Annotated in this window: 51 protein-coding genes and 2 pseudogenes (1 of these 53 running past the window's edge); 24 read left to right on the top strand and 29 right to left on the bottom strand. The window is 70.6% G+C overall.

The genetic code is table 11. The features are described 5' to 3' along the window. Positions 1–159, bottom strand: partial view of a M50 family metallopeptidase gene (locus AIIKEEIJ_RS12485; protein ID WP_043803186.1) — the start only. 600 nt of this gene lie to the left of the window's left edge; the window shows 159 of its 759 coding nt (coding positions 1–159); it begins with the start codon at positions 157–159; the stop codon falls past the left edge of the window. Positions 160–276: 117 nt separating this feature from the next. Between AIIKEEIJ_RS12485 and AIIKEEIJ_RS12480 the strand changes: the two genes are divergently transcribed. The 10 genes from AIIKEEIJ_RS12480 to AIIKEEIJ_RS12435 all read left to right on the top strand — a co-directional run bounded on the left by AIIKEEIJ_RS12480 (position 277) and on the right by AIIKEEIJ_RS12435 (position 10327). Then, complete coding sequence (locus AIIKEEIJ_RS12480; RefSeq protein WP_338020942.1) at positions 277–1485, top strand: MFS transporter; 1209 nt, start codon at positions 277–279, stop codon at positions 1483–1485. Between the two features lie 66 nt (positions 1486–1551). Further along, positions 1552–1869, top strand: coding sequence for a ferredoxin (gene fdxA / locus AIIKEEIJ_RS12475; RefSeq protein WP_054372610.1), 318 nt, complete (start codon positions 1552–1554; stop codon positions 1867–1869). Beyond that, entirely contained in the window at positions 1866–3116 is a 1251-nt protein-coding gene (locus AIIKEEIJ_RS12470) for an MFS transporter (protein WP_161995764.1), read from the top strand. Before fdxA ends, AIIKEEIJ_RS12470 begins: the two co-directional genes overlap by 4 nt. A gap of 105 nt (positions 3117–3221) precedes the next feature. Further along, on the top strand, positions 3222–4406 hold the full coding sequence (locus tag AIIKEEIJ_RS12465; protein ID WP_029546566.1) for an ABC transporter substrate-binding protein: 1185 nt from the start codon (positions 3222–3224) through the stop codon (positions 4404–4406). A gap of 99 nt (positions 4407–4505) precedes the next feature. After that, positions 4506–5396, top strand: a complete 891-nt coding sequence (locus tag AIIKEEIJ_RS12460; RefSeq protein WP_006941660.1) for a branched-chain amino acid ABC transporter permease — start codon at positions 4506–4508, stop codon at positions 5394–5396. After that, complete coding sequence (locus AIIKEEIJ_RS12455; RefSeq protein ID WP_161995763.1) at positions 5393–6379, top strand: ABC transporter permease subunit; 987 nt, start codon at positions 5393–5395, stop codon at positions 6377–6379. Before AIIKEEIJ_RS12460 ends, AIIKEEIJ_RS12455 begins: the two co-directional genes overlap by 4 nt. Continuing rightward, positions 6376–7191 (top strand): ABC transporter ATP-binding protein, encoded by an 816-nt coding sequence (locus tag AIIKEEIJ_RS12450; RefSeq protein WP_029546564.1) that lies wholly within the window; start codon positions 6376–6378, stop codon positions 7189–7191. Before AIIKEEIJ_RS12455 ends, AIIKEEIJ_RS12450 begins: the two co-directional genes overlap by 4 nt. Then, entirely contained in the window at positions 7175–7900 is a 726-nt protein-coding gene (locus AIIKEEIJ_RS12445; protein WP_006941656.1) for an ABC transporter ATP-binding protein, read from the top strand. The genes AIIKEEIJ_RS12450 and AIIKEEIJ_RS12445 overlap by 17 nt, the downstream gene beginning before the upstream one ends. Positions 7901–7917: 17 nt before the next feature. After that, the gene (locus tag AIIKEEIJ_RS12440) at positions 7918–9081 is read left to right on the top strand and encodes an ABC transporter substrate-binding protein (RefSeq protein ID WP_161995762.1); all 1164 of its coding nucleotides are present in this window, start codon (positions 7918–7920) and stop codon (positions 9079–9081) included. 82 nt (positions 9082–9163) lie between these two features. Next, positions 9164–10327 carry an IS30 family transposase gene (locus AIIKEEIJ_RS12435; protein WP_338020941.1) on the top strand — a complete coding sequence of 388 codons (1164 nt, stop codon included), beginning with the start codon at positions 9164–9166 and terminating at the stop codon, positions 10325–10327. Between the two features lie 57 nt (positions 10328–10384). Here the strand turns inward: AIIKEEIJ_RS12435 and AIIKEEIJ_RS12430 are convergent, their stop codons facing one another. The 6 genes from AIIKEEIJ_RS12430 to AIIKEEIJ_RS12405 all read right to left on the bottom strand — a co-directional run bounded on the left by AIIKEEIJ_RS12430 (position 10385) and on the right by AIIKEEIJ_RS12405 (position 16136). After that, positions 10385–10699 (bottom strand): DUF2469 domain-containing protein, encoded by a 315-nt coding sequence (locus AIIKEEIJ_RS12430; protein ID WP_003939014.1) that lies wholly within the window; start codon positions 10697–10699, stop codon positions 10385–10387. A 37-nt stretch (positions 10700–10736) separates the two neighbouring features. Further along, positions 10737–11435 (bottom strand): ribonuclease HII, encoded by a 699-nt coding sequence (locus AIIKEEIJ_RS12425; RefSeq protein ID WP_006944319.1) that lies wholly within the window; start codon positions 11433–11435, stop codon positions 10737–10739. Continuing rightward, complete coding sequence (gene lepB / locus AIIKEEIJ_RS12420) at positions 11432–12190, bottom strand: signal peptidase I (protein WP_202916961.1); 759 nt, start codon at positions 12188–12190, stop codon at positions 11432–11434. The genes AIIKEEIJ_RS12425 and lepB overlap by 4 nt, the downstream gene beginning before the upstream one ends. A 108-nt stretch (positions 12191–12298) precedes the next feature. Then, entirely contained in the window at positions 12299–12640 is a 342-nt protein-coding gene (rplS, locus tag AIIKEEIJ_RS12415; protein WP_003939017.1) for a 50S ribosomal protein L19, read from the bottom strand. A gap of 85 nt (positions 12641–12725) precedes the next feature. Next, a complete protein-coding gene (locus AIIKEEIJ_RS12410) occupies positions 12726–13631 on the bottom strand; it encodes a hypothetical protein (protein WP_029543207.1) in 906 nt (301 codons plus the stop codon). A 147-nt stretch (positions 13632–13778) separates the two neighbouring features. Beyond that, complete coding sequence (locus AIIKEEIJ_RS12405) at positions 13779–16136, bottom strand: Tex-like N-terminal domain-containing protein (RefSeq protein WP_161995761.1); 2358 nt, start codon at positions 16134–16136, stop codon at positions 13779–13781. Between the two features lie 116 nt (positions 16137–16252). Between AIIKEEIJ_RS12405 and AIIKEEIJ_RS12400 the strand changes: the two genes are divergently transcribed. Continuing rightward, complete coding sequence (locus tag AIIKEEIJ_RS12400) at positions 16253–17209, top strand: hypothetical protein (protein WP_161995760.1); 957 nt, start codon at positions 16253–16255, stop codon at positions 17207–17209. Positions 17210–17219: 10 nt separating this feature from the next. Here the strand turns inward: AIIKEEIJ_RS12400 and trmD are convergent, their stop codons facing one another. The 16 genes from trmD to AIIKEEIJ_RS12320 all read right to left on the bottom strand — a co-directional run bounded on the left by trmD (position 17220) and on the right by AIIKEEIJ_RS12320 (position 35431). Then, complete coding sequence (gene trmD, locus AIIKEEIJ_RS12395; RefSeq protein WP_006933695.1) at positions 17220–17921, bottom strand: tRNA (guanosine(37)-N1)-methyltransferase TrmD; 702 nt, start codon at positions 17919–17921, stop codon at positions 17220–17222. A 6-nt stretch (positions 17922–17927) separates the two neighbouring features. Continuing rightward, on the bottom strand, positions 17928–18485 hold the full coding sequence (gene rimM / locus AIIKEEIJ_RS12390) for a ribosome maturation factor RimM (protein WP_161995759.1): 558 nt from the start codon (positions 18483–18485) through the stop codon (positions 17928–17930). 10 nt (positions 18486–18495) lie between these two features. After that, a complete protein-coding gene (locus tag AIIKEEIJ_RS12385; RefSeq protein WP_006933693.1) occupies positions 18496–18738 on the bottom strand; it encodes an RNA-binding protein in 243 nt (80 codons plus the stop codon). After that, complete coding sequence (gene rpsP, locus AIIKEEIJ_RS12380) at positions 18738–19178, bottom strand: 30S ribosomal protein S16 (protein WP_006933690.1); 441 nt, start codon at positions 19176–19178, stop codon at positions 18738–18740. Before rpsP ends, AIIKEEIJ_RS12385 begins: the two co-directional genes overlap by 1 nt. Before the next feature lie 176 nt (positions 19179–19354). Next, positions 19355–20101, bottom strand: a complete 747-nt coding sequence (locus AIIKEEIJ_RS12375; RefSeq protein WP_161995758.1) for a CPBP family glutamic-type intramembrane protease — start codon at positions 20099–20101, stop codon at positions 19355–19357. Continuing rightward, positions 20098–21192 carry an amidohydrolase family protein gene (locus AIIKEEIJ_RS12370; protein WP_006933685.1) on the bottom strand — a complete coding sequence of 365 codons (1095 nt, stop codon included), beginning with the start codon at positions 21190–21192 and terminating at the stop codon, positions 20098–20100. Before AIIKEEIJ_RS12370 ends, AIIKEEIJ_RS12375 begins: the two co-directional genes overlap by 4 nt. A gap of 6 nt (positions 21193–21198) precedes the next feature. Further along, a complete protein-coding gene (ffh, locus tag AIIKEEIJ_RS12365; protein ID WP_006933683.1) occupies positions 21199–22779 on the bottom strand; it encodes a signal recognition particle protein in 1581 nt (526 codons plus the stop codon). Positions 22780–22881: 102 nt separating this feature from the next. Then, a complete protein-coding gene (locus AIIKEEIJ_RS12360; RefSeq protein ID WP_006933681.1) occupies positions 22882–25395 on the bottom strand; it encodes a [protein-PII] uridylyltransferase in 2514 nt (837 codons plus the stop codon). Further along, positions 25385–25723: a P-II family nitrogen regulator gene (locus AIIKEEIJ_RS12355; protein WP_006933679.1), complete on the bottom strand. Its 339-nt coding sequence runs from the start codon at positions 25721–25723 to the stop codon at positions 25385–25387. The genes AIIKEEIJ_RS12360 and AIIKEEIJ_RS12355 overlap by 11 nt, the downstream gene beginning before the upstream one ends. A 43-nt stretch (positions 25724–25766) precedes the next feature. Beyond that, entirely contained in the window at positions 25767–27074 is a 1308-nt protein-coding gene (locus AIIKEEIJ_RS12350) for an ammonium transporter (RefSeq protein ID WP_029543203.1), read from the bottom strand. Between the two features lie 471 nt (positions 27075–27545). Next, a complete protein-coding gene (gene ftsY, locus AIIKEEIJ_RS12345) occupies positions 27546–29129 on the bottom strand; it encodes a signal recognition particle-docking protein FtsY (RefSeq protein WP_161995757.1) in 1584 nt (527 codons plus the stop codon). Next, the gene (smc, locus tag AIIKEEIJ_RS12340) at positions 29126–32761 is read right to left on the bottom strand and encodes a chromosome segregation protein SMC (RefSeq protein WP_161995756.1); all 3636 of its coding nucleotides are present in this window, start codon (positions 32759–32761) and stop codon (positions 29126–29128) included. Before smc ends, ftsY begins: the two co-directional genes overlap by 4 nt. A 25-nt stretch (positions 32762–32786) precedes the next feature. Next, complete coding sequence (locus AIIKEEIJ_RS12335; protein ID WP_006933673.1) at positions 32787–33077, bottom strand: acylphosphatase; 291 nt, start codon at positions 33075–33077, stop codon at positions 32787–32789. Then, complete coding sequence (locus AIIKEEIJ_RS12330) at positions 33074–34000, bottom strand: SMP-30/gluconolactonase/LRE family protein (protein ID WP_029543201.1); 927 nt, start codon at positions 33998–34000, stop codon at positions 33074–33076. Before AIIKEEIJ_RS12330 ends, AIIKEEIJ_RS12335 begins: the two co-directional genes overlap by 4 nt. A gap of 26 nt (positions 34001–34026) precedes the next feature. After that, the gene (locus AIIKEEIJ_RS12325) at positions 34027–34464 is read right to left on the bottom strand and encodes an OsmC family protein (RefSeq protein ID WP_006933666.1); all 438 of its coding nucleotides are present in this window, start codon (positions 34462–34464) and stop codon (positions 34027–34029) included. 19 nt (positions 34465–34483) lie between these two features. Further along, the gene (locus tag AIIKEEIJ_RS12320) at positions 34484–35431 is read right to left on the bottom strand and encodes a LysR substrate-binding domain-containing protein (protein WP_043800032.1); all 948 of its coding nucleotides are present in this window, start codon (positions 35429–35431) and stop codon (positions 34484–34486) included. Positions 35432–35545: 114 nt separating this feature from the next. Here AIIKEEIJ_RS12320 and pcaH point away from each other — a divergent pair, with 114 nt between their 5' ends. The 11 genes from pcaH to AIIKEEIJ_RS12265 all read left to right on the top strand — a co-directional run bounded on the left by pcaH (position 35546) and on the right by AIIKEEIJ_RS12265 (position 47879). Beyond that, positions 35546–36298, top strand: coding sequence for a protocatechuate 3,4-dioxygenase subunit beta (pcaH, locus tag AIIKEEIJ_RS12315; RefSeq protein ID WP_161995755.1), 753 nt, complete (start codon positions 35546–35548; stop codon positions 36296–36298). Further along, positions 36295–36960 carry a protocatechuate 3,4-dioxygenase subunit alpha gene (pcaG, locus tag AIIKEEIJ_RS12310; RefSeq protein WP_006933660.1) on the top strand — a complete coding sequence of 222 codons (666 nt, stop codon included), beginning with the start codon at positions 36295–36297 and terminating at the stop codon, positions 36958–36960. Before pcaH ends, pcaG begins: the two co-directional genes overlap by 4 nt. Positions 36961–37068: 108 nt before the next feature. Continuing rightward, complete coding sequence (locus AIIKEEIJ_RS12305) at positions 37069–38307, top strand: cation:proton antiporter domain-containing protein (RefSeq protein ID WP_161995769.1); 1239 nt, start codon at positions 37069–37071, stop codon at positions 38305–38307. Between the two features lie 65 nt (positions 38308–38372). Then, on the top strand, positions 38373–39077 hold the full coding sequence (locus AIIKEEIJ_RS12300) for a TetR/AcrR family transcriptional regulator (protein ID WP_029543194.1): 705 nt from the start codon (positions 38373–38375) through the stop codon (positions 39075–39077). A gap of 30 nt (positions 39078–39107) precedes the next feature. Then, the gene (locus AIIKEEIJ_RS12295; RefSeq protein ID WP_029543193.1) at positions 39108–40022 is read left to right on the top strand and encodes an ABC transporter ATP-binding protein; all 915 of its coding nucleotides are present in this window, start codon (positions 39108–39110) and stop codon (positions 40020–40022) included. Continuing rightward, positions 40019–41620, top strand: a complete 1602-nt coding sequence (locus AIIKEEIJ_RS12290; RefSeq protein WP_161995754.1) for a hypothetical protein — start codon at positions 40019–40021, stop codon at positions 41618–41620. Before AIIKEEIJ_RS12295 ends, AIIKEEIJ_RS12290 begins: the two co-directional genes overlap by 4 nt. 74 nt (positions 41621–41694) lie before the next feature. Then, positions 41695–42273 (top strand): TetR family transcriptional regulator, encoded by a 579-nt coding sequence (locus AIIKEEIJ_RS12285; protein WP_161995753.1) that lies wholly within the window; start codon positions 41695–41697, stop codon positions 42271–42273. Further along, the gene (locus AIIKEEIJ_RS12280; protein ID WP_006933645.1) at positions 42270–43004 is read left to right on the top strand and encodes an ABC transporter ATP-binding protein; all 735 of its coding nucleotides are present in this window, start codon (positions 42270–42272) and stop codon (positions 43002–43004) included. Before AIIKEEIJ_RS12285 ends, AIIKEEIJ_RS12280 begins: the two co-directional genes overlap by 4 nt. After that, entirely contained in the window at positions 43001–43780 is a 780-nt protein-coding gene (locus AIIKEEIJ_RS12275) for an ABC transporter permease (RefSeq protein ID WP_161995752.1), read from the top strand. Before AIIKEEIJ_RS12280 ends, AIIKEEIJ_RS12275 begins: the two co-directional genes overlap by 4 nt. Positions 43781–43996: 216 nt before the next feature. After that, positions 43997–45064 (top strand): NAD-binding protein, encoded by a 1068-nt coding sequence (locus AIIKEEIJ_RS12270; RefSeq protein ID WP_161995751.1) that lies wholly within the window; start codon positions 43997–43999, stop codon positions 45062–45064. Positions 45065–45119: 55 nt separating this feature from the next. Further along, positions 45120–47879 carry a cation-transporting P-type ATPase gene (locus AIIKEEIJ_RS12265; RefSeq protein WP_443217104.1) on the top strand — a complete coding sequence of 920 codons (2760 nt, stop codon included), beginning with the start codon at positions 45120–45122 and terminating at the stop codon, positions 47877–47879. A 688-nt stretch (positions 47880–48567) separates the two neighbouring features. On the opposite strand, the gene AIIKEEIJ_RS12260 is transcribed toward AIIKEEIJ_RS12265, so the two are convergent. The 6 genes and pseudogenes from AIIKEEIJ_RS12260 to rnc all read right to left on the bottom strand — a co-directional run. Beyond that, positions 48568–49659 (bottom strand): alpha/beta fold hydrolase, encoded by a 1092-nt coding sequence (locus AIIKEEIJ_RS12260; protein ID WP_202916950.1) that lies wholly within the window; start codon positions 49657–49659, stop codon positions 48568–48570. Between the two features lie 779 nt (positions 49660–50438). Beyond that, complete coding sequence (locus AIIKEEIJ_RS12255; RefSeq protein WP_044475759.1) at positions 50439–53453, bottom strand: UPF0182 family protein; 3015 nt, start codon at positions 53451–53453, stop codon at positions 50439–50441. A gap of 171 nt (positions 53454–53624) precedes the next feature. Next, entirely contained in the window at positions 53625–54851 is a 1227-nt protein-coding gene (gene nhaA / locus AIIKEEIJ_RS12250; RefSeq protein WP_037201635.1) for a Na+/H+ antiporter NhaA, read from the bottom strand. 194 nt (positions 54852–55045) lie between these two features. Beyond that, positions 55046–55516, bottom strand: coding sequence for a hypothetical protein (locus tag AIIKEEIJ_RS12245; protein WP_161995748.1), 471 nt, complete (start codon positions 55514–55516; stop codon positions 55046–55048). Positions 55517–55607: 91 nt separating this feature from the next. Continuing rightward, positions 55608–56477 (bottom strand): bifunctional DNA-formamidopyrimidine glycosylase/DNA-(apurinic or apyrimidinic site) lyase, encoded by an 870-nt coding sequence (gene mutM / locus AIIKEEIJ_RS12240; protein ID WP_006933632.1) that lies wholly within the window; start codon positions 56475–56477, stop codon positions 55608–55610. 6 nt (positions 56478–56483) lie between these two features. Next, positions 56484–57161: pseudogene (gene rnc / locus AIIKEEIJ_RS12235) on the bottom strand (ribonuclease III); the annotation flags it as partial. On the opposite strand from rnc, the pseudogene AIIKEEIJ_RS33995 reads away from it, so the two are divergent. Together AIIKEEIJ_RS33995 and AIIKEEIJ_RS12225 are read left to right on the top strand one after the other, a co-directional pair. Beyond that, a pseudogene (locus AIIKEEIJ_RS33995) lies at positions 57108–57221 on the top strand (DivIVA domain-containing protein); the annotation flags it as partial. The pseudogenes rnc and AIIKEEIJ_RS33995 sit on opposite strands and share 54 nt — an antisense overlap. Before the next feature lie 122 nt (positions 57222–57343). After that, positions 57344–57671: YceD family protein (locus AIIKEEIJ_RS12225; protein ID WP_443217103.1), on the top strand; the 328-nt coding region annotated here is incomplete at its 3' end.

Raw genomic sequence — 57671 nt, 5'->3', positions numbered from 1 at the left:
CAGCGGGCGCACCGTCACCAGCACCAGCGCGACGGTGGCGGTGAGGGCGACGAGCAGGGGCGGCGCGGGCTCGCTCACCGCGGAGACGGCGTGCCATCCGGCGCGGACCGCCGACCCGAAGGACTCGAGTGGCGTGGACGGATCGGCCTCAGGGTCCACGGTCGGCACCTTTCTCTCGGGAGTCCGCCATCGTACGGGCCGGCAATTCGCTCCACGGGCGCCGGGAATGTGCCACTCTCTATAGGGGCTAATCATTCATATCAATAGGGAGGCCGGGTGTCGGTCGAGGTTCTGGAAAGGCGCCGGGTGGCTCGGCCGTCGTGGATCGCACTGTCGGTGTTCCTCGTGTTCGCGGCGAGCAATGCCCCGGCTCCGCTGTATGTGGTCTGGCAGCGCGAGATGGGTTTTCCACCCAGCACGGTCAGCCTGATCTTCGTCAGTTACATAGTCGGGTCGGTCGTGGCGCTGGTGTTCGGTGGCCGCGCTTCGGACCGATTCGGACGTCGGGCCGTCCTGCTGCCCGCCCTGGGTCTCGTTATCGTGGCCTGCCTCGTGTTCGCGACGGCCCGCACGCCCCTGTGGCTGGAGGCGGGGCGGTTCTTCATCGGCCTCGCATCCGGGGCGTTCGGCGCGGCGGGGTCGGCGGCGATCGCCGACGCGTTCGGCCCCGGCCGCGGAGCGCGTGCCGCGCTGTACGCGAGCGCGGCACCCGTCGCCGGGTCGGCCGTGGGGCCGCTGCTCTCCGGGGTGCTGGCCGACGTCGCGCCGGCGCCCACACGGCTGGTCTTCCTGGTGCTGATCGTTCCGCTGGCGGCGGCCGCGATACCGCTGACCGCCGTCGGCGGTCGTCCGGCCGGGGTGGGCGGTCGCTGGGTGCAGCTGCCGAGCATCCCGCGCGAGATCGCGGGAACCGTGCTGCTGTCCATGGCTGTGGCCGGCAGCCCCTTCGCGCTGGCGGGGCTGTTCATCTCCCTCGGCCCGGCGTTGATCGCCGACCTGCTCGGCAACGACACGCGAACCCTGGCCGGCGCGGTGTCGTTCGTGGTCTTCGGGGCCGGGGCCGGGGCGCAGTTCCTCGTCCGCCGGATGAGCATCTACCGGGTCGCGGTGGTCGGGCTCTCGGTTTCCGCGCTGGCCGCGGTGCTCATCGCCGTCGCCGTCGGCGCCGCCTCGGTGCCCGTCATCGTCGTGGCCGCGATCGCGGCAGGCCTGGGTCAGAGCCTGGCACAGCTCGCCGGGCTCACCCTCGCGCGCGGGTATGCGCCGGAGGGGCGGACCGCCGAAGTGGTGTCCATGGTGTGGCTCGCCGGATACGCCACCGTCGGGTCGGGGATCCTTGGGCTGGGATTCCTGGCGGACGGAATCGGCTTGCGCCCGGCGACTTACGCCTTCTGCGGGTTCTTCCTGGCCTGCGTCTGCGGTGCCGGGGTCGCGGTGGTGCGCTGTCGGCCGGTCGTCGAGGCACTCGAGGCCGACACCCATTGACACCGAGCAATCAATGAATATGATTATGACCTAAATCACGCAGTCATCGAATCGGAGGAGTGCGCCGTGACCTACACCGTCACCGAGCCCTGTGTCGACGTCCTCGACAAGGCCTGCATCGAGGAGTGTCCGGTGGACTGCATCTACGAGGGCGGCCGGATGATGTACATCAACCCGGAGGAATGCGTCGACTGCGGCGCGTGTGAGCCGGTCTGTCCCGTCGAGGCCATCTTCTTCGAGGACGACGTGCCCGAGGACCGCGCCGACTACACGCAGATCAACGCCGACTTCTTCGCCGAGATCGGCTCGCCGGGCGGCGCTTCCAAGATCGGAAAGACCGATTACGATCCCCCGCTGGTGAAGAGTCTGCCCGTACGGGCATGATCGCGGTCCGGGCGGATCGCCCCGGCCGGGGTTCGGTGCTTCTCGGTGCCGCGGTGGCGGCGGCCTTCACCTTCGCCGTCGTCGGATCCAACATTCCGGGGCCGATCCTCCCGTTGTACGAGGACCATCTGGGCCTGTCCCCGTTCGTGCTGGCCGCCCTGTTCGTGACGTACTTCGTCGCCCTGGTGTCGATGTTCCTGGTCGTGAGCAGGAGCGCGCTCGGACGGTTCGCGTGGGCCGTCCTGCCGGGTGCGCTCGTCGTCGGGGTCCTCGGCGACGTCGCCCTGTGGTCCGGCGCCGACACCGTCTGGCTGCTCTTCGTCGGCCGTGCCCTGACCGGAACGTGTGTCGGGCTCGCCACCGGATCCGCCGCCACGCTCGCCGTGGCGGCGCGCGGCGACGCGGGCCGCACCCTTGCGGCGACCGGCGCGATCGCCGGCTCGTTCCTCGGCCTGATCGCCGCGGCCACCGTCGCCCAATTGCTGCCGGAGCCCACCGTTCTCATCTATCGGCTGCACGCCGTCTCCCTCGTGCTCTCGGGACTGCTGCTCGCCGCCGCGCTGTGGGGGAACAGGCGCCGGCTCTCCGCGCTCCGGCACGCCGAGCCCCCGCGCCCGGCGGGGCCCGTTCCGGCCGGCGCGGGCGCCGCGTTCGACCGGAACAGGTTGCCCGCCTACGGATTGGGTGCGGCCGGGTGGACGGTCGGCGGCATCGCCGTCGGCGTGCTGCCGTCGGCGTTGCGCGACGGGATCGGGTCCGAGCTGCTGGTGGTCGGCGTCCTCGCCGCCATCATCCTGCTCGTCACGGCCTGGTTGGGCCCCTACCTCGCCCGGGCCGCAGGCCGTTCCCCGGGGCCCCAGCTGTGTCTGCTCCTGCTCGCCGGTGGTGGCGTGTTCGTCGCCGCCGGCCTCGTCGCCCGCACGCTGTGGCCGGTACTGGCCGGCAGCTTCCTGTGGGGCATCGGGCAGGGCTTCGCATACGCGCAGGGCCTCATCCTGCTCACCGCCGGCATGACGCCGGAGGAGCAGGGGAGGAGCACGTCGCTGTACGCGTGTTCGTCGTACGGCTTCGCGGCGGTGATGATCCTGGTGGCCGGCGCCTTCTCGTCGGCGTGGGGATACTCCTACGGATCCGCCGGTGCGGTAACGATTTTTGTCCTCTTCTGTGTGGCCGTCGCGGGGGCGGGCCGGGGTCGGTGGACACCGGCCGTCGCCGTGGACCCCGTACGCGTCCCCGCCCGCAAATAATTCCTGCGCATATCCGGATCGGCCTCTGGACATTTCGTCGGCGTGGCTCTACTGTGACGGGCATCACGACTAATGATGCATATCATTCGACCGGAAGGTGCACACATGTCTCGAGTCGACCGGAAAGTCCGGCGTCGTCTGCTCGGAGCCGCGAGCGCGTTCGGCGTCCTGTTCACGGCCGCCTGCGGCTCCGGCGGAAACGGCACCGTCGCCGACGGTGACCTGCCGGCCGAGATCAAGGTCGTCTCCGTGACCGACCAGACCGGCACCACGGCGTACGTCGGCAACAGCCAGCTCAAGGGCATCGAACTCGCGATCCAGGAGATCAACGAGCAGAATTACCTGGGTGACTCGAAGATCGTTCTGCAGAAGCGTGATTCGGCGAGCGATACGCAGACCGCGGTCAGCCAGGCCACCGAGACGCTGACCGACAAGAGTGTCAGCGCCCTGCTCGGGCCGGTGCTCAGCGCCCATGCCGTCGCGATCGCCCCGCTCGTGGAACGGGCCGGGCTGCCGACGATCTTCACCCAGTCCGGCAGCGAGGGCGTCGTCATCGGCGACTACACCTACCGCGCGACGGCTCCGATGGAGACCTACTTCGTCAAGGCGCTCGAGCGGCTGCAGCAGCAGGGTGTGAAGACCGTGAGCGTGCTCTACAACGCGGGCAACGTCACCCTCGCCGGACTCGGTGAGAAGACCATCCCCGAGGGCCAGGAGAAGTACGGCTACCGGATCCTGTCGAGCACCTCCGTCCAGGCCACAACGCAGGACTTCGGCACCACCGCAACGAAGATCGCCGGTGAGAAGCCCGACGCGGTCATCGTCCTGCTCGTCGGCGCCGGCAACTCCACGGCCATGTCGCAGCTGCGCCAGGCCGGCTACACCGGCACCGTGGTGGGCAACCCCGCCGCCGGCGCGGGCAACCTCGCACCCGCCGGTGCCGCGGGCGCGGGCATGTACTGGGCCACCGACTTCAGCTTCCACCAGAAGGACGAGTCCTCGCAGCAGTTCGTCGAGGCGTACCGCGCCGAGTACAACGGGGAGAATCCGCTCAACTACGCGGCCGAGGGCTACGACGCGACCTGGATGCTCGCCCACGCTGCCAAGAACGCCGGCGGTGCGTCCCGCGACGACCTGCAGCGCGGCCTCGAGCAGGTCGTGGCCGAGGGCTTCGACGGCGCGCTCGGCCCGGTGCGCTTCGAAGGCAACGACATGCGCGTCAACGGCGTGCTCGTGGAATGGAACGGCACGGAAGAAGTGCTGATCGACGACCAGGAATCGGCGAAGTAGTGCGGATCGCTCCGCACCTGTGCACCAAGGAGTTCGACGAATGACCGGAAGAACATCGCACCGCCGCCGGGGCATCCCGGCCGGAGGAAGGCAGGCGTCATGTCACAGCTGGTGATCGACGCGCTCGTGCTCGGCTCCATCTACCTGCTCTTCTGCCTGGGAATGAGCATCTCCTGGGGAACGATCGACATCCTCAACTTCGCCCACGGCGGGATCTTCATGTTCTCCGCGTTCGTGGCCTCCCAGATCGTGTCCAACGTCGGTCTCGGGCTCGTCACGGTCTGCCTGATCTCCGTCGTGGTCGGGGCGGCGCTCTCGGCGGCCATCGACGTCTTCGCGTTCCAGCCGATCCTGCGACGGGCCAAGAACCAGCGGACCGCCGAACTGCAGATCCTCATCGGCGGCATCGGAATCGGCACCATCCCGGTCGCCGTCGTGCAGTTCCGCACGCTGAGCGAGCCGTTCGGTTTCGTGGGCAGCTCGTACGAGACGTCGGTCTACACCGTCGGCGACCTGCGACTGACCAGCACGGGCCTGATCGTGCTCGGCTGCGCGCTGATCCTCACGCTGGCGATCTCCTTCTGGCTCAAGAACACCAGCCACGGGCTCGCCCTGCGGGCCATCGGCGTGGACTCGGAGACCGCCGAACTGATGGGCGTCAAGCGGCGCCAGCTGTCGCTGCTGACGATGGCGGTGTCGGGCGGCCTCGCCGGCCTCGCCGGTGCCCTGCTCACGTACAACCTCGGCGCCATCACCGCCGAGAGCGGTGAGACCCTCCTCATCAAGGCGTTCGCCATCATCATCCTCGGCGGCGTGGGCAGCACCGGCGGCGCCGCGCTCGGCGCGATGGTGCTCGCGTTCTCCGAGGTCCTGGTACTCCGCTACACCGGCGGCGGCTGGGTCGACGCCGTCGGCTTCGGCCTCATCCTCGTGGTTCTGCTGCTGCGGCCGCAGGGCATCTTTGGAAGGAAGGAGGTGCGACGGGTATGAGCGACTTCTACTTCTCCAACATCGTCCTCATCCAGAGCACGTTCACGGTGCTGCTCCTCGCCCTGAGCATCCAGATCCAGTTCCGGATGGGAGTGTTCTCCTTCGCCGGCGCCGCCTTCTACGGCATGGGCAGCTACGGCGCCGCAATCTTCGTGCTGCACTACGGATTCGACGCAATCTCCGCGACCGCCGCCATCGTCGTGATCTGCGCGGTCATCGGATACCTGCTCTCGCTGATCCTGCAGCGCCTCGCCGGCCTGTACCTGGCCATGGCCACCGTCGCGTTCGTCATGATCGTCACCGTCGTCGCCCACAACGGCGGCGAGCTCACCGGCGGCTCGGTCGGCCTGTTCGGCGTTCTCACCACCCCGGAGATCTCCGTCCCGCACCTGGCCGTCGTCTGTGCCGCCGTCGTCGCGGCGATGATCCTCAGCGAGCGTGGCCGCATGGGCCGGCGCATCGAGGCGGTCCGCGAAGACCCGGAACTCGCCTCGGCCATGGGCATCAACGTCGCCCGCTACCGCCGGATGTCCTTCGTGATCAGCGGTGTGCTCGGCGCGCTCGGAGGCGCCCTGAACATCCTGATGATGACGGCCGTCGCCCCGGAGAACATCGGCTTCCCGCTGATCGTGCTCGCGCTGACGATCATCATCGTCGGTGGCTCCCGGTCCTGGCTCGGTGTGCTCATCGGCGCCCTCATCTTCACGTGGCTTCCGGTGATGCTGGAGCAGGTGGGCACCTACCAGAGCATCGTCTACGGCATCATCGTCGCCATCGCCGCGATCTTCATGCCCGGCGGCATCACCGGCGTCGTCACCGATCTGTACCGTCGCCGCCTCGCCCGTCGCGACAGCGCGGCCCTCGAGGACGCGGCTGCCGCGGAACGTCTCGCCGACGCGGCCGACGACGAGGCCGCCGCAGAACTCGGCGCCGAACTCGCGGGCACCGGTGCCCACTCCGCCTCGACAGGAGAAACGCGATGACCACCGAAGTCGCTCCCCAGGAGGGCGTTCCCGGCCGGGTTCCGGATCAGGTGCTACGCATCGAGGATCTCGCGGTCCACTTCGGCGGCATCAAGGCCGTCGACGGCATCACCCTGGGCCTTGAGCGCGGCCTGATCTCCGGCATCCTCGGACCCAACGGGTCGGGCAAGAGCACCCTGCTCGGCGCCGTCACCCGGCTCACGCCCCTGACCCGCGGATCGATGCACTTCGAGGGGCGGGACTTCTCCGGCGTCCAACCCGAGCAGGTGGCGCGGCTCGGCATCGGGCGCACCTTCCAGACCGTCCGTCTCCTCGACGATCTCACCGTGCACGAGAACGTCGAACTCGGGCACGACCTGATCGCGGGACCGCGACGGTGGTGGCGACGGGTCGACAGCACCGAACGCGACGCCGCCGAGGCGGCCGTGCGCACCGCCCTCGAGCGCACCGGGCTCGACGGCAAGGAGAAGCTGCGCCCCGGCCAGCTCTCGTACGGCCTGCAGCGCCGGGTGGAGATCGCCCGCGCCATCGTGATGTCCCCGAAGCTGCTGCTGCTCGACGAACCCACCGCCGGCATGAACCGCTTCGAACGCGAGGAGATCGGCGGGCTGATGTCCGACCTGCGCTCGGAGGGACTCACCCAGCTGATCGTCGAACACGACGTGCAGATGATGGTGGACGTCTGCGATCACCTCTTCGCCATGAACTCCGGACAGCTCATCGCCTCCGGTTCCCCCGCCGACGTGGTGCGTGATCCGGCGGTGCGCGAGGCCTATCTCGGAAAGCAGGACAACGATGATCGAGATTCGTGATCTGCACGTCGATTACGGCAAGGTCAGTGCCGTGCGCGGGGTGTCCGTCACCGCGCGGCCGGGCCGGGTGACGCTCGTCCTCGGCGCCAACGGCGCCGGCAAGACCACCACCCTCCGCACCGTCGCGGGGCTGACCACGCCCAGTTCCGGGGACGTGCTTCTGGACGGCGAGTCGATCAAGGGATGGCCCGCCCACAAGATCCTCAAGCGGGGCATCTCGCTGGTTCCCGAGGGCCGCAAGGTGTTCGGCTCGCTCACCGTCCACGAGAACCTCAAGATCGGGGGCCTGGTGGCGTCGAAGAAGGCCCGCGAGGAATCGATGCGGACCGTGTTCGAGATGTTCCCCATCCTCGAGGAGCGGCAGTCCGGCCCCGCCGGCCTGCTCAGCGGCGGCGAGCAGCAGATGCTCGCCTTCGGCCGCAGCCTCATGTCGCAGCCCGGGTACATCCTCATGGACGAGCCGTCGATGGGTCTGGCCCCCGCCGTGGTCGACCGGGTCATGGCCAGCGTGCGCAGCATCGCCGACCGTGGCATCGGCGTCCTCATGGTCGAACAGAACGCCGAGGCCGGCATGAAGATCGCGGACGACGTCGTCGTCGTCAACCGCGGCGAATCCGTGTACTCCGGACCGGTCGACGAGGCGCGGAACCACTCGTCCGTGGTGCTGGCCTTCCTCGGTGAAGCCGCGCTCACCGGAACCGACAACTGAACCGAGAACGGAAGAGAATGAAGAACAAGCGCATTGCCGTCGCCGCGTTGGCCGGTGTCGCCGGGCTCGCCCTGACCACCGCGTGCGGCTCGGGCGGCGGCGGAACCGTGGGGTCCGGCGAGATGCCCGGCGAGATCAAGATCGTGTCCGTGACCGACAAGACCGGTCTGACCGCCTTCGGTGGCCTGCCCCAGTTCCGGGGTATCGAACTCGCCGTCGAACAGGTCAACAGCAGTGGGTTCCTCGGTGAGTCGAAGCTCGTGCTCGAAAGCCGCGATGCGGCCAGCGACACGCAGACCGCTGTGAGCCAGGCGACCGAAGCGACCGCGGACCGGTCGGTCAGCGCCCTGCTCGGCGGCATCTCCAGTGCCCAGGCGATCGCGATCTCGCCGCTCGTCGACCGGGCGAAGCTGCCGACCGTCTACACGCAGTCCGCCAGCGACGGTGTGCTCGGCGGCGACTACACCTTCCGGGCGACCCCGCCGCAGACCACGCACATCGGCACGTCCCTGGCTCATCTCGAGGACCTCGGCGTCGAGCGGGTCAGCGTGTTGTTCAACGCGGCCAACCCGGCCCTCGCGGAGATGGCGGAGAAGAACCTTCCCGAGGGGCAGGCCGAGCACGGCTACCAGATCGTCTCGACCACGTCCGTGCAGAACACCACCCAGGACTTCGCGTCCTCGGCGACGAAGATCGCCGGGGAACGGCCCGACGCCGTGGCGATGCTCCTCACCGGCGCCCAGAACGCCACGGCCATGCGGCAGTTGCGCCAGGCCGGATACACGGGACCGGTGCTCGGCCAGACCGGTGCAGGCGCGAAGAACCTCGTCCCGGCGGGGGCTGACGGCGCCGGCATGTTCTGGACCGCCAACTTCACCCTCGACCAGCCGGCTCCGTCGTCCCAGGAGTTCGTCGCGGCGTACCGGGCGAAGTACAACGAGGACCCGCTGAACTACGCGGCCGAGGGATACGACGCCGCATGGCTGCTGGCACGGGCGATCAAGGCGTCCGGCGGCGCGTCCCGCGAGGACATCCAGCGTGGTCTCGAGCAGGTCACCGCCGAAGGATTCGACGGTGCACAGGGCGAGATCACGTTCGAGGGTCACGACATGCGTACCCCGGGCGTGCTCGTCGAATGGGACGGCAGTCGTGAGGTGGTCGTCGCCAAGCCGTCGGCCTGATTCATCCTGTGGCCGAATGTCACACCGCTTCGATCTGGGCTGACTCAGGTGGTCCATGCGACACGCTCCCTGACCAGGGGAGATGTCAGTGGGTCGAGCAGCACGAGAGGCGAAGAAGGCTAGGTTCTTCGCCATGCGCATGACGAAGGTGTCGATCGCCAAGGCCGCAGCCGCGGTCGGTGTCAGCCGACAAACCGGCTACCGGTGGGAGGACGAGGCCAACGGCACCGTCCGCCGTGCCCCGCACTGGGAGCACGGCGGACGGTCGTTGTCCCTGGGCGAGCGGGAGCTTGTCGCCCTCGGACTCGCCCGCAACGAGTCGGTCCAGACGATCGCCGCGCACCTGGGCCGGCACCGGTCGGTGATCTACCGGGAGATCGAACGCAACAGCAACCGCGACGGTAGCTACCGCGCCGTGTCGGCCCACGCGCGGGCCTGGACCCGAGCACTGCGACCGAAAGTCGCCAAGCTGATGGCCGCACCCGAGTTGCGCGCGTATGTCGTCGCCAGGCTGAAGCTGCGCTGGTCCCCGCAGCAGATCTCGGCCAGGCTGGTGGTCGACTTCCCCGACCGAGCGGAGATGCGGGTGTCCCACGAAACCATCTACCAGGCCGTGTATGTGCAACTGAAAGGCGAACTGCGAAAAGAGCTTTCGGAGTATCTGCGGCGCCGGCACACCCGTCGGGTGCCGCAGGGGCGAGTACCGAGCAGTGCCCGCCATATTCCCGACAAGATCCTCATCTCCCAGCGGCCCGCCGAGGTCGAGGACCGGGCGGTGCCCGGGCACTGGGAGGGAGATCTGATCATGGGGGCGCGCAACCGCTCGGCGATCGGCACCCTGGTCGAGCGCACCACCCGGTACGTGGTGTTGCTGCACCTGCCGAAGGTCCGCGACGTGTCCGGCGTCCGCGATGCGATGATCGCCGCGATGCGGTCGTTGCCGGAGGTGATGCAGCGGTCGGTGACCTGGGATCAGGGCCACGAGATGCGTGCTCATGCCCAGATCACCATGGCCACCGACGTCGCTGTCTACTTCTGCGATCCGCACTCGCCGTGGCAGCGCGGCACCAACGAGAACACCAACGGTCTGCTCCGGCAGTACTTCCCCAAGGGCACCGACCTGTCGGTGTACACGCCCGAGGACCTGCAGCAGGTCCAGGACGAGATCAACGGCCGCCCCCGGCAGACGCTACGCTGGCGCACGCCAACCGAAGCGTTCACCGAGCTTGTCGCATCGGCCGCCTGAAACCGCCCAGATCGAAGGAATGTGACATTCGGCCACGTACGGGAGGTCGTAGGGGCGCTACCCCAGCTTGTCGGGCAGGCGCAGGTCCGGCTTGTCGAGCTCTTCGATGTTGACGTCCTTGAAGGTGATGACCCGGACGTGCTTGACGAAGCGGGCGGGGCGGTACATATCCCACACCCACGCATCGGACATGCGCACTTCGAAGTACACCTCGCCGCCGGAGTTGTGCGGCAGCAGCTCGACCGCATTGGCGAGATAGAACCGTCGCTCGGTCTCCACGACGTACGCGAACTGACCGACGATGTCCCGGTACTCCCGGTACAGCGAGAGCTCCATCTCGGTTTCGTACTTCTCGAGATCCTCGGCACTCATCGGTCTCGGTGTCCTCCCGTTCTGGTGTGTTGATCCATCATCCCGCATCCGCCTCGTCGGAGCCGAATCGGCCGGGGCCGGCGTCGTCGCCGAGGAGGGCGGCAACGTTGGCGTACCGCAGCCGATGCTCCCGGCTGGGGCCGAGGTCCCGCAATGCCGCCATGTGCGCGGGGGTGCTGTAGCCCTTGTGGACGGCGAAGCCGTAGCCGGGCAGTTCGCCGTCGAGGTCGACCATGATCCGGTCCCGGGTGACCTTGGCGAGCACGCTCGCCGCCGCGATGCAGGCCGCCGCGGCGTCGCCGCCGATGACCGGCAACGACGGCGCCGGCAGGCCGGGCACGCGGAAGCCGTCGGTGAGGACGTACCCGGGCGCGACGGACAGCCGCATCACCGCGCGGCGCATGCCCTCGATGTTGGCCACGTGCACGCCGATGACGTCGATCTCGGCCGCCGGCACGATCACCACGCTCCACGCCACCGCGCGACGGCGGATGATCGGGAACAACTCCTCGCGGGTCTTCTCGGTGAGCCTCTTGGAGTCGTCGAGGCGCGCGAGCGACGGGTGCGGTTTGGGATCGAGGATGCAGGCGGCGACGACCAGCGGCCCGGCGCAGGCGCCGCGCCCGGCCTCGTCGACACCCGCGACCGGCCCGAGCCCGCACCGCACGAGCGTCGACTCCATGGTGCGCAGGCCCGCGGACCTGCGGATCACGGCACGCGGCGGCCACGACGTCACGGTTGCTGGATCTCCGGGGAATCGATGGTGCCCCACCGCGACGGCGGCAGGACGATGAACAGGGCCTTGCCGATCACGTTGTCGATCGGGATGGTGCCCTGGTTCTCGTCGGCGACGTGGTAGCGGGAGTCCGCGGAGTTCGAGCGGTTGTCGCCCATGACCCAGAGGTGACCGTCCGGCACGGTGACCGGCCCGAAGCACCGGCCCGAGCGCACCTCGGTCTCGCAGGTGACCACGCCGGGTGTGAACGGGAAGTCCATCTCGATGTACGGCTCGTCGAGGGGCTTGCCGTCGACGAGGACGCGGCCCTGGTCGTCGCAGCATTCGACGGTCTGCCCGCCGACGGCGATCACACGCTTGACGAGGTCGTTCTCGTCGGGCGGGACGAGTCCGACGAGGGATCCTACCTCCTGCACGCCGCGGATCACGACGTTGTCGGAGCGGGTGGAGACGTAGCCGGTGGACCAGGAGTCGGGGCCACGGAAGACCACGACGTCGCCGGGCCGGGGGTCGCCGAAGCGATAGCCGATCTTCTCGACGACGATCCGGTCGCCGGTGCAGCCGGGGCAGCCGTGCAGCGTGGGTTCCATCGACTCCGAGGGGATGAGGTAGACCCGCGCGACGAAGGTCTGGAGCAGGAAGCTCAGCACGAGTGCGACGAGGATCAGGACGGGCAGTTCCCGCAGGAACGACTTCTCCTTCTTGTCCTGTTTCCGATCGCGTTCGGGCGTGTCGTCGGTGCTGCGCTGCTGCATCTCCGGCACGGCCGGGTCTCGCGATGAATCTGCCACCGAATCAGAGTAGCCCGGCCCGGAACGAATCCGGACCGGGCTACTCGGGGCCTGGCGGTCAGCGCGACGAGGTCAGCGCTTTTCCTTGATCTTGGCGGCCTTGCCCCGCAGCTCGCGCAGGTAGTACAGCTTGGCGCGACGCACGTCACCGCGGGTGACGACCTCGATCTTGGCGAGGTTGGGGCTGTGCACCGGGAAGGTCCGCTCGACGCCGACGCCGAACGACACCTTGCGCACGGTGAAGGTCTCGCGGATGCCACCGTTCTGGCGACGGATCACGACGCCCTTGAAGACCTGCACGCGCTCCTTGGAGCCCTCGATGACCTTCACGTGCACGTTCAGGGTGTCGCCGGCACGGAAGTCCGGAATGTCGTCGCGCAGGGACTTGGCGTCCAGGAAGTCCAGGGTGTTCATCGGTTGTCATCCTCGCTTGTTCGCATGAGCAGAGGAACCGAGCGGCATCCGCCGGAAGGCGGTGCTCGACTGGTTCGTGCCCAGGTCAGGTATGCGTGCCCGAGCCGGGCAACCCGTCAATTGTGCCAGACGGTGCCGGGGTGGCGGAAATCGGCGGGGGCGCGGCGTGCACCGTGCGGGCCAGTTCGGCTTCGGCGGCGACGCGGGAGTGCTCGACGGCCCCGTGCACGGTGTCCATCGTCGGTTTGCCCGCGACGAGGTCCTGCACGAAGATCTTCGCCCGGATCACCGGGCGCCGATAGCGCCTCTCGCGTTCGATCGCGCGGCGCATCTTGCGGACCTTGCCGCTGTAGCGCCACCGCGCCCAGGGGGCGCCGGGCCGCGACAGGCGCACCGCGCCGATCACCAGGAGCGGGAAGACGAACAGGCCGATCAGGCCCGTCCAGATCTTGCCCTTGGCCAGCACGACCGCCGCGAGGGCGAGATTTGCGAGCGCGGAGAGGGCGATCAGCGTGCGGGTGACCCACGACGGGTCCTCCCGGAAGTTGGTGACGTCGGCGAACTCGAGGGGCTGCAGGCCGAGCAACACCAGGCCGGTGACGGCGATCGCGACGAAGACCGCATCCACCGAGACGCGTCCCTCCTGCTCCCAGTACACGTCGTTGAGATAGAAGATCAGGGCGAACTCGTCGAGCACGAGCGCGGTCCCGATGCCGAAGAGCGTGGCCAGGGCCGCTCCGGTGGTCTGCGTACCGTCCTCGTAGACCGCGATCAGGGACCCGCCCGCGATCACCATGGTGACCACGCCGAACACCACGTGGTGCACGTGGTGCCCGCCGGGGGTGACATTGCCGGGCCACCAGCGCACCTGGGCGCGGATCATGCGGACGCTGAATCGGATGAAGAGGAACGCGAGGAGGAATCCGAGCAGGAAGAACAGCAGCGGCAGCCGCCCGCGCTCGATGATCTCGCGCTGCAACCACTCGGTCACCGCAGTCACCGCGCAATCGCCCTCGGAACGCCGTCGACGAGGCGGAGCGGGTCCTTCGGCGCGCGGCCGGTCGTCACCGTGGGCTGCATGCTCCCGAGGATGTCAGGAACCGGGCCGCGCCGGTAGTCGGCGCGGCCCGGGGCGCATCTACTTGCCGAATCCGGCACGCCGCAGCGCGTCCGCCATCGATCCGGCGGCGGGCGCGGCGTCCTGGCGACGGTCCCCGCGGCGGCCGCCCTGCCCCTGCCGCTGTCCGCCCTGCCGCTTCCCACCCTGCCGCTGGCCGCCGGGCCGGCGCCCGCCGCGGTCCTGCGGACCGCCCGGGTCGGCACCGCCGGCGGGGGCACCGGGGGCGGGGATCTCGTCGTCGAGGCGCAGCGTCAGGCTGATCCGCTGCCGGGGCACGTCCACGTCGAGCACCTTGACCTTGACCACCTCGCCGGACTTGACGACGTCGTGCGGGTCCTGGACGAAGCTGCGGGACATCGCGGACACGTGCACGAGGCCGTCCTGATGCACCCCGACGTCGACGAACGCGCCGAACGCCGCGACGTTGGTGACCACACCCTCGAGCACCATGCCGGGCTTCAGGTCTGCGACCTTCTCCACGCCGGCGGCGAACGTCGCGGTCTTGAACTCCGGGCGCGGGTCGCGGCCCGGCTTCTCGAGCTCGGCGATGATGTCGGTGACGGTGGGCAGGCCGAAGCGGTCGTCGACGAACTCCGCCGGCCGCAGCCGGCGCAGCACCGCGGTGTTGCCGATGAGCTCGCGCACGTCGCCGCCGTTCCGTTCGACGATGCGCCGCACCACCGGGTACGCCTCGGGGTGCACGCTCGAGGTGTCGAGCGGGTCGTCGCCGTTGAGAATCCGCAGGAAGCCGGCGCACTGCTCGAACGCCTTCGGACCGAGGCGCGGCACGTCCGTGAGGGCTTTGCGGGTGCGGAACGGGCCGTGCTGGTCTCGATGGGCGACGATGCTCTCCGCGAGGGACGAGGCGATGCCCGACACCCGGGCGAGCAACGGCACCGAGGCGGTGTTGACGTCCACGCCGACGGCGTTCACCGCGTCCTCGACGACCGCACCGAGGGAGCGGGCGAGCATCGTCTCGGACACGTCGTGCTGGTACTGGCCGACGCCGATGGACTTGGGATCGATCTTGACGAGCTCGGCGAGCGGGTCCTGCAGGCGCCGGGCGATGGACACCGCACCGCGGATCGACACGTCGAGATCCGGCAGTTCCTTCGACGCGTACGCCGACGCCGAGTACACGGACGCGCCGGCCTCGGACACCACGATCTTGGTGAGATTCGTGGCACCGGACTTGGCGATCAACTCGGTGGCGAGGGCATCGGTTTCGCGGGAGGCGGTGCCGTTCCCGATCGCGATCAGTTCCACCCCGTGCTGCGCGACGAGCCGCGCGAGGGTGGCCAGGGCCTGGTCCCACTTGTTGTGCGGCTGGTGCGGGTAGATCGTGTCGTGCGCGACGACCTTACCGGTGGCGTCGACGACGGCGACCTTGGTGCCGGTGCGGAAGCCGGGGTCGAGTCCCATCGTCGGCCGGGTGCCGGCGGGGGCGGCGAGCAGCAGGTCGCGCAGGTTGGCGGCGAACACGTCGACGGCGTCCTTCTCGGCGGACTGCCGCAGCCGCATACGGGTGTCGAGGGCCAGGGAGACCAGCAGCTTGGTGCGCCACGCCCAGCGGACGGTGTCGAGGAGCCACTTGTCGGCGGGCCGGCCCTCGTCGGCGATGCCGAAGCGGGCGGCTATGCGGCCTTCGAAGTAGGTGCGCTGCCCGGGCTCGGGTTCCTCGGTGTCCGGCTCGAGCGACAGGCTGAGTACCTCCTCCTTCTCGCCGCGCAGCACCGCGAGGATGCGGTGCGAGGGCAGGTCGGTGAAGGGCTCGGAGAAGTCGAAGTAGTCGGCGAACTTGGCGCCCTCGGTTTCCTTGCCGGGACGCACGGTGGACTTCAGCTGTCCGCGGGTCCACATCGCGTCACGCAGTTCGCCGACGAGGTCGGCGTCCTCGGCGAAGCGTTCGACGAGGATGGCGCGGGCGCCGTCGAGCTGTTCGGCGCTGTACTGCGCGGGATCGGTGGTGGGGTCGCCGATCAGGGCGTCTGCGACGGGCTCGTGGCCGGCCTCCCGCGCGATCTGCGCCTTGGTGCGCCGCTTCGGCTTGAACGGCAGGTAGATGTCCTCGAGCCGGGCCTTGGTGTCGGCGAGGAGGATCTGCGTGCGCAGCTCGTCGTCGAGCTTGCCCTGCGACTCGATGGATTCGAGCACCGCGGTGCGGCGCTCGTCGAGCTCACGCAGGTATCGCAGGCGTTCCTCGAGCTGCCGGAGCTGGGCGTCGTCGAGCGCGCCGGTGACCTCCTTGCGGTAGCGCGCGATGAACGGCACCGTTGCGCCGCCGTCGAGCAGGTCGACCGCCGCGGCGACCTGACCTTCCCGGACGTCGAGTTCCTCGGCGATGCGCTGATTCACGGTCTTGAGAGCGGTCGTCACAGCGGTCGACCCTACCGTTATCCTTCCTCCGCCCTCGGTGACGCGCGTGGGCGCGCCCGTCTCCGAGGTGGACGGTGGGGCGAGCTCGCCGGACAATCGACTACAGGAGCGTGGGAATGTCCCGGGTGCGCGGCGGCCGCTGGGCGGTGCTGGCGCTGTCGTTGCTGACGGCGGCGACGGTGGGTGCGTGCGGCCCGGAGCCGGTCGTGTCGCCGGTCGCCCTGCCATCCGCCGCCGTCGAGTCCCCGGGCCCGCTGGAACCGTTCGGTTCGCTGCCCGACCGGATGACGGCCGCGGCGGCGACCGCCGCCGGACGCGGCGCCGACGTGACGATCGCCGCGCTCGATCGTCGGACCGGGCGCCGAGTCGTCGGGGGCGTCGACGCGCCGATCGAGACCGCGTCGGTGGCCAAGCTGTTCATCGCCGACGACCTGCTGTACCGGGCGGCGACCGGCGAGTTGCCGCTCGGCGGCAGTGACTACGACCGGATCACCGCGATGCTCGAGTCGTCGGACGACTCGGCGGCGAACGACCTGTGGTTCCGGCACGGCGACTCGGAGATCGTCGAGCGCACCGCCGCACGGCACGCGTTCACCGGCACCGTCGCGCCCGCGGACGGGCTGTGGTGGAACACCGTCACCACCGCGTCGGACCTGCTCACCTGGTACGCGGACCTGCTCGACGGCACGGGCGGGCTGGACGAGTGGGGCCGCGCGACGATCGTCGGGCACCTGCGGGCCGCCGCTCCGGTCGGCGCCGACGGGTACGACCAGCATTTCGGGTTGCCGGACGGGCTGGTCGACACGACGGGACTCGGCGTGAAGCAGGGCTGGATGTGCTGCCTCGACGGGCGCTGGATCCACCTGTCCACGGGGTTCGTCGGCGAGGACGAGCGGTATGTGCTGGTGGTGCTCGCCCGCGAGCTCGTGCATTACGACGACGGCGACGACCGGTGGGCCGATCTGCCGGACACGGCGCTGTTCGACGTGACCGGGGATGCGAGTGCGCAGCACGCGCGGGACACGGTCACCGAGGTGGTCCGCACGGTGTTCGGCGGCGTCGGCGCGCACTGACCGTGACCGGTCAGTCGGCGAGCAGGTCGGGTCGGCGTTCGCGGGTGCGCTCGAGCGCCCGCTCCCGGCGCCATGCGGCGACCTTGGCGTGGTCCCCGGACAGCAGCACCGGCGGCACCTCGAGGCCGCGCCAGCTGACGGGGCGGGTGTAACTGGGGCCCTCGAGGAGGCCGTCGGAGAAGGAGTCCTCCTGGTGGGACTGCTGATTGCCGAGAACGCCGGGCAGCAGTCGCACGACGGCCTCGGTCATGACGAGGACGGCGACCTCGCCGCCGATGAGGACGTAGTCGCCGATGCTGACCTCTTCGACCCGGACCCGGCGGGCGGCGTCGTCGAAGACGCGCTGGTCGATGCCCTCGTAGCGGCCGCAGGCGAACACGATGCGCTTCTCGCCGGCCCAGCGCTGCGCGGTGGCCTGGTCGAACGGCACGCCGGCCGGGGTGGGGACGACGAGCAGCACGTCTGGGTCGGGTTCGCCGTCGGGGCCGGCGAGCACGTCGTCGAGGGCGGGCCCCCACACCGTGGGCTTCATGACCATGCCCGGTCCCCCGCCGTACGGGGAGTCGTCGACGGCCTTGTGCACGTCGTGGGTCCAGTCCCGCAGGTTGTGGATCCCGACGGAGACGAGGCCCTTGTCGATGGCCTTGCCGAGCAGCGCGACGCGCAGCGGCTCGAGGTATTCGGGGAAGATGGTGACGACGTCGAATCGCACGGGAGGTTATGTCTCCGAGCCGAAGTCGGGGTCGAGCAGACCCTCCGGCGGGTCGATCTCGATGACGCCGCCCGCGAGCGACACCGTCGGCACGATCGCGGTGACGAACGGGATCAGCAGTTCGCGCCGTTCGTCGCCGGCCGGGCGGACGGCGAGCAGTTCGCCGGCGGCGGTGTGCAGCACCTCGCGAACGGTACCGATCTCGGTGCCGGCGTCGGGCCGGCCCGCGACGATGCGTACGGCCAGGCCCTCGAGCTCGTGGTCGTAGAACTCGTCCGGGTCGTCGGACGGCGGCAGGTCGGAGCTGTCGACGAGGAACAGGGTGCCGCGCAGGGCGTCGGCGGCGCTGCGGTCGGCGATCCCCCGCAGGCGCAGCAGAAGCCGCCCGGAGTGTTCCCGGGCGGCTTCCACCGTGTACGTCTGCAGGGTCTGCTCGCGGGGCTTGCGGCCGTGCAGCACGGCGCCGACGGCGAAGCGCTCCTCGGGTTCGTCGGTGCGAACCTCGACGACCACCTCACCCTTGATGCCGTGCGACTTGGCGACACGGCCCACCACGAGCTCCACCGCGGCGCGCCTACTGGTCGGTGTCGACGACGTCGACGCGGATCCCACGGCCCCCGATGCCGGAGACGAGGGTCCGCAGGGCGGTCGCGGTGCGGCCGCCGCGGCCGATGACCTTGCCGAGATCGTCGGGGTGCACGTGCACCTCGACGGTGCGCCCCCGACGGCCCGTGATCAGCTCGACGCGCACGTCGTCGGGGTTGGCGACGATCCCACGGACGAGATGCTCGACGGCATCGGCGACAACGGTGCTCATTACTCGGCAGCCTCGGTGGACACGGAGGACTCCTCCGCGGTGTCTTCCTTGGCGGCCTTCTTCTTCTTGGGCGTGACGGCCTCGGCAGCCGGCGCGTTCTCGGCCTGCGCGAGGGCGGCCTGGAACAGCTCGAGCTTCGACGGCTTCGGCTCGGCCTTGCGCAGGGTGCCCTCGGTGCCGGGGAGACCCTTGTACTTCTGCCAGTCGCCGGTGATCTTGAGGAGGTTCTCGACCGGCTCGGTCGGCTGCGCACCGACGCCGAGCCAGTACTGGGCCCGCTCCGAGTCGATCTCGATCAGCGAGGGCTCTTCCTTCGGGTGGTACTTGCCGATGGTCTCGATGGCGCGGCCGTTGCGGCGGGTGCGCGAGTCGGCAACCACGATGCGGTACTGCGGGTTGCGGATCTTGCCGAGACGGGTGAGCTTGATCTTGACAGCCACTGCTGTGAATCTCCTTCAGCGCATGCAAAATACGCCTGTCACGTGCAATTCGGACGACGTGCCCTTCTGGCACGCCCGGTTTTGCCTCTATCCTGTGACCGCCGCGCGGTACGTAACCGGATGCGACGACAGCGATCCATTCTGCCAGATCCGCTCGCCGGGACGAAAACGGGAGGTCAGAGCAGAAACAGCAGGCTCAGCGCGGGCAGGGTGTTGTTGAGCGAGTGCGCCACCCAGGAGGAGAACACCGACCCGCCGCGCAGCCTCGCGAACCCCATCGCCGCTCCGCCCCACAACAGAACCGGCAGCCGCCACCACTCCTGATGCCACATGGCGAACACGACGGTGGTGATCGTCAGGACGCCGATCGGGCGTCCCCACCATCGCTCGGGCCGGCGTTCGAGCGCCCCCCAGAGCATGCCGCGGAACATCAGCTCCTCGCCGAGCGGGGCGCCGAACCACACCCAGGCCACGAGCAGCAGTTTCCACACCGTGGGCAACCCGACCAGGGCGGTGAGCGGGGAATCGGCGGCGTCGATGCCGAGGGCGACGACGAGGATCGCTGCCAGGATCAGCGCGCCGAGCAGAGCGATTCCCCCACCGAGCAGACCGATTCCGAGCTGGTTGCGGAACTCGGGCCACGACCGCGGCAGTCCGAAGTCTGCGACGGGTCCGCAGCCACGCCACACGCTGAACGCCACGGCCGCCGCCCCCGCGAGCAGGGTGGGGGCCATGATGGCGAGCACGTATGTCTCGGCGACGAAGCCCTCCCCGGCCAGGACCGGTCCCAGCGTGAAGCCGGCGAGGTTCACGGCCAGCACCACCAGCGCGGCCGGGAGGCCCCACCGGTGCGCGGAGGGCGAGGGCGCGGGCCGGGGCGGGGCCGCAGCGGTCTCCGGGTCGGGTGGCTCGGGGACGGTCATGCGAAGGCGGCGCGGCGGGTGACGACGGCACCCCGGAGCATCACCAGGCCCGGCCGGGCCAGCACGTCCGGCCCGGTCCGCGGATCCAGCTCGTACACCGTCAGGTCGGCGGGGGCGCCCGGCTCGAGGCTCGGATGCCCCAGCCAGGCCCGGGCCGTCCAGCTGGCGGCGCCGAGCGCCTCGGTCGGGGTCAGCCCCACCTTGCCGAGGGCGGCGACCTCGTCGGCGATGCGACCGTGCCGCACCGAGCCGCCGGCATCGGTGCCGGCGTAGATCGGGATCCCGGCGTCGTGGGCGGCGCCGACGGTGTCCGCGACACGGGCGTGCAGGTCCCGCATGTGCGCCGCGTAGACCGGGAACCGGGTGGCCGAGTCGGCGATCTCGGGAAAGTTCTCGATGTTGACCAGGGTCGGCACGAGGACCGTGCCCTGCGCGGCCATGGTGGCGATCGTGTCGTCCGTCAGCCCGGTGCCGTGTTCGAGGCAGTCGATGCCGGCGGCGAGCAGGCCGGGCAGCGCGTCCTCCCCGAACACATGGGCGGTCACGCGCGCTCCCGCGCGGTGGGCCGCGGCGATCGCCTCGACGAGGATCCCGTCCGACCACAGCGGCGCGAGATCGCCGGTGCCGCGGTCGATCCAGTCGCCGATGAGCTTGACCCAGCCGTCCCCCGCGCGGGCCTGGCGAACCACCTCGTCCGGAAGCTGCGATTCGTCTTCGAGGTCGACGGGCAGCCCGCGGATGTAGCGCTTGGGGGCGGCGATGTGCCGTCCCGCGCGCACGATCCGCGGCAGGTCGGCCCGCTCGTCGAGGTGCCGGGTGTCGACCGGGGATCCCGCGTCGCGCAGCAGCAGCACCCCGGCGTCGCGCTCGGTGACGGCCTGCGCGATCAGCCCGTCCGCGTCCTCCGCGCCGCCGCCGAAGCGGATCCCGACGTGGCAGTGGGCGTCGACGAGACCGGGCAGGATCCAGCCGTCGGCGGTGAGCAGCTCGGCCCCGGGGATCGGCTCGGCGGCGAACGTGCCGTCGTCGCCGATCCACAGCTCGATCGGTTCGCCGTCCGGCAGGGACCGTCCGCGCAGGGTGAACGCCACGGCGGACTACTTCTTCGGCAACTTCAGCTGCGAGAGGTCGAAGTTCTCGAGGCCGGGGGGCAGCTCGTCGAGGCCCTTCGGCATCTTCGACAGGTCCGGGAACCCGGCGGGCATCCCGCCCATGCCGGGCATGCCGGCGGGCATGCCACCGGGGAATCCGCCCTTGATCTTCGGCGGGGTCGGCCCGCGGCCGCCCTTCTTGCCCTTCTTGCCCTTCTTCGCGCGCTGCGGCTTGCGGGATCCGGGCATGCCCATGCGCCCGGCCATCGCGGCCATCATCTTGCGGGCTTCGAAGAACCGGTCGACGAGCTGGTTGACGTCGGAGACCTTGACGCCGGAGCCGTTGGCGATGCGCAGCCGCCGGGAGGCGTTGATGATCTTCGGGTTGGCGCGTTCCGCCGGCGTCATGCCGCGGATGATCGCCTGGATCCGGTCGAGCTGCTTCTCGTCGACGTTCGCGAGGGCGTCCTTCATCTGTCCCGCACCCGGCAGCATGCCGAGCAGGTTCGCGATCGGGCCCATCTTCCGCACGGCCATCATCTGCTCGAGGAAGTCCTCGAGGGTGAGTTCACCGGAACCGATCTTCGCGGCGGTGGCCTCGGCCTGCTCGGCGTCGAAGACCTGCTCGGCCTGCTCGATGAGGGTGAGCACGTCGCCCATGCCGAGGATGCGGCTGGCCATGCGCTCGGGGTGGAAGACGTCGAAGTCCTCGAGCTTCTCACCGGTCGACGCGAACAGGATCGGCTGACCGGTCAGCTCGCGGACGCTGAGCGCGGCACCGCCGCGGGCGTCGCCGTCGAGCTTGGTGAGCACCACGCCGGTGAAGCCGACACCGGCGCGGAACGCCTCGGCGGTGCTCACGGCGTCCTGGCCGATCATCGCGTCGAGCACGAACAGCGTCTCGTCGGGCTGCACGGCGTCGCGGATGCCGGCGGCCTGGGCCATCAGCTCCTCGTCGATGCCGAGGCGGCCGGCGGTGTCGACGATGACCACGTCGTAGTGCTTGGCGCGGGCCTCGGCGACGCCGTCGCGGGCGACGTTCACCGGGTCGGCGGCGGTGATGCCGAGCGGGTTCTCGCCGCCGCCGATGGAGGTGCCGGGGTGCGGGGCGAACACGGACGCACCGGCGCGTTCACCGACGATCTGCAGCTGGGTGACCGCGCCGGGCCGCTGCAGGTCACAGGCGACCAGCAGCGGGGTGTGGCCCTGGTCCTTGAGCCACTTGGCGAGCTTGCCGGCGAGGGTGGTCTTACCGGAGCCCTGCAGGCCGGCGAGCATGATCACCGTGGGCGGGGTCTTGGCGAACTGCAGCCGCCGGGTCTCGCCGCCGAGGATCCCGACGAGCTCCTCGTTGACGATCTTGACGACCTGCTGGGCGGGGTTCAGCGCGCCGTGTACCTCGGCGCCCTTGGCTCGTTCCTTGATCTTGGCGATGAACGAGCGCACCACGGGCAGGGCGACGTCGGCCTCGAGCAGCGCCAGGCGGATCTCCCGGGCGGTCGCGTCGATGTCGGCGTCGGAGAGGCGCCCCTTGCCGCGCAGGTCCTTGAGGGCTCCGGTCAACCTGTCGGAAAGGGATTCGAACACCGAATGCGCTCCTGGGTCTGGCGAAGATGCGGACAGTTCTGCGCTCCAGGGTAGCCGCTCGCGGCACGAGTTCTCGCACGTGCACGAGCGGCCGCCCCGCCCTCAGCCCTTGTCCTCGGGTTTCTTCGGCTCTGGAGCGGGCACCACGGCGAGCACCGCCCGCTCGACCCGCTCCCGGTTCTCCCGGGTGTCGGAACCTCCCAGATCGATGCAGAATGCGTCCACGACGGTGCGGCCGAGGGTGGAAACCCGGGCCCAGCGCACGTCGGTGCCGCACCGTTCGAACGCGTCCGCGAGCCGGCACAGCATGCCCAGCCGGTCCTCGGCGCGCAGCTCGAGGATCGCCTGCCCCGGATCCGGGGCGTCGATCCAGATCAGGTGCGGCGGCGCCTGCGCGTAGGTGCCCGGCACGGCCCGCTCCGGGCGTTCGGGCAGCTGCGCCTCCCTCGCCGCCTGCTCCTTCGCGTCGAGCGTGGCGAGCAGGTCGAGGTCCCCGGCGCGGGCCCGGATGAGTTCCTGCCGCAGCAGACCCGCCGGCGGCGGGGCCCCGAACAGCGGCGCGACGGCGAAGCTGTTGACGGCACTACCGGCGTGGCTGCCCACCGAGGCGGACAGCACGCGCAGGCCGTGCAGGGCCAGCACCCCGGCGGCGTCGGACAGCAGGCCCGGCTCGTCGGGCGCGACCACCGTCACCGTGTAGGCGTGCGGGTTCTCGCCGGGTTGGAGCTCGACGTGGATGCCGCCCTGTTCCGCCTGCTCGGCGAGCTGGGGGTCGATCGGGTCCGGTCTCGGCAGCTCCTCCCCCGCCATCACCAGCCGGCAGCGCCGGACCAGCTCCCGGATGAGCGCCGCCTTCCAGTCGCCCCACACCCCCGGGCCCGTCGCGAGCGAGTCCGCCTCGGCGAGGGCGTGCAGCAGCTCGAGCAGCACCGGGTCGCCGTCGATGGCCTCGACGACGGACTCCACCGTGGCGGGGTCGTCGAGGTCACGGCGGGTCGCGGTGTGCGGAAGCAGCAGATGGTGGCGGACCAGCGCGGACAGCACGGCGACGTCGGACGGCCACAGGCCCATCCGGCGGCCGATCTGGGTGGCGAGTTCCGCGCCGACGACGCTGTGGTCGCCGCCGCGACCCTTGCCGATGTCGTGCAGCAACGCCCCGAGCACCAGCAGGTCGGGGCGTGCGACGCGGGTGGTCAGCCCGCCGGCGTACACCGCGGTCTCCACCAGGTGCCGGTCCACCGTCCAGGTGTGCACGGCATCGCGCGGGGGCAGATCCCGCACCGCCCCCCATTCGGGGAGCAGCCGGCCCCACAGTCCCGTCCGGTCGAGCGCCTCGATCGGGTCGATCGCGCGGGTTCCCGAGCCGAGCAGCACGAGCAGGTCGTTCAGCGCGGTGCGCGGCCACGGTTCCCGCAGTTCGGGGGCGCTGTCGGCCAGGCGGCCGAGGGTGGACGCGGAGATCGGCAGATCGTGCTGCGCTGCGGCCGCGGCGACCCGCGTGATCAGGCCGGGGTCCTTGCGCGGGTGCGCGTCGCGGGCCAGCGTCACTTCGCCGCCGTGTTCCACCACACCCTCGTCGAGCGGGCGCCGGACGGGGACGCGGCGCAGCCGGGACAGGCCCTTGCGGGGCAGCGAGTTTCCTGCCGTGCGTACCCCGACCTCCACCGAGTAGCTCACGGTCCGGGCCGCCTCGGTCAGCACGCGGGCCAGGTCGAACCGGTCCCCGATGCGCAGGGCGGCGCCGATCTCGTCGGCATCCTGGGCGCGCAGCTGGTCGCGGGCCCGGCCGGCGACGCGGTGCAGCTCGGTGCGAACGTCCAGCAGGCGGCGGTGCGCGGCCGCGAGCCCGCCGCCGGGAACGTCGGGCCCGAGCCCGGGCATGCCGTCGGTGAGCTGCGCGACGGACAGTGCGTTGAGCAGTTGCACGTCCCGCAGCCCGCCGCGGCCGCTCTTGAGGTCGGGTTCGGCCCGGTGCGCGATCTGCCCGCTGCGTTCCCACCGGGCCTCGGTCAGGGCGATGAGCTCCTCGAACCGGCTGCGGATGCCGGTGCGCCACTGCCGCCGCACGCCGCCGATCAGCAGATTGCTCAATTCGAGGTCGCCGGCGATGTGCCGGGCTTCGAGCAGGCCGAGCGCGGCGGTCAGGTCGGACGCGGCGACCTGCAGGGCCTGCGGGACGGTCCGGACGCTGTGGTCGAGCTTGATGTGCGCGTCCCACAGCGGATACCAGAGCCGGTCGGCGACCCGGGACACGACAGCGGGGTCCATGTCGTCGTGCAGCAGGACCAGATCCAGGTCGGAGTAGGGGAGCATCTCGCGGCGGCCGAGGCCGCCGACGGCGACGATGGCGAAGCCGCAGTCGGGCTTGATTCCGAGTTCGGTTCCCTTGGTGACGAGCCAGAACTCGTGGAGATCGACGAGGGCGTGGCGGAGGGCGGGGGCGTCGAGCCGGCGGTTGCGGGTGCCGCCGGCGAGCAACTGGGTACGAGCCCGGGCGAGGTCGGTGGCGGCGGTGCCGGATCCGGCCGGCCCCGGAGACACCGGCGGCCCCGATCCCGCCGCGGAGGCAGCGGGACCAGGGCCGCGAGTTCCGGACCCCTTCGGGTCAGAGTGCATCGGCGCCTCGTTCACCGGTGCGCACTCGGACGACCGTTTCGACCGGGGTGACCCACACCTTGCCGTCGCCGATCTTGCCGGTGCGGGAGGCCTCGACGATGGTCTCGACCACCTTGTCGACGGCGGCGTCGTCGACGACGACCTCGACGCGGACCTTGGGAACGAAGTCGACGGAGTACTCGGCTCCGCGGTAGACCTCGGTGTGGCCCTTCTGGCGACCGTATCCCTGCACCTCGCTGACGGTCATGCCAAGCACACCCGCCTGCTCGAGGCCTGCCTTGACGTCCTCGAGGGTGAACGGCTTGACAATTGCCGTGATCAGCTTCATATCCTCATCCCTTCCCAGTCTCCAGTGCCCTGATGTCTTCTTATCACTTGAGGGCGGCGGCGAAGTCGTATGCCGACTCCGCATGCTCGGCCTCGTCGATGCCGCGTGCCTCTTCCTCCTCCGACACCCGCCAGCCGAGCGGCTTGAGCGCGAAGGCGACGATCGCGGTGATGATGCCGGTGTAGACCAGGGCGAAGACTGCGATGACGATCTGGATCACGAGCTGCTTGTAGTCGCCGCCGTAGAACAGGCCCGTCTCGGTGCCGAGGAACCCGATCGCGATGGTGCCCCACAGGCCCGCGACGAGGTGCACGCCGACGACGTCGAGCGAGTCGTCGTAGCCGAACTTGTATTTCAGGCCGACCGCCAGGGCGGACAGGACGCCGGCGATCGCGCCGAGCACGATCGAACCGACCGGGCTGAGCGCACCGGCGGCCGGAGTGATGGCGACGAGGCCGGCGACGGCACCCGAGGCGGCACCGAGGCTGGTGCCCTTGCCGTCGCGGATGCGCTCGGTGAGGAGCCAGCCGAGGATCGCGGCGGCCGCGGCGGTGGTGGTGTTGACCCAGGCCAGGCCGGCCACACCGTCGGCGGCGAACGCGGAACCGGCGTTGAAGCCGAACCAGCCGAACCACAGCAGGGCGGCACCGAGCATGACGAACGGCAGGTTGTGCGGACGGAAGGCGGTGCGGCCGAAGCCCGCGCGCTTGCCGATGATCAGCGCCAGGACGAGCGCGGCAATGCCGGCGTTGATGTGCACGACGGTGCCGCCGGCGAAGTCGATGGGCGCCACGGTCGCGACGAGCCCGCCTTCTCCGTCGTCGGAGGTGCCGAAGATCTTGGCGGCGAGGCCGTCCGCGGAGCCGGAGAGCAGGCCGCCGCCCCACACCATGTGGGCGAGGGGGAAGTACGCGAGGGTGACCCAGATTCCGGAGAAGGCCAGCCAGGTGCCGAACTTCACGCGTTCGGAGAGGGCACCGCTGATGAGAGCGGTGGTGATGACCGCGAACGTGACCTGGAAGCCGATGTCGATGATCTGCGGGTAGTCGCCGAGGCCGGGCAGGAACTCACCGGCGTCGTCGTAGATGGCACCCTGCAGACCGAACATCTGGAACGGGTTGGCGAAGATGCCCCCGATGTCCTCGGTGCCGTAGGACATCGACCAGCCCCACAGCACGTAGATCACCGCGATGACCGCCATTGCCCCGAAGGACATCATCATCATGTTCAGGACGGCCTTGGTGCGCGACATGCCGCCGTAGAAGAACGCCAGACCGGGCGTCATCAACAGCACCAGGGACGCCGATATCAGCATCCATGCCGCGTCGCCGGTGTTCACCACTTCCTCCACTGCAACCTCCCTGTTGGCCGCGCCGGTCAGCGCGTCGTCGAGAGAAGAATGCTGTGGTGATGTTTCGGCCGGAGCGCCGCGCTGTTTCGGCGGAGTGAACGCAAATCGGACATGTGTTTCGTTCCTGTTTCGCGGCGCATCCACCGGCGCCGGCGGCCGAACCGGGTCCCTCGCACGGCGTTTCGCGGCGGTGCTCCCGCGAGCCGGGAGGGGGTGGATCGGGACGGATCGCGACCCGAGCCGGGACGGACCCGGCGGGGCCGGGTGGCCAGCGCGGCGAGCTCCCGCAGGAGCCTCTCGTCGCTGCTTCCCCGTCGCCACCCGCCCCGCGGGATCCGTCCGGCACCTGTTTCTACCGAACCGGAGTGGCAGATGGGAACCGAGTGACGATTTGTGACCTTTCCGTGACCAAAACCGGCCACCCGGTCGGAGGCCGGGTGGCCGGTGGTGAGCTGGCGGTGGTGCGGTGGATCAGCCCAGCAGGGCGTCGACGAATGCGCCCGGCTCGAACGGCGCGAGGTCGTCCGCGCCCTCACCGAGACCGACGAGTTTCACGGGGACCCCGAGCTCGTGCTGGACCTGGAAGACGATCCCGCCCTTGGCCGTGCCGTCGAGCTTGGTCAGCACCACGCCGGTGATGTCCACGACCTCGGCGAACACGCGCGCCTGCATCAGGCCGTTCTGCCCGATCGTCGCGTCGAGCACGAGCAGCACCTCGTCGACCGCGGCCTTCTTCTCCACGACCCGCTTGACCTTGCCGAGCTCGTCCATCAGACCGGTCTTGGTGTGCAGCCGGCCGGCGGTGTCGATGAGCACGGCGTCCACACCCTGATCGGTGCCCCTGGCGACGGCGTCGAAGGCGATCGCGGCCGGGTCGCCTCCCTCCTTGCCGCGCACGACCTCGGCGCCGACCCGCTCGGCCCACGTCTGCAACTGGTCGGCGGCGGCCGCACGGAAGGTGTCGGCAGCGCCCAGCAGGACGCGGCGGCCGTCGGCGACGAGGACCCGGGCGAGCTTGCCGGTGGTGGTGGTCTTACCGGTGCCGTTGACCCCGACGACGAGCAGCACCGCCGGGTGATCCTGGTGCGGCAGCGCCCTGATCGACCGGTCCAGCTCCGGGTGCAGCGCCTCGACCAGCACGTCCCGCAGGACGGCCCTGGCCTCGGCCTCGGTGCGCACACTGCGGGCGGCCATCTGCACCCGCAGCCGCTCGACGATCTGAGTGGTGGTGGCGGCACCGAGGTCGGCGATCAGCAGGGTGTCCTCGATCTCCTCCCACGAGTCCTCGTCGAGGTCGCCGCCGCCGAGCAGGCCGAGCAGGCTCTTGCCCACCGCCGACTGCGACCGGGCAAGTCGGCCGCGCAACCGGTCCAGCCGGCCCTCGGTCGGGGCGATCTCCTCGATCGGGGGAACGAGCGGGACCGCCGCAACCTCGGGCTCGACGGTCGGCGGCGGGGCCACCTCGGGTTCGACGGCGGGTGCCGGCGGAGCTTCCTCGACCGGCGGGACGACCTCGACCGGCGCAACTTCCTCGACCGGCGCAACTTCCTCGACCGGCGGGACGACCTCGGACGGCGCCGGGGCGGTCTCCGGCTCGACGCCCGGGACGGGCTCGACCCTGGGGGCCGGTTCCACGGTGGGGGCGGCGCCGGCCTCCGGGGCCCGCTCGGGCTCCACCCGGGGTTCGACCGTCGGCGCCGGAGCCTCCGACACCTCCTGGGGCAGTGACACGACCTTCGGTTCCGGCACCACCGTCGATTCCGGAGCGACCGGCGGTTTGGGGGACGCGGGCGGTTCCGGGACCACCGGCGGTCTCGGAACCGGCCGCTCGACCGGCTGGGGCGGCGCGGTCGCGGTCGCCCCCTGGGTGAAGCTGAAGCCGCCCGCGGCCTTGTAACCGCCGGAACGATCCTTCTGCTCGGCGGTGCCGAGCTGCGGCGTCTGCTCGGCCGTCAGCGACACCCGCCGTCTCCGGTACAGGGTCAGGCCGACGACGAGCGCGACGAGGAGGACGGCAAGTGCCGCCGCGATGGCTATCCAGGCTCCGGTACTCACGCCCCCATACTGTCAGGCGCAACGGCCGCGCTCAGCTCTGGGCGAGAAAGATCCTGACCACGCATCCGCTGCGAGATGACGCGGGTGATGCCGTCGCCGCGCATGCTGACCCCGTACAGGGCGTCGGCGATCTCCATCGTCGGCTTCTGGTGGGTGATGACGATGAGCTGGGACTTCTCCCGAAGCTGCTCGAACAGCCCGATGAGCCGGCGCAGGTTGGTGTCGTCGAGAGCGGCCTCCACCTCGTCCATGACGTAGAACGGGGACGGCCGGGCCCGGAAGATGGCGACGAGCATGGCCACCGCCGTCAGCGACTTCTCACCGCCGGAGAGCAGCGACAGCCGCTTGACCTTCTTGCCCGGCGGCCGGGCCTCGACCTCGATGCCGGTGGTGAGCATGTCCGACGGATCGGTCAGCACGAGGCGGCCTTCGCCGCCGGGGAAGAGCTTGGCGAACACCTGCTCGAACTCGCGCTCGACGTCCGCGTACGCCTCGGTGAACACCTGCAGGATGCGGGCGTCGACGTCGGCGACCACGCCGAGCAGGTCCTTGCGGGCGTTCTTGACGTCCTCGAGCTGCGTGGCGAGGAAGTTGTACCTCTCCTCGAGCGCGGCGAACTCCTCGAGCGCCAGCGGGTTGACCTTGCCGAGGGTCGTCAGGTCCTTCTCCGCGCGCTTGGCGCGCCGCTCCTGGGTGGCGCGGTCGTACGGCTGCGGCTGCGGCGCGACGACCTGTTCTCCGCGTTCCCGCGCCTGTTCGAACTCGGCGATCTCGAGGTCGGACGGTGGCAGCGGCACCTCGGGGCCGTACTCGGCGACCAGATCGTCGGGCGCGATGGCGTACTGCTCGACGACGGCCTGCTCGAGCTGTTCGATCCGCAGCGCGGCCTGCGCGCGGGCGACCTCGTCCCGGTGCACCGCGTCGGTGAGCTGGGCCCGCTGCGCGGAGAGGTCGCGCACCCGCTCCTTGACCTTGTCGAGCTGTTCGGCCCGCTCGGCGCGCTGACGGGTCAGCTCGTCCCGGTGGGCGGAGGCCGCGGCGACCACCTCGTCCAGGTGGGCCGCGACCCGGGCGCCGGACTCGGCCACGGCCGCGGCGACGGCCGCGGCCTGCTTGCGGGCGCGCTGTGCCCGTTCGGCCCGGGCCCGCGCCTCGCGCTCGGCCTGGGCTGCGCGGCGCAGCGAGTCCGCCTTGCCGCGCAGCGCCTGGGCGCGCTCCTCCGCGGTGCGGGCCGCGAGCCTCGCCTCCATCTCGACGGCCCGGACCTCGGCGAGGGCAGCGGCGGCGACCTCTCGGTCGACTGCCGTCGAGTCGGTGCCCGGATCGGCGCCCGCGTCGCTCTGTTCCTGTTCGGCCAGTCGCAGCCGCTCCTCGAGCTCGACGACCTCGCGGCGGGCCGTGTCACGCTCCGTCTCGGCGTTGGTGCGCTGCGCCGCGAGGCGCTCGGACTCGGCGTGGGCGGCGCGCGCGGCCTGCCCGAGCCGGCCGAGCTGCTCGTACACCGCGGACATCGCGGCGTCGGATTCGTTGAGGGCCGCGAGGGTCTGTTCGGCCACCTCGGCGCGGGCCGCCTGTTCGGCCAGGGCGCCGGCGAGAGCCGCCGAGAGTTCCTCGGAGCGCCGGACCGCGCGGTCGAGGTCGGCGCGGGACGCGTCGATCGCGGCCTGGACCTCGAGGGTGCTCGGCGCGCGCCCGGATCCACCGACGACCCAGCCCGAGCCGGCGAGGTCACCGCTCCGGGTCACTGCCCGCAGTTCGGGGCGCACGTGGCACAGTTCGATCGCGGAGCGCAGGTCGTCCACGACGACGGTGCGCGCCAGCAGCGCGTCGAGTCCGCCGCGCAGTTCCGGCGGGCAGTCGATCACGTCCCGCACCCAGCGCGTCCCGTCGGGCAGGCTCGCCGGCTCGGCCGGCGCGGTGGTGCCCCCGGCGACGAACGCGACCCGGCCCCGGTCGGCGTCCACCAGCGCGGCGACGGCCGCGGCGGCCGCCGGGACCGAATCTGCGGCCAGCGCGTCCGCGGCCGGGCCCATCGCCGCTGCGACGGCGACCTCGTAGCCGGCCTCGACCCGGACGCGTTCCGCGAGGGGACCCGACAATCCCAGGTCGGGGCGGTGCTCGAGAAGCCAGGCGGCGCCGTCCTTGCGTTCGAGACCCATCGCCAGCGCCTCGATGCGCGCCCCGAGGGAGGCGACCTCCTTGCCGGCCGCGCGCTCGGCGTCCTGCAGTTCCTTCAGGCGGGCGTCGGCGAGTCGCAGCGCCTCGAGGGCGCGTTCGTGCTGTGCGTCGGCGTCGATCTCGCCGGCGTCGAGGTCGTCGATGCGGGCCTGGGCCGTCTCGAACTCGGCCTGGGCGGCGACACCGCGCAGCCGGGCCTCTTCGATGGCGACGGTCAGCCGGGCCACCTCCGCGTCGATGGACTCGGCGCGGGTGCGCACGGTGTCGACCTGTCCGGCCAGGCGCGCGAGTCCCTCCCGCCGGTCGGCGACGGCCCGCACTGCGGCCAGGTGCGCCCGCTCGGCGGCCGCGGCGGCCTCCTCCTGGACGGCGAGCTGCTCCTTCGCGGCCTCGAGGGTGCCGTGGGCAACCTCGACGGCCTCGAGGAGTTCGGCCTCCTCTTCGGCGATGCGGTCGGCGCGGGCCTCCATCTCGTCCGGATCCTGGCCGTCGCGGACCGCCGGGGCGGTGTCGAGGTGGCGGGCGCGTTCCTGGGCGATGCGCACGGTGGCGCCGAGACGTTCGGCGAGCGCGGAGAGCCGGAACCAGGTCTGTGACGCGGCCTCGGCGCCGGGAGTGAGTCGCGCGACCGCCTCCTCGTGGCGTGCGAGTTCGGCGTTGGCGTCGTCGAGCTCGGCGGAGACGTGGTCGAGTCGCTCGCGCAGGACGCGTTCCTGCTCGTCCTGGTCGGCGAACTCGGAGCGCCGGGTCACGAGGTCGTCGGCGGCGAGCCGCAGCCGGGCGTCGCGCAGGTCCGCCTGGATGGTCTGGGCGCGGCGCGCCACCTCGGCCTGGCGGCCGAGCGGCTTGAGCTGCCGGCGCAGCTCGGCGGTGAGGTCGGTCAGGCGCGCGAGGTTGGCCTGCATCGCGTCGAGCTTGCGGACCGCCTTCTCCTTGCGCTTGCGGTGCTTGAGGACTCCGGCGGCTTCCTCGATGAATGCGCGGCGGTCCTCCGGCCGGGACTCGAGGATGGCGGAGAGGCGGCCCTGACCGACGATGACGTGCATCTCGCGGCCGATGCCGGAGTCGGACAGCAGTTCCTGCACGTCCATCAGCCGGCACGAGTTCCCGTTGATCTCGTATTCGCCGGCCCCGTCGCGGAACATCCGCCGGGTGATGGACACCTCGGAGTATTCGATGGGTAGCGCGCCGTCCGAGTTGTCGATGGTGAGGGTGACCTCGGCACGGCCGAGGGGTTGCCGGCCGGCGGTCCCGGCGAAGATGACGTCCTGCATCTTGCCGCCGCGCAGCGCCTTGGCGCCCTGCTCCCCCATCACCCAGGTGAGGGCGTCGACGACGTTGGACTTGCCGGAACCGTTCGGCCCCACGACACACGTGATGCCCGGTTCGAACCGCAGAGTCGTCGCGGACGCGAAAGACTTGAAGCCCTTGAGCGTCAGACCCTTCAAATACATGTGCGAAAACCTTACCGGCGGGCCGTCACCGCTCGACGAAGCCGGTCAGGTCACCGCGCGTCGGCTCCCAGCTCTCCACCACGAGCCGCACCTCTCCCGGGGTCTCGCCCGAGCGCAGCGCGGCGAGGAGTCGTTCGAGGGCGTCGCGGGGGCCCTCGGCGATGACGAGCACGCGCCCGTCGGGATGGTTGGTGGCGTGACCGGCGAGGCCGAGTTCGAGGGCTCGCGACCGCGTCCACCAGCGGAACCCCACACCCTGCACGCGCCCGTGCACCCAGGCGGTGAGCCGGACGGCGTCCGGCGGCGACTGCGTCATGGCTGCTCCCCCGAACTGCGGACCGGACGGACGGCGTGGACGGCGCCGTCGAAGCCGGTGGTGTAGAGGACGTCCGGGTCCCAGCCGGGGCCCTCGCCGAACGCGACCGCGGAGACGAAGGGCACCCCCGTGGCGACCGTGCAGCCGGTGCCGGTGACCGGGTCGACCCGCAGGATCTTCCCGGCGACGTTGAGCGGGACGTACAACGCGCCGTCGGGTCCGACGTCGAGATCGTCGGCGGTCTCGAGGGGCCCGGGCCCGGACGGGTCCAGGGTCCGGACCGGACCGGTGAGGTCGCCGGCGTTCAACGCGTGAATTCGGGTAGTCGGATCGAAAGTCGTAGCCGCATAAACGGTTTCGCCGTCGACCGCGAGTCCGTTGACGGAGCCGAGGTCGGTGCGGATCGTTTCCGGGGCCCCACCCTCGACCGGGACGCGCGTCAGGCCCGGGGGGCTGCCCAGGTTCCGGCTGACGAGGAAGTCCCCGTCGGGCAGGCGGACGAGACCGTTGGGCATGGTCAGACCCGACGCGACGGTGCGCCGCGTCCCGGTGTCGAGGTCGACGGCCTCCAGGGTGCCGTCGGTGCGGCCGAGCAGTCCGGAGACGGTGCCGTTGCCGGTCGTGAAGTACGCCGTGCCGTCGTCGACGACGATGCCGCCGGGCGCCGGGACCTCGGCCACCACGGCGTCGGCCCGTCCCTCGGGCGTGAGCGCCAGCAGCGACCCGCCGCCGGCCGGGGTGGACGCCGAGGCCAGCAGCCGGCCGCGACCGTCGAACGCGAGATTCTCGAGCACGCCGAGCCCGGACGCGACGACATCCACCCGCCACGGCGCGCAGTCCGCCGGAGCGGGCGCGGCCGTCGCCGGAGCCCCGCCCGCCAGGAACCCCACGGCGAGCGCGAGTCCGGCCGCTGTACGAATCATCCGCCCTCCCTGCCGAGATCCACCGCTCACGCGTCCGGAACGATCTTCAGCGTCACCTCGGTGCCGGCCTCGAGCGTACGGCCGACGGTGCACACCTTGTCGACGGATCGCTCGACGAGCGCGACGAGGCGCTGCTGCGCCTCCTCGTCGAGTTCGCTCAGGTCCAGCGCCATCTCCTCGACGAGGTGCGGGTACACCTCGTTCTCCCGGTCCGCGGCGCCGGAGACACGGATCGTGACGTCGTAGGTGTCGCCGAGCCGGCGCGACAGCGGGAAGTCCGAGCTCATCCCCGAACAGGCCGCCAGCGCGATCTTCAACAGCTCGCCGGGGGTGAAGACACCCTCGACGGTCTCCGACCCGATCAGGACCTCGGCACCTCGGGAGCTGCGGCCCGTGTAGCGGCGGGTGCCGGTGCGCTCGACCCACAGTTCGGTCGTCGGCGTGTCGGAAGTCTGTTCAGCCATGCGGGAGATCCTGCCATGATCACCCGACGGCCAGTTCGCGCAGGATCCCGATGAGCTCGTCCGCGACGACGGGGGTGTCCGCGCTGCTGCGGCGCAGCAGTCCGACGGGTTCGGCGGTGCCCGGGGTCGGTACCGGCAGCCGCACGAGCGTGCCGTCGTCGAGGTCGTCCTGCGGCACTCGCTCGGGTGTCAGCCACACCGCGTCGCCGGCGCGCACCAGCCCGCGCGCGACCGAGACGTCGAGGGTCTCGACGCTGCCGGACGGCAGCCGCAGGCCGTGCCGGGCGAGGAAGCCCTCGGTGTGGTGCCGCGGCACGGTTCCGGCGGTGGCGACGACGAGGGGGTGGTTCAGCACCGCCGGCACCGATACCGGACCCCCGGCCAGCGGATGCCCCGGGCGCACGATCAGGGCCAGCGACTCGGCGTACAGCAGTTCGAACGAGAGCCCTTGCATGGTCTCCGGGTCGGCCATCCGGCCGAGGACGAAGTCGAGCTCGCCGGCGCGCACCGCGCCCAGAAGTGCGGTGTTCGGGGCCGTGCGGATCTGCACGCCCACGTGCGGACGCCGGTCCCGCAGCCGGGTGACCGCACCGGGCAGCAGGGTGCTCGCGACGGTGGGCAGGGCGCCGACCCGCACGGGGGCGACGGCCGGCTGCCCGGTCCCGGAGAGGGCGCGGGCGGCGGACGCCAACGCGTCGGTGACCTCGACGGCGTGGCCCAGGAACTCCTCGCCGGCGGGGGTGAGCCGGGCGCCGTGCCGCCCGCGGTCCACCAGGCGCAGGCCGGCCAGGGATTCGAGTTCGTTGAGGGTCTTGGTGACCGCCGGCTGGCTCAGATGCAGCCGGCCGGCGGCCCGGCCGAGGTTGCCCTCCTGGGCGACGGCGACGAAGCACGTGAGGTGGCGCAACCGGATGCGATCCAGGAGCCGCGACGCCCGGTCGACCGGGGGCACGAAACCGCGTTCCATCACTGCAGGTTATGAAATTCGGCCGAAACCGTCAATTTACATGACTCATGCTCACCCATAACGTGGATCACATCCAGTCCGTCGCAGTGCGACAGTCCCCAGGAGTACCGCCTCATGATCATCGCCGCCCCCGGCGCCGCGTCCGGCAAATTCGTCGAACGCGACCACACTCAGCACCCGCCCGCCCTCACCCCCGGATACCGCACGTCGGTGCTGCGCTCCCCGCGCAATGCCCTGATCGCGCCGCGCAACACGCTCTCGGAGACGACCGGGCCGGTCTTCGACCGTCGCGAGCTGGGCGAGAAGGACAACGACCTCATCCTCAACTTCGCCAAGGACGGCCTGCCGATCGGCGAGCGCCTGATCGTGCACGGCTACGTCCGCGACGAGTTCGGCAACCCGGTGAAGGGCGCCCTGGTCGAGGCGTGGCAGGCCAACGCCGGCGGACGCTACCGCCACAAGAAGGACCGCTACCTCGCGCCGATCGACCCGAACTTCGGCGGTTGCGGCCGCATGATCACCGACGACAACGGCTACTACTTCTTCCGCACCATCAAGCCCGGGCCGTACCCGTGGGCCAACAGCACCAACGCCTGGCGGCCCGCCCACATCCACTTCTCGATCCACGGCACCGGCTGGGCGCAGCGCTTGATCACCCAGATGTACTTCGAGGGCGACCCGCTCATCGAGCGCTGCCCCATCGCGAAGACCATCCCGACGCTGGACCAGCTGCGCAGCCTGATCGCGCAGGAGGATCCCGCCAACAACGCCCCCTTCGACGCGCGTACCTACCGCTTCGACCTCACCCTGCGCGGCCGCCGCGCCACCTTCTTCGACAACGCCAACCTCCCCAGAGCCCCCCGATGAGCCTTTCCCCGCACAGCATGATCGAGCGCCGCCCGGAGACCCCCTCGCAGACCGGCGGCCCGTACGTCCACATCGGGCTCGCACCGCAGCAGGCCGGGTTCGACATCTTCGACAACAACTTCGGCAACGTGCTGACCGCCCCGGAGACGAAGGGCGAGCACATCACCCTCGAGGGCCGCGTCTTCGACGGCACCGGCACGCCCGTGCGCGACGTGCTGATCGAGATCTGGCAGGCCAACGCCGCGGGCAGGTACGCCCACCCCGGCGACACCCAGGACGGACACGCCCAGGACAGGGCGATCGATCCGACCTTCCGCGGCTGGGGCCGCACGGGCGGCGACTTCGACACCGGCGTCTACACCTTCGAGACGATCAAACCGGGACCGGTGCCGGCGAACGTCGGCGGGTTCCAGGCCCCGCACATCCTCATGGTGCTGTTCGCACGGGGCATCAACATCGGCCTGCACACCCGGGTCTACTTCGACGACGAGGCCGACGCCAACGCCGCCGACCCCGTACTCGACGGGATCGAGTGGGAGGTCCGCCGCGACACGCTGATCGCGAAGCGCTCCGAACGCGACGGCAAGGTGGTCTACACCTTCGACGTGCGTCTGCAGGACACCCCGGAAGGCGGGATCGAGACCGTGTTCTTCGACATCTGACCGGAACCGGGTGGCGCGGGGGCGCGCGTTTCGGACGACGGTCGCCTGGGCATCCTTGCGCCGACCACGTCGCAGCGAACGAAGGCCACGGCACTGGACACCGCGATCATCTACGTTTCCGCCGGGCTCGCGCTGCTTCTCGCCGTCACCGTGCCGCGGCTGTTCCACAACCGGGCGATCTCGGCACCCATGATCGTGCTGGTGGCCGGCGCGGTGCTGGGGCTGTTGTTCGACAACGCCGAAGCCCTCACTCCCGGCGGGCACCCGGCCGTGGCGGAGTACCTCAGCGAGGTCTGCGTGATCGTCGCGCTCATGGGCGTGGGCCTCGCGATCGACCGTCCCCTCGGGTGGCGGTCGTGGAAGTCCACCCGGCGGCTGCTGCTGATCGCGATGCCCATCGGCATCGTGGCCGTCGCGGTGCTGGGCTGGTGGGCCGCGGCCCTCACCCCCGCGGCCGCGGTACTGCTCGGGGCCGCCCTGGCTCCCACCGATCCCGTGCTGGCGTCCGACGTGCAGGTCGAGGGCCCCACGTCCGGGGAGGGTTCCCACCGCGAAGACGACGAAGTGCGGTTCGCGCTCACCTCCGAGGCCGGCCTCAACGATGCGCTGGCGTTCCCGTTCGTCTACCTCGCGCTGTTCCTGTTCACGAAGGGACCGATCGAGGACTGGATCGTCTCCTGGGTGCTGTGGGAGCTGCTCGGCAAGATCGTCCTGGGCGCCGTGGTGGGAGGACTGGCGGGCCATCTCGTCGGGCGGGCGGTGTTCCACTTCCCCGTCGAGCACGTCCGGCTGGCCGACCGGGGCGAACCGATCGTCGCGCTCGCCGCCACGTTCGCAGTGTACGGAATCGCCGAACTGGTCGGCGGCTACGGCTTCCTGGCCGTGTTCGTGTGTGCCGTGGCCATGCGGCGCATCGAACGCGCACACGAGTACCACGCCGAGATGCACAGCCTGATCGAGCAGCTCGAGCACGTCCTCACGCTGGCGGTCCTGCTCCTGCTGGGGGCGGGCCTCACCACCGGCCTGCTCGCCGAGTTGTCGTGGGGGTCGGTTCTCGTCGGCGCCGCCCTGGTCCTCGTGATCCGGCCGGTGGTCGGCTGGGTCTCGCTCCTGGGCTGTGACGAGATGGATGTCCGCGAACGCCGCGTCACGGCCTTCTTCGGCGTGCGCGGGATCGGCTCCGTCTACTACCTCGCGTACGCGGCGGCGGAGCTCGACATCGCGCAGGAGCAGGAGCTGTGGGCCGCCGTCGCCTTCACCGTCGTCCTCTCCGTCCTCGTGCACGGGGTGAGCGCGACGAGGGTGATGCGCATGCTCGACAACGCCCGCGTGAAGGGTCCGCCGTAGGCGCCTCGGGGCGGGCCTCCTCCCGGCTCTTGCCGACGATTGAACACGCGGTTAATATACTGACCATGCGTTCAACGCCGGGTCGCCTCTCGGCAGCCGATCGCCGGGACCTCACGTCCGCGGCGCGCATCCGGGAGGCCGCAATCCTCCGTTTCGCTCGCGACGGCTTCGACGCGAGCCTGCGGACCATCGCCGCGGACGCGGGGGTGAGCGGGGCGTTGATCGTGCACCATTTCGGGTCCAAGAAGGACCTGCGACGTGCGTGCGACGAGTGGGTCCTGGGACAGATCCGCGATTCCAAGCGGACGACCCTCGCCACCGGCGACTCCGGTCCGTGGCTGGCGCAACTCGGGCGGGCCGAGCAGTACGCCCCGCTCGCCGTCTACGTCGCCCGCACCTTCCAGGCCGGCGGCGAAAGCGCGGCGGAGTTCTTCGATCACCTGGTCGACGACGTGGTCGACTACCTCGCAGAGGGCGAACGCAACGGGCTGATCCGGCCCTCCCGGGACAACCGCGCCCGGGCCCGCCTGCTCACCGGCATGAGCGTGGGGTCGATGCTGCTGCAGATGACCCTGCACCCGGAACTCCTGCGGGGCGGGGACTTCACCGGGTTCTTCCGGCACCTGACCGAGACCGTCACCGCACCGGCCCTCGAGCTGTATTCCGAGGGTCTGCTCACCAGCCGCAAGCTGCTCGACGACTACCTGATGTACGTCCCGGACCCGCCGGCGGGCGCCGGGGGCGGCGAATCCGCCGCTCCCCCTTCCTGATCCGGAACCCGCCTACCCCAGGACACAATCATGAACACGATCGTCGAGGTCCACGACCTCACCAAGACGTTCGGCGCCACGACCGCGCTGGACGGTCTCAGCCTGCACGTCGGCCGCGGTGAAGTGGCCGGCTTCCTCGGCCCCAACGGTGCCGGCAAGTCCACGACCATCCGGATCCTGCTCGGGCTTCTGCGCGCCGACGGCGGCTCCGCATCCGTGCTCGGGTTCGATCCGTGGCGCGACGCCGTCGAAGTGCACCGGCACCTCGCGTACGTCCCGGGCGACATCGACCTGTGGCCGTCGCTCACCGGCGGCGAGGCCATCGACTTCCTGTGCCGCCTGCGGGGAGGGGCCGACCGTGCGCGCCGCACCGAGCTGGTCGAACGCTTCGAACTCGACCCTCGCAAGAAATGCCGCGCCTATTCCAAGGGCAACCGCCAGAAGGTGGCGCTGATCTCGGCACTCGCCTCGGACGTGGAGCTCCTCGTCCTCGACGAACCGACGTCCGGCCTCGACCCGTTGATGGAACGGGTGTTTCAGGACTGTGTTGCCGAAGCGAAGCAGCGCGGCTCGTCGGTGTTGCTGTCGAGTCACATCCTCGCCGAGGTGGAAAAGCTCTGCGACACCGTGACCATCATCCGGGACGGACGTACCGTGGAATCCGGATCGCTGGCCCAGCTGCGGCATCTCACCCGGTCGACGATCACGGTCCGCACCGACCTCGACACGTCCGGCCTGGCGCAGGCCGAGGGCGTGCACGCGCTGCGAAACGAGCACGGGCACACCGTGTTCGAGGTCGACAACGCTCACCTCGACGAGGTGGTCCGCCGGCTCGCGGAGTACGGCGTCCGCAGCCTCGAGAGCGCACCGCCGTCGCTCGAGGAGCTGTTCCTGCGCCACTACGGCAGCGATCGACAGATCGCCGGCGTGGGCGGCGTGCGATGAACACCTTCACCGGGACCGCGTCCCTCGTCCGCTTCGACCTGCGCCGGGATCGAATCAAGCTGCCGCTGTGGGTGATCGGCATCTCGGCCCTGGCGGCGTACTTCGTCGCCGCCCTGCAGCTGGCGTACCCGGTCGCCGAGGACCTCCGCGGCGTGGCCGGTTTCGCCGACAACCCGGCAGGGGTGATGATGTCGGGTCCCGGCTACGGCATGGACGACCCCACGCTCGAGGCGTTCGTCGCGAACCAGTACGGGCTGTACCTGCTGGTCGCCGCCGCGTTCATGAACATTCTCCTCGTCGTCCGGCACACACGGGGCGAGGAGGAGAACGGTCGCACCGAACTCGTCCTGGCCGGCGCGGTGGGCCGGCGCGCCCCGCTGACCGCGGCCCTGGCGACCGCAGTCGTCGCGAACGCCGCCCTCGTCGTGGCGGGCAGCGCGGCAATGACGGCCGCCGGGGTGGACGCCGGCGGGGCGGTGCTGTTCACGGCCGGGTTCGCGGCGCTGGGGCTGTTCTTCGCCGCGCTCACCGCCCTGGTGTGCCAGGTGTGCGAACACGGGCGCACCGCCACAGGACTGGCCGCAGCGGCGCTGGGAACGGCCTTCGTCGTGCGGGGCGTCGGCGACGTCCTGGAGCGGCACGGCAGCGCGGTGTCCTGGCTGTCCCCCATCGCCTGGTCGCAGCAGACGCGAGCATTCGTCGATCCGCGATGGGGCCCGCTGGCCCTGTCGTTGGGGTTCGCGGCGGCCGCCGCGGCGGCCGCGTACCGTGTCGTGGACCGTCGCGACCTCGGGGCCGGACTGGTGCCGCCACGGCCGGGCCGGGCCGAGGCGGCACCGACGCTGGCGAACCCGTTCGCCCTGGCGCTACGGCAGCAGCGCGGCAGCATCGCCGGGTGGGGCGCGGGCCTGGCGCTGATGGGGTCGTTCTACGGCTCCCTGACCGGCTCGATCGCCGAGAGCTTTGCGAACCTGCCCGAGGACATTCTTGCGCTCATGGGTGGTTCGGCCGCGAATCTCGTCGACGGCTTCCTGGGCCTGACCGGATACACGACGGCCTTCCTCGCCTCCTGCTTCGCGATCCTGTCCGTCCGCCGCCTGCGGGGCGAGGAGCAGTCGGGCCGGATCGAGCCCGTTTTGGCGACAGCTACGAGCCGTGCCGGATGGATGGCAGCGGGGCTGTCCGTGACCGCTCTGGGCGTGGTGGCACTCCTCGCACTCGCCGGCGTGGGGACCGGGCTCGGGGCCGCGGCGTCCACCGGGGAGCCGACTCGGGTGCCCGCATCGGTATGGGCGCATCTCGGATACGCCCCCGCCGTCCTCGGCATCGCGGCGATCGGAGCGGCGCTGTTCGGTCTCGCCCCCCGCGCCTTCGATCTGGTCTGGGTGCTGGTCGTCTACGGCTACCTGGTGGGCAGTTTCGGACCGATCCTCGACCTGCCCGACAGCGCCGGCGTCCTCTCCCCGCTGAACCATGTCCGGCAGATGCCGCTCGAACCGTTCGCCGCGGGCTCCTTCGTCGCTCTCGTCGTTCTCACCGCGCTCGTCACGGCGGCAGGGCTGGCCGCGTTCCGGAGGCGCGACGTCGTGACTACGTGAGAACCCGCCGGGTGGACCGGGCAGTGGCGGCACACCCCTTGATCGCCCGAACTGTTAGTGGCTAACATTATGGGGTGTCCAAGTCCGAGCGGACCCGGCAGCGCATCCAGGCGACGGCGGTGCAGCTGTTCACCGAGGACGGCTACGACGCCGTCACCGTCGACCGGATCGCCTCCGCCGCCGGGGTGTCGCACATGACCTTCTTCCGGTACTTTCCATCCAAAGACGCTGTTCTGCTTGATGATCCCTACGACCCTGTCATTGCGGACGCCGTGGCCGCGCAGCCGGCGGACCGGAGCCCGCTGGAACGGGCGTGCCGGGGGATCCTCGACGCCTGGGCGCTGATTCCCGAGACGGATCTCGGGGACGTGCGCACTCGCCTGCGGATCGTCGCGGCACACCCCCGGCTGCGCGCGCGGATGTGGGAGAACACCCTGCGCACCCAGGAGGCCGTCGCCGCCGCGCTCGCCGAACCGGGGACACGACGACTCGAGGCCGCAGTGGCCGCCGGGGCCTGCATGGGCGCACTCATGGCGGCGCTGACGGACTGGGCAGAAACCGGCGACGAGGCTCTCGGCAACCGGATTGCGTCGGCCCTGCACCAGCTCGCACCGGAGGCCAGTCCCTCACGGCAGTCACGGGAGGTGCCGTGACCGAGGTCGGCGACGTCGTGCTCGAGTGCCGGAACGTGTGCAAACGCTACGGCTCCGCGCCGGTACTCGAGGGCGTCACCACCGAGGTGCGGGCGGGCGAGGTACACGCGTTCGTGGGCCTCAACGGGGCGGGAAAGACGACGTTGATGCGCCTGTTCCTCGGCATGATCGAGCCCGACGACGGAATCGTGCGCGTGCGGGGCCTGGCGCCGTCGACGATGCCGGCACGGCACTGGACGGGCGTCGGGCACCTGGTCGAAACACCGCTGGCCTATCCCGAACTGACCGTCGCGCAGAACCTGCGCATCGCGGGCCGCCTCGCCGGCCTGTCCGCGGCAGGCGCCACCGCCGCGGCCGACCGGTGGATCGAGGAACTGGTCCTGTCCCGGTGGGCGCGGACCAGCGCACGGAAACTCTCCCTCGGCAACCGGCAGCGGCTGGGTCTGGCCGCGGCGCTGATCGCGGACCCGGATGTGCTGATCCTGGACGAGCCGACCAATGCGCTCGATCCGGCCGGGATCATGCTGCTGCGCACGCTGCTGCAGCGCAGCCGGGAGCGCGGCGCGGCGACGCTGGTGTCCAGCCACCATCTCGACGAGGTCGCCCGCGTGGCCGACCGCATCACAGCCGTCAACGAGGGACGCGTCGTCGGCTCCCTCGACCCGGACGGAATCGATCTCGAGCGGCAGTTCTTCGACCTGGTGTACCGCGACAGCGAGGCGCGACGATGACCACCTCCGAGCAGATCCGGGCCGCGCTGGCGGTCGAGTGGGCCAAGTTCCGGCGGGCACGCCCCGTATGGGTCACCACCGCCCTTCTCACGACGGGGGTGGTGACCATGTGTGTGCTGACCCTGCAGTCCGTGCACGGTGCCAACGCGGTGATGGCGGGTAAGGCGCAGACCATCGTCGGCGACGGCGGCCGAGCGGGACTGTTCGCCGCAGCCGACACCATCGTCTCGGTGGGCGGGCTTCTCGGATTCGGTGTGGTCATCGGCTGGGTCTTCGGCCGCGAGTTCACCGACGGAACGATCACCGGTCTGTGGGCCGCGCCGGTCTCCCGCCCGGTCCTCGCCGCCGCAAAGCTGCTGATCCTGCTGTCGTGGGCGGTCGCCACCAGCCTCGCGCTGGGCGCCGCACTGGCGGTGGTGGCGGGAACGCTCGTCGACGAAGAGCCCCTCGACCCGGGGACGCCGGCGCTCGTGGGCAGATTCCTCGCCGTCGCCCTGCTCACCGCGGGACTCGCATTCCCCTGCGCCTGGGTCGCCACCGTTGCGCGGGGATACCTGCCCGCGGTCGGGACGATCATCGCCGTGGTGGTCGTCGCCCAGATGGCGGTCATGGCCGGAGCGGGCGGCTGGTTCCCGTTCTCGGCTCCGGGCCTGTGGGCGGCGGGACCGCAGGCCGGTTCCGTCACCGGTCCGCAACTCGCGCTCGCCCTCGTCGTTCCTGCCGTCTCGGCGGGCCTGACGCTGTGGTCGTGGCGCCGGCTCGCCCTCGTGCACTAGGACTCCCCAAGGGGCCGAAGTCCCGTCGATCCGGACCGCCCGCACGATAGGGTGATGCCCGGAGTGCCGGGAAGTCTGGTCGGCGAGTGGCGTTCGCATTTCACGACCAGGGAGGGCACCGTGGACCAGGATTCGTTCGCAGGTCGGGTTCCGAGCCGGGTACTCGGCGGATGAGCACATCGAACATCGCGCGACCACGCATGCACAGGTTTCACGATGCCGGCTAGGTGGCGTGCTCGGTTGACGGGCGCCGACGTGCTCACCGAACGCCCGGGCTTCGCGCTGGTGGGCGTCCTGCGGGTCCCGCAGTCGCAGACCAGTCCCGGCCGGGCCATCGTCCGCCGGATCGGCTACGCCCTGATCGCCCTGGCCCTGGTGGTGCTCGTCGTCTACCTGGACCGCGACGGCTACACCGACAGTCAGGACGACGAGCTGTCCCTGCTGGACTGCATCTACTACGCGACGGTGTCGCTGTCGACCACCGGCTACGGCGACATCGCTCCGATCACCGAACAGGCTCGCCTGGTCAACATCCTGATTATCACTCCGCTACGGGTCTTCTTCCTCATCGTCCTGGTCGGCACCACGCTCTCGGCTCTGACCGAGAGCTCGCGGCAGGCGTTCCGTATCCAGCAGTGGCGACGCCGGGCGCGCAACCACACGGTCGTCGTGGGTTACGGCACCAAGGGCCGTGCCGCAGTGGACGCGATGCTCGGGGACGGCGTCCCGCCCTCCGAGATCGTGGTCGTCGACACCGACCCACTGATACTCGAGGCCGCCGCCGGACAGGGTCTGGTGACGGTGCAGGGCTCGGCCACGAGATCGGACGTGCTGCGCCTGGCCGGGGTTCCGCACTGCACCTCGATCGTCGTTGCCGCCGATCGCGACGACACCGCGGTGCTCGTCACCCTCACCGCCCGCGAACTCGCGCCCGCTGCAAAGATCGTCGCCGCAGTTCGCGAGTCCGAGAACACCCACGTCCTCCGCCGGTCCGGGGCCGACACCGTGGTCGTCTCCTCCGAAACCGCCGGGCGGCTGCTGGGCGTCGCGACGGCCACACCCGGCGTGGTGCAGATGGTCGAAGACCTGCTCACCCCCGAGGCCGGGTTCGCCATCACCGAACGGGCGGTCGAGGCCGCCGAGATCGGCGAATCCCCCCGCCACCTGACCGACATCGTGCTCGGGATCGTCCGTGACGGCCGGCGGCTGCACGTCGGATCACCGGAGGCCGCCACCATCGGAGCCGACGACCGACTGCTCTGCATCCGGCGCGTGCCGGACTGATCCCGTTCCTGCCCCCGTCGCGCCCGCAACCGATGCCGGAGGTCGCATCATGGTCCTGCCCGTCGATCCGTCGCCCGTCAATACGCACCACGACCTGTCGGTCCACGAGGTCGTCCTCCTGCACGAGACCGATCCGCATCGCGGCCTCGACGCGGACGAGGCCACCCGCAGGCTGGAACGATTCGGGCCCAACGTGCTGCCGGCGGCCTCGGGCCACGGGGTGCTGCGGCGGATTCTGCGCCAGTTCCACAATCCCCTCATCTATGTGCTGCTGTCCGCAGCGGCGATCACGCTGTGGCTGGACGAATACGTCGACTCGGCCGTCATCCTCGCGGTCGTCCTGGTCAACGCCACCGTCGGCTTCGTCCAGGAGTCCAAGGCCGAAGCGGCGCTCGACGCACTCCGGTCCATGGTGCGCACACAGACACGCGTGATCCGCGGTGGACGCCAGCAGACCCTGCCGTCGGACGACCTCGTACCCGGCGATCTCGTCGTCCTCGAGGCCGGCGACAAGGTTCCCGCAGACCTGCGCCTGATCCGCGTCGCCGAATTGCAGATCGACGAGTCCGCCCTGACCGGGGAGTCCGTTCCGGTCGTCAAGGACGAGGTGGTACTGCCGCCTGCCACGCCGGTGGCGGATCGCCGCAACATGGTGCACTCGGGCACGTTGGTGACGGCCGGGGCGGGCGCCGGGGTCACCGTTGCGACCGGCGACCGGACCGAACTCGGGGAGATCCATCGCCTCGTCGGGGCCGCGGACGTGCTGGCCACGCCGCTCACCGCCAAACTGGCCTCGTTCAGCAGGGTTCTGACCGTGGCGATCGTCGTGCTGGCGGCGGCGACCTTCGCGATCGGTCTCGTCCGCGGTCAGGACGCGCCGGAAACGTTCACCGCCGCGGTGGCGCTTGCGGTCGGCGCCATCCCGGAAGGGCTTCCCGCGGTCGTCACCATCACGATGGCCATCGGTGTGGCCCGGATGGCCCGGCGCCGGGCGGTGATCCGCCGACTGCCCGCCGTCGAGACGCTCGGCAGCACGACCGTCATCTGTTCGGACAAGACCGGAACACTCACCGCGAACCAGATGACGGTACGCCACCTGTGGACGGTGCACTCCCTGTATTCCGTGACCGGTTCGGGATACGCGCCCGAGGGCGTGGTCCACGATTCCGCCGGCGCCGTGGCCGCGCCCGATTCGGACGAGGCCCTGCGGTGGACGATCGTGGCGGGTGCCGGATGCAACGACGCACACCTCGACCGGCGGGACGGGCGGTGGTCCGTCGTCGGTGATCCCACCGAGGCCGCGATGCTCGTCGTCGCGGGCAAGGCCGGCCTGGCACCCGAGGACGTCCGCGCCGGGCATCCCCGCATCGGCACCATCCCCTTCAGTTCCGAACGCCAGTTCATGGCGACGCTGCACGCCGAGCCCCGCACGGGTGAGCGGGTCGTGCTCGCCAAGGGGGCCGTCGAGCGGATCCTCGAACGTTGCCGCTACGGCATGGGTTCCGACGGCAGCCTCCTTCCCCTGGACCGGGACTCGGTCCACCGGGCCGCCGAGGACCTGGCGCGGCAAGGGCTGCGTGTGCTGGCCACGGCCGTCCGCGCGATCGATGCGGAGGCGGAGTTCGACCTGTCGGTGGTCTCCGGCGAGATGGTGTTCGCCGGCCTGCACGCGATGCTCGACCCGCCCCGGCAGGCCGCCGTGGACGCCGTACGTGCGTGCCACGTCGCCGGCATCGCGGTCAAGATGATCACCGGCGACCATGCGGCCACCGCAGCGGCGATCGCCCGGCAGCTCGGGTTGATCGGCGAGGCCGACGACGGACTCGTGCTCACCGGCCAGGATCTCGACGTGATCCCGGCCGAGGAACTCGCGGACGCGGTCGACCGGGCCCGGGTGTTCGCACGGGTCTCCCCCGAACAGAAGCTCCGGTTGGTCGGGGCCCTGCAGGAACGTGGCCACGTCGTCGCCATGACGGGCGACGGCGTCAACGACGCTCCCGCCCTGCGGCAGGCCGACATCGGGGTGGCCATGGGCCACGGCGGAACGGAAGTGGCCAAGGAGGCCGCCGACATGGTGCTCACCGACGACGACTTCGCCACCATCGAGGCCGCCGTGGAGGAGGGCCGCGGCGTCTTCGACAACCTCACGAAGTTCATCGTGTGGGTGCTTCCCACCAGCCTCGGGCAGGGCCTGGTCATCCTCGCCGCGATCGTCTTCGGGACGACCCTGCCGATCCTGCCCACCCAGATCCTGTGGATCAACATGACCACCGCCGTCGCACTGGGTCTCATGCTGGCGTTCGAGCCGAAGGAACCCGACACGATGACCCGGCCCCCACGGGATCCCACGCGGCCGCTGCTGACCGGCGCGCTCGTCACCCGGATCCTGCTGGTGTCCGGCCTCATCGTGGGCGGCGCGTGGTGGCTGTTCGAGTGGGAGCTCGGCATCGGTGCCGACCTCGCCGAGGCACGAACCTCGGCCGTCAACCTCGTCGTGGCGGTGGAGCTGTTCTACCTCTTCAGCTGCCGCTCGCTCACGGCGTCGGTATGGCGGATCGGGTTCTTCGGCAACCGGTGGATCCTCGTCGGGGTGCTCGCCCAGACAGTCGCGCAGCTCGCCATCACCTATGTGCCCGCCATGAACACCCTCTTCCAGACCGCTCCGATCGACGCGCAAGCATGGTTGCGCATCGTCGGCCTCGCCACGCTCGCGGTGCTCGTCGTCGCCGTCGACAAGTCCCTGCGCGCCCGGGCCGCACGAGGGAGCGCGGACCTTCCGGTGGCCGGGACCCTCGCCCCGCCGGACGAGTCGTGAGTAGGTGACCTCTCATGGACCTGCACTCCTTCCCGCTCGTCGCCACGATCCTCGCCCTCGCTGCACTGGCAGGCTTGCTCGCGACCCGGCTGCGGCAGTCACCATGGGTTCCACGGCAAGGTCGCCGTCACCGCCCACGGCAGCCAGGACTCCGAACGGCTCCTCACCGCCGGCGCCGACCTCGTTCTCGACCCGTTCGAACTGGCGGCCACCACCACGCCGACGCACTGGACCGGCTCGTCGGCATCGCCGACCACGAGCAACCGGACGGTTGACAAGCACGGGTCGCTCGTCGCGGCCGGATCCCACCGGCACCTTGCGCGTTCGGCGACCCACCCGAAGCGCCGCTGCGCCGCGGCGGATGCGCCCTAGAGGACGTGCATCGCCTGCATCGGGGCAAGACGGACCTCGCCGAACGGGTGTGCCCGGCGACCACCGCGTCGGGCGGCCGCCTGACGGAGGCCGGAGGGCGGCTATGGGGCGCGGCTCCGGCCGAACGACGGGCGGGCCGCGGGCCGGATGATGGCAGGGCCCTCATGTAGGTTCCACTGCTCGGTGTCACTTATCGGTGCTTCCGAGCTGCGGGTTCTCAACGGCGTGTCAGTGCCTGATTCGCGTAGGCCGATCCCCGAGCCGTGAGGGACTGGTCTCCGCGGTGCCGTTCTGCTGGGGTCGGGAAGACACCGATCTACGTAGGACGCCCGAATCCGGGAATCTCGAGGCTGTCGGAGAGCCACTGGCAGACTGCCTGCGCGTAGAGGTCGGGCGCCTCGACGGGAAGCAGGTGGCCGACGTCCTTGATGGGGCGGGGTGTCCAGCCCGGCCGTCGGGCGTGCTGCATGAGCGACGTGGGGTCGACAAGGTGATCGTCGCTTCCCCACAGCACGAGTACGGGCATCTGCACGGAATCGAGAGCCTCATTCGTCGGCTTCTGCGTGATGAACATGGCTTTGACGATCGACGCGAACGCAGTGGCCGTGCCCGCGAGCCGTTCCGGGTGCTGGCGGGCCGCCGCGAGGTCATCGAGCCACAGGTCGACCTGTGCTCGTGAGATACGGCCCGGGTTTCCACCGAGGAGGTCGGTCCGGCCACCGGAGATGGAGCCCGCGTCTTCGATCGCGGTTCGCTTGGCGTCCAGTATGCGCCGGCCCGCCAGTCGCAGCACCAGGCGTGTCGTGGGCGGGCCGGCTGCGACGACGAGACGTCCCAGCGTCTGCCACCCGAATGCCTCAGCTGGTGACGTCCGGCGCCACGGCAGCGCCGGGGCCACCAAGACGACTCCCCGAGTCTTCTCGGGCATCATCGTGGCGGCCAGCGCCGCCACCGGGCCACCCGTCGACCAGCCGTGCAGCAGCACCTGGCTCTCGAGGCGGAGCTGCCGGGCGAAGGCCGCCACGAAGCGAGCGTCCAGGTCCGCGCGTGGCCCATGCCGATACGGATCACCGGTGTGGCCGACAATCGTCCCCGGGAGGTCGACGGAAATCACCGGCCCGAGCCGGCGCAGGGGAGGAACGAGATCGAGCCACATGCTCGCGCTACCGGTCATCGGGGGCACCAGCAGGTGAACCGGCGCGTCGGGAGGCGCGGTCGACGCGGGCTCCGCTCGAACATAGTGCACGGGCACGCCGCACACGCTCGTCGACACGCTGCGCAACCCCGCCCACTGCGGCGACCGGGCGCCCCAGTCGTCGTATCGCACGGTGATCCCTCCCTCTTTCCCAGGGTATTCGGAGGCTGGATGGAGGGCGACGATTTGGACCCGGCAGCGCAACACGTCCATGACCGGGTCGATGCTGCGCGAGTACTACCCGGTCGCGGTGGCTGCTTTCGACGACTTGGCCGGACGTGATGCCCACGCCGTGCTGTCCGTCGCACCCAGCCCGGAGCAGGGGTTCGCATTCACCGTCACGCGAGTCGAGGCCCTGGTCCGCAGAGTCGGCCGACAGCGATACGTCCGAACTCGCGCCACCGAGATCGTCGCTGCTTGCGCAGTGAGCAACTGCCGGCCCGAGCCGGTGCGGGCGACACCTACGCCGCCGCCGTCTCGGCATTGGTCGCCGTCACTACTGAGATGGCCCGACAGATCGCCGGACTGGAGGAACAGGTGAAGGCGGGTTCTGGTCGACACCCGGGCGCCGAGATCTACCTGAGCCAGCCTGGTCTGGGAGTGGTTCTCGGTGCCTGGGTGCTCGCAGAAATTAGGGATGATCCGGGACGCTGGGCCGATGTCCGAGCCCGGAGGAAACTACTCTGGCATGGCGCCGGTGACCCGAGCCTCCGGCATCAAACGGGTCGTGCTCGCCCGGAACCGACGGTTGGGTGATGCGCTCTATCCGCAGGCCTTCGCTGCACTCAAGGCCTCTGCCGGGCGCCCGCCCCTACTACGGCCGGCACCGTGCCGGCGGCGCCACCCGCCACATCGTGCTTTGACGAACCGCCTCGTCGGCATTCTCCACGGTTGCCCTGCTCATCACACCACCTACGACGAAGAGACCGCACGGACCGACTCACGGCGCACCGCGGCCGCTTGACAGGTTAGAAGCGTCGGACAGCAACACCTCAGTTGAGGCTGCCCCCGGCGGCCAGGAAGTTGTCGATGGCACGTTGGAGCCGGTCGAGTGCGGCGCCGTACGACGTGAAGTCGCCGGTGCGCTGGGCGTCGCGCAGATCAGCCAGGGCGCTGTTCAGTTCGAGGACCGCAGCGGTGAGCTGCTCCGGGGTCGGCTCTGCGGGCGGCGCGGTGGGTGGCGGCACCGTCGCGCCCTCCTCGGGTGGCGGAGCGGTCGCCGCAGGATCGGGGGGTGGCGGGGTCGCGGCGTCGCCGCCGGGCGCCGTCGCCATCCGGCCCGTCCCCGCACCGAAGACCTGGTCGAGGGCCTCGGCGAGGGTGGGTGCGTATCCGACGCGGACGCCGCCGGCGCTGGGTTCGCGATAGCTGACCAGCACTCGCGACAGTTGCGGGAAGGTCGAACCGTCGGCGGTGCTGGTGAGGCGTTCGGTGTACAGGGGCTCGACGTAGAGCACCCCGCCGTCCGCGATCGGCAGCGTCAGCAGATTGCCGTAGTGGATCCGATTGGACCGCTCGAGCAGGGTGCGTTCGGAGGCCACCCGGGTGTCGGAGATCATCGAATTCTGGGTCTGTTGCGGCCCCTGGGTCTGCGTGTCGGTCGGCAGCTGCAGCACCTCCATCCGGCCGTAGCCGTCCGGGTCGGAGTTCACCGAGATGTAGGCGGAGAGGAACTCGCGGTTGAACCCGACCATCGCGCTGGCGAGACGGAAGGACGGTGCCGCGCTCTCCCGGTCACCGACCAGCACGTAGTACGGCGGCTGCGACCCCACGGCCTCGGAGGTCGGGTCGCTGGGGACGGACCAGAACGCGTTGTTGGTGAAGAACTCCCGCGGGTCGTCGACGTGGTACTTGGCGAGCCGGTCCCGTTGAAGACCGAAGAGGTCCTCGGGGTAACGGAAGTGGGAGCGCAATTCCGGGGTGATCGATTCCGGCGGTTGCACGGCGCCGGGAAAGGCCCCCATCCACGCCGCGAGCACCGGGTCGTTCGTGTCCACCTGGTAGAGGGTGACGGTGCCGTCGTAGGCGTCCACGGTGGCCTTGACCGAGTTCCTGATGTAGGAGACGGGCTCACCCGGAAGCAGCCGGCCGGTATCGCTGACGTGGGCGTCGGGCAACGCGCCGGCCTGGGCGTACGGGTAGTGCGCCAGGGTGGTGTACCCGTCGACGATCCAGACGATCCGTCCGTCCACGACCGCCGGGTACGGATTGCCGTCGGTGCGGAGCCACGGCGCGACCCGTTCCACGCGGGTCTTCGGATCGCGATCGAAGATGATCTTCGAGTCCGCTCCGATGGCGCCGGAGAACAGGATGTTGCGCTCGCCGTACCGGACCGCGAACGCCAGCCGGTTGATCCAGCTTCCGATCGGCACGCCCCCGCTGCCGGTGTAGGTGTACTGCGAGGTATCCGTATCGTACTCGCGCGGCGCCGCACCGGCGGACCCGCCGACAATCGCGTAGTCCGGGTCCGACGCCGCGATCAGCTCGCCGAAGTAGATGCGCGGCTGCTCGACCGGGATCAGTTGCCGACCGGAGGCCTGTGAAGCGATGTCACTGACCGTGTAGATGGGGTATCCACTGTCGCTGCCGCTTCCGGCCGCGGCTGCGTCCCGGACGGCGGCGTTGACCCGGTTCGCCGGCGCCGCCACGAATCCGTTGCCGTGGGTGTAGACGGTGTGCCGGTTGATCCATTGGGTCTGATTGCCGCTCAGGCTCTTCGGGGACAGTTCCCGGGCGGCGACAATGTAGTCGCCGACCTCCCCGTCGATGGTGTACCGGTCGATGTCCAGTTGCGGAGTGAAACCGTAGAAGTTCTTCAGCTGCTGTTGCTGGGTGAAGGTCCTCGAGAGCACGTTCGGGTCCAGCAGCCGGGCGTTGGCGATCGTGGTGACGTCGGCCGGGATCTCGCGCGGCGGCCGGGTTCCGACCCCGGGATAGTCGAGGTACTCGACGCGATCGGCCTCGATCCCGTACGCCTGCCTGGTCGCGGCGATGTTGCGCTCGATGTACGGGCTCTCGCGATCGGCCGCGTTCGGGCGCACCGAGAACTGCTCCGTGAGGGCCGGGAAGATCCCGCCGACGACGATCGACGACAGGACCAGCAGCGCGGTTGCCATCAACGGCACCCGCAGGTCGTCCAGCAGGATCGAAGCGAAGAACGCTGCCGCGCACAGCACGGCGATCGCCACGAGGATCAGGCGAGCCGGCAGCACCGCGTTGATGTCGGTGAATCCGGCCCCGGTGAACGTCGGTTCCTTCCGGCCGCTCCACAGCAGCTGGTAGCGGTCGAACCAGTACGCGACCGCCTTGAGCGCGACGAAACTCCCGGCGAGCACGGCGATCTGGATTCGGGCGGCGCGCGTCGTCGCACCCGCCGCGCCGGTGGCACCACGACGGTCCCCGGCGCCGGTTGCGAACGGCAGCCGTAGTCCCCCGAAAAGGTAGTGGGTGGCCGTGCAGAGCACGAGTGCCAGGAACAGCGCGAGGAACGCCCACGTCAGCACGAGCCGGTAGAACGGCAGGTCGAAGACGTAGAACCCGACGTCGTACCCGAACTGCGCGTCGACGCTACCGAATGATCCGCCGTGGAGGAACAGCTGCACTCTGGCCCACTGACTCTGTGCGCTCAGGCCGAAGAACAGTCCCAGCAGCAACGGGATACCGATCGCGAACAGTTTCGGGCGCCTCAGCACCACGATCCGGTACCGCTCGATCGGATCGTCCGGGCCGACGGCGAACAACGGTCGCGCTCGGTACGCCCACGCCGTCACCCCGAAGAGCAGACCGGTCACCACCAGCGTGACCGCGGCGAACAGCACCAACCGGGTCACGATGATGGTGCCCCACACTTCCCGGTAGCCGACCTCTCCGAACCAGAGCCAATCGGTGTACACCGCGATCAGCCGGGGTCCGGCGATCAGCAGAGCGAAGAGGACCAGAAGGGCGACGATCGCCCGATGCGCCCGGCGCGGCAGCAACCGCCCTGGTTCGGAGGGATGCACGTCCACCTCCGATCGCCCGCATACACCGCGGCGGCCGGTGGACGGGGCCGGGTCCACACGATGCGGCCGCGATGTCCGTCCACCCATTCTAGGTGGGGGACATCACTCCGCCCAGGGAATCGCCGACCGGCGCCGATTCCTCCCGCACAGAACTGGGTCGTGCAGGCCCCGCCGGCTTCAGTGCTGGTAGACGTCCGGGATCCCGTCCTGGTCCTCGTCGAGAGACTCGAGCTCCGCGATCCTGCGGTAGGCGCGGTTCCGGGAGCGGAGCACCACCGACGCGGCGAGCGCCGCGGTGAGGGAGCCGACGAGGACCGCAACCTTCACGTGGTCGGCCGCGACGGTGCCGGCACCGTAGGCGAGGTCTCCGATCAGCAGGGAGACGGTGAAGCCGATGCCGCCGAGCAGCGCGACGCCGAGCACGTCCAGCCAGCTCAGTCCCTCGTCCAGGTGGGCGCGGGTAAACCGGGCCATCAGGTAGGTGACGCCGAAGATCCCGACGACCTTGCCGAGCACGAGGCCCGCGACGACACCGACCGAGATCGGATCGCGGAGCGCCTCACCCAGGCCGTCGAGGCCACCGATCGTCACGCCGGCGGCGAAGAACGCAAAGATCGGGACGGCGACCCCGGCCGACAGCGGCCGGAGCCGATGCTCGAACTGCTCGGCCATGGCCTCCGTGCCGGTGCGCGTCCTGCGGGCGACGGGCACGGTGAAACCGAGCAGGACGCCGGCCACGGTGGCGTGGACACCGGATTCGTGGACCAGGAACCACGTGAGCACCGCCAGCGGCACCAGGAGCCACCAGGCCCGGATGCCGCGCTGCACCGCCACGGCGAACGCGAGCAGCGGGAGCATCGCGAGCCCGAGATACGCCAGGTCGAGCTCATCGGTGTAGAACACCGCGATCACGGTGACGGCGAGCAGGTCGTCGACGACGGCGAGCGTGAGCAGGAAGGTGCGCAGGGCCGCCGGGAGATGCGTCCCGATGACGGCCAGGATGGCCACGGCGAAGGCGATGTCGGTGGCGGTGGGCACCGCCCATCCGGTCAGCGCGTCCGCTCCGCCGCGCAGGTTCACCGCGACGAACACCGCCGCGGGTACCGCCATCCCTCCCACCGCTGCGGTGATCGGCACGGCGGCGCGCCGCAGGTCCCGCAGGTCGCCGGCGACGAACTCACGCTTGAGTTCCAGGCCGACGACGAAGAAGAAGATGGCCAGCAGACCGTCGGCCGCCCACGTCCCGAGTGACAGGTCCAGGTGCAGCGCGGACGGCCCCACCGTGGTGTCGCGGAGGCTGTGGTAGGCGTCGGACCACGGGGTGTTGGCCCAGACCAGGGCCGCGAGCGCGCCGATGAGCAGCAGGACACCACCGACGGTCTCCTTGCGGAGAATCTCGGCCACCCGCTTGGATTCCTCCCATGATCCACGGGAGAGCAACGGCAGGCGGGCGAAGGGTGTCGTCATCGAATGTCCTCGGATGTCGGGCAGCAGTCGTCGTCTGCCGACCAGACTTCCCGGCGCACCGGTTCCACCGTATCCCACCCGGCGCGCGGATCCGAGCCGAGGCAGCCGGGCGGCCTCGTCAGGGCGACGGATCAGGGTGACGGATAGGTGCTGATCGAGACCAGCGTCCCGTCCCCGCCCGAGGATACCGAGATGGAGGCGCCCTCCCCCGGCTTCCTGATCGTGAGACTCGTGCTGTAGGGAGTGACGCTCTCGGAGAGCGTCTGCCAGCCCTCCCGGTCCACGAAGTCGAGGTAGAAGGTGCTGACCTGCGCGATCGGGTCGGACGTCGTCAGGACGGCCGAGCCGATCCCCCGGCTGACGAGCGTCGACGGCTGATAGGCCGGGATTCCATCCGTCGTCTCGGTGCCCTGCGTATCGGTGCCCGTCTGCCCGGGCTCGGACTCGCCCGTGCCGGTCGGCGGGGTCGTTTCCCGGGCTGCCTCGGTGGTGGTCTGCGCCGACTCGCTCGGGTACGAGTCGTCGGTGCCGCATCCGACGACCGCGAGTGCGACTACCAGCGCCGCCGCGGCAGCCAGCACGATTCTCCTCGATGTTCGCATGTGCGTCCTCCTCCGCCGTTCCCACTGTGCACGGTCGGCAGGGATCGCGGGACGGATTCACCGCTTCGACGGACGCGGAGGACGGCCGAAGTCAGGCTCGCCGTGCGCCCCGTGGCGGCGGCTGGCACCGGGGGCAGCTGAACGACGAGCGGTTCATGAATTTCTCCCGCCGCACCGGCGTCCCGCACCGTGGGCACGGCAGGTTCTCCTGGCCGTAGACGTTCAGCGACCGGTCGAAGTATCCGGACTCGCCGTTGACGTTGACATAGAGGGCATCGAACGAGGTACCGCCCTGGGCGAGCGCCTCGCCCATCACGTCGCGGGCCGCGTCGAGCAGCCGCCGCAGGGTCGGCCCCCCGAGCCGGTCGGCCGCGCGGTTGCCGTGCACGCCGGCCCGCCACAGCGATTCGTCGGCGTAGATGTTGCCGATGCCGGACACGACGGTCTGGTCGAGGAGGACGCGCTTGATCTCGGTGTGCTTGCCGCGCAGCACCTTCACCACGGCGGCCGCGTCGAACGCCGGATCCAGGGGGTCGCGGGCGATGTGCGCGACGGGCTCCGGCAGGACGGCACCGTCGACCTCGACGAGCGGGGCGAGGGCCCAGCCTCCGAAGGTGCGCTGGTCCACGAACCGCAGGTCGGCGCCGTTGTCGAGAACGGCGCGGATGCGCAGGTGTTTCTCGTCCGGCACCGCCGGCGGCTGGACCAGCATCTGCCCGCTCATCCCGAGATGGACGACCAGTGCGACGTCGGCGGGTCCCAAGACGAGCCACAGGTATTTGCCGCGGCGCTGGACGGCAGCCACGGTCTGCCCGGTCAGCCGCAGCGCGAGATCCCGCGGGCCGGGTTCGTGACGGCGTACCGCACGCGGGTGCAGCACCTGGACGGACTCGATGGTGGCGCCGCGGACGTGCGCGTCGAGGCCGCGGCGGACGACCTCGACCTCGGGCAGTTCGGGCACGTCGGGTCAGTTCTGGTCGGCGGCGGCACCGGTGGGGGTGGCGTCGCTGTCGGACAGGCTCTGCCAGGCCGCGGCGGCGGCCTTCTGCTCGGCTTCCTTCTTCGTCCGACCCATGCCGACACCGCGGGCGTCGCCCGCGACGATCACGGTCGCGGTGAATTCCTTGTCGTGGTCCGGGCCGGTGGCGGTGATCTCGTACGCCGGCACGCCGACGCCTCGTTCCGCGGTCAGCTCCTGCAGGCTCGTCTTCCAGTCGAGACCGGCGCCGAGCCGCGGACCCCGCTCGAGGAGTTCGGCGAACAGGCGCAGCACGACGGTGCGTGCGACGTCGATACCGTGCTGCAGGTGGACGGCGCCGAGCAGCGACTCCATGCCGTCCGCGAGAATGCTGGGCTTGTCGCGGCCACCGGTGAGTTCCTCACCTTTGCCGAGCAGCAGGTGCGGCCCGAGGCCGCCGTCACCGAGGGACCGCGCGACCTCGGCGAGGGCGTGCATGTTCACCACCGACGCCCGGATCTTCGCGAGTTCACCCTCGGACTTGTCCGGATGCGACAGGTACAGCTTCTCGGTCACGGTAAGGCCGAGGACGGCGTCGCCGAGGAACTCGAGACGCTCGTTGGTCGGCAGGCCACCGTGCTCGGCACGACGTTGCGGTCGGTGGGCCGCGGCCGGCAGCAGCTGCGGACGGGCGCCGGTGTGCCCGACTACACGGAGGCCGAACGCCGGTCCGAGCGGCGCCGCTGACGCATCCGGCTCCCGCGCCGGGCGATTTCGTCGCGCCCGGGTCCGTCGCGTATCGTGGAGTGGTTGCCCAGTCGCCCCGTGGGGGCGGCGTCCGTCACCTGGAAAGAGGAAGAAGCATTCCCGTGTCTGCCCGCCGTCACAGCCCCCAGCATCCCGACCGGGATTCGGGTCTCGTGCTGGACGTACGCTCGCTCGGACGCCGTCCGGGCTCCATGCGCACGGTCCACACGGTGGTACCTGCGCCGTTGCGGATCGGACTCGACTCGATCGCGATCGAGGAAGGCACGGATGTGGAACTCGATCTCCGGCTGGAAGCGGTGTCCGAGGGGGTCCTCGTCACCGGGACCGTCCGTGCCGATACAGTCGGCGAGTGCTCGCGCTGCCTCGAGCCCTTCGAGGACTCGGTGGAGCTGTACCTGACGGAGCTGTTCGCCTACCCGAACAGCGTCA

It is taken from the genome of Rhodococcus sp. YH1 (assembly GCF_009939605.1).
In the GTDB taxonomy this organism is placed as follows: Bacteria; Actinomycetota; Actinomycetes; order Mycobacteriales; family Mycobacteriaceae; genus Rhodococcus; species Rhodococcus aetherivorans.
Note: the sequence above shows the minus strand (reverse complement) of the source record. Positions and strands in the feature narration are given on the sequence as shown.

What these genes read in the sequence shown, in the direction of transcription:
- AIIKEEIJ_RS12470 (WP_161995764.1), top strand. Translation starts at nt 1,866, where the DNA reads ATGATCGCGGTCCGGGCGGATCGCCCCGGCCGGGGTTCGGTGCTTCTC.
- AIIKEEIJ_RS12465 (WP_029546566.1), top strand. Translation starts at nt 3,222, where the DNA reads ATGTCTCGAGTCGACCGGAAAGTCCGGCGTCGTCTGCTCGGAGCCGCG.
- AIIKEEIJ_RS12460 (WP_006941660.1), top strand. Translation starts at nt 4,506, where the DNA reads ATGTCACAGCTGGTGATCGACGCGCTCGTGCTCGGCTCCATCTACCTG.
- AIIKEEIJ_RS12455 (WP_161995763.1), top strand. Translation starts at nt 5,393, where the DNA reads ATGAGCGACTTCTACTTCTCCAACATCGTCCTCATCCAGAGCACGTTC.
- AIIKEEIJ_RS12450 (WP_029546564.1), top strand. Translation starts at nt 6,376, where the DNA reads ATGACCACCGAAGTCGCTCCCCAGGAGGGCGTTCCCGGCCGGGTTCCG.
- AIIKEEIJ_RS12445 (WP_006941656.1), top strand. Translation starts at nt 7,175, where the DNA reads ATGATCGAGATTCGTGATCTGCACGTCGATTACGGCAAGGTCAGTGCC.
- AIIKEEIJ_RS12440 (WP_161995762.1), top strand. Translation starts at nt 7,918, where the DNA reads ATGAAGAACAAGCGCATTGCCGTCGCCGCGTTGGCCGGTGTCGCCGGG.
- AIIKEEIJ_RS12435 (WP_338020941.1), top strand. Translation starts at nt 9,164, where the DNA reads ATGTCAGTGGGTCGAGCAGCACGAGAGGCGAAGAAGGCTAGGTTCTTC.
- AIIKEEIJ_RS12430 (WP_003939014.1), bottom strand. Translation starts at nt 10,699, where the DNA reads ATGAGTGCCGAGGATCTCGAGAAGTACGAAACCGAGATGGAGCTCTCG.
- lepB (WP_202916961.1), bottom strand. Translation starts at nt 12,190, where the DNA reads ATGCAGCAGCGCAGCACCGACGACACGCCCGAACGCGATCGGAAACAG.
- rplS (WP_003939017.1), bottom strand. Translation starts at nt 12,640, where the DNA reads ATGAACACCCTGGACTTCCTGGACGCCAAGTCCCTGCGCGACGACATT.
- AIIKEEIJ_RS12400 (WP_161995760.1), top strand. Translation starts at nt 16,253, where the DNA reads ATGTCCCGGGTGCGCGGCGGCCGCTGGGCGGTGCTGGCGCTGTCGTTG.
- AIIKEEIJ_RS12385 (WP_006933693.1), bottom strand. Translation starts at nt 18,738, where the DNA reads ATGAGCACCGTTGTCGCCGATGCCGTCGAGCATCTCGTCCGTGGGATC.
- AIIKEEIJ_RS12375 (WP_161995758.1), bottom strand. Translation starts at nt 20,101, where the DNA reads ATGACCGTCCCCGAGCCACCCGACCCGGAGACCGCTGCGGCCCCGCCC.
- AIIKEEIJ_RS12360 (WP_006933681.1), bottom strand. Translation starts at nt 25,395, where the DNA reads ATGCACTCTGACCCGAAGGGGTCCGGAACTCGCGGCCCTGGTCCCGCT.
- AIIKEEIJ_RS12355 (WP_006933679.1), bottom strand. Translation starts at nt 25,723, where the DNA reads ATGAAGCTGATCACGGCAATTGTCAAGCCGTTCACCCTCGAGGACGTC.
- smc (WP_161995756.1), bottom strand. Translation starts at nt 32,761, where the DNA reads ATGTATTTGAAGGGTCTGACGCTCAAGGGCTTCAAGTCTTTCGCGTCC.
- AIIKEEIJ_RS12335 (WP_006933673.1), bottom strand. Translation starts at nt 33,077, where the DNA reads ATGACGCAGTCGCCGCCGGACGCCGTCCGGCTCACCGCCTGGGTGCAC.
- AIIKEEIJ_RS12330 (WP_029543201.1), bottom strand. Translation starts at nt 34,000, where the DNA reads ATGATTCGTACAGCGGCCGGACTCGCGCTCGCCGTGGGGTTCCTGGCG.
- AIIKEEIJ_RS12325 (WP_006933666.1), bottom strand. Translation starts at nt 34,464, where the DNA reads ATGGCTGAACAGACTTCCGACACGCCGACGACCGAACTGTGGGTCGAG.
- AIIKEEIJ_RS12320 (WP_043800032.1), bottom strand. Translation starts at nt 35,431, where the DNA reads ATGGAACGCGGTTTCGTGCCCCCGGTCGACCGGGCGTCGCGGCTCCTG.
- pcaH (WP_161995755.1), top strand. Translation starts at nt 35,546, where the DNA reads ATGATCATCGCCGCCCCCGGCGCCGCGTCCGGCAAATTCGTCGAACGC.
- pcaG (WP_006933660.1), top strand. Translation starts at nt 36,295, where the DNA reads ATGAGCCTTTCCCCGCACAGCATGATCGAGCGCCGCCCGGAGACCCCC.
- AIIKEEIJ_RS12300 (WP_029543194.1), top strand. Translation starts at nt 38,373, where the DNA reads ATGCGTTCAACGCCGGGTCGCCTCTCGGCAGCCGATCGCCGGGACCTC.
- AIIKEEIJ_RS12295 (WP_029543193.1), top strand. Translation starts at nt 39,108, where the DNA reads ATGAACACGATCGTCGAGGTCCACGACCTCACCAAGACGTTCGGCGCC.
- AIIKEEIJ_RS12290 (WP_161995754.1), top strand. Translation starts at nt 40,019, where the DNA reads ATGAACACCTTCACCGGGACCGCGTCCCTCGTCCGCTTCGACCTGCGC.
- AIIKEEIJ_RS12275 (WP_161995752.1), top strand. Translation starts at nt 43,001, where the DNA reads ATGACCACCTCCGAGCAGATCCGGGCCGCGCTGGCGGTCGAGTGGGCC.
- AIIKEEIJ_RS12270 (WP_161995751.1), top strand. Translation starts at nt 43,997, where the DNA reads ATGCCGGCTAGGTGGCGTGCTCGGTTGACGGGCGCCGACGTGCTCACC.
- AIIKEEIJ_RS12260 (WP_202916950.1), bottom strand. Translation starts at nt 49,659, where the DNA reads ATGGACGTGTTGCGCTGCCGGGTCCAAATCGTCGCCCTCCATCCAGCC.
- AIIKEEIJ_RS12245 (WP_161995748.1), bottom strand. Translation starts at nt 55,516, where the DNA reads ATGCGAACATCGAGGAGAATCGTGCTGGCTGCCGCGGCGGCGCTGGTA.